The sequence below is a fragment of the Aliterella sp. E5.1 genome (assembly GCF_057473825.1).
The window spans coordinates 54869-112539 of record NZ_JBYCCV010000005.1; the positions used below are offsets into that span (position 1 = coordinate 54869).

56 protein-coding genes, 1 tRNA gene and 1 other annotated feature (2 of these 58 running past the window's edge) are annotated in these 57671 nt (G+C 42.3%); of the genes, 30 read left to right on the forward strand and 27 right to left on the reverse strand.

The features are described 5' to 3' along the window. From AC2VE5_RS03455 to AC2VE5_RS03470, 4 genes are all read left to right on the forward strand, one after another. Nucleotides 1-2019, forward strand: the 3' portion of a protein-coding gene (locus AC2VE5_RS03455; RefSeq protein ID WP_486886382.1) for a type I restriction endonuclease subunit R. 978 nt of this gene lie to the left of the window's left edge; the window shows 2019 of its 2997 coding nt (coding positions 979-2997); its start codon lies beyond the left edge, outside the window; it ends in the stop codon at nt 2017-2019. A gap of 164 nt (nt 2020-2183) precedes the next feature. After that, nucleotides 2184-5048: an isoleucine--tRNA ligase gene (gene ileS / locus AC2VE5_RS03460; protein ID WP_486886383.1), complete on the forward strand. Its 2865-nt coding sequence runs from the start codon at nt 2184-2186 to the stop codon at nt 5046-5048. Nucleotides 5049-5242: 194 nt separating this feature from the next. Then, on the forward strand, nt 5243-6472 hold the full coding sequence (locus AC2VE5_RS03465) for a M28 family peptidase (protein WP_486886384.1): 1230 nt from the start codon (nt 5243-5245) through the stop codon (nt 6470-6472). 55 nt (nt 6473-6527) lie between these two features. Then, a complete protein-coding gene (locus AC2VE5_RS03470) occupies nt 6528-6947 on the forward strand; it encodes a hypothetical protein (RefSeq protein ID WP_486886385.1) in 420 nt (139 codons plus the stop codon). Nucleotides 6948-7024: 77 nt separating this feature from the next. Here the strand turns inward: AC2VE5_RS03470 and AC2VE5_RS03475 are convergent, their stop codons facing one another. Beyond that, nucleotides 7025-7930 carry a ParA family protein gene (locus AC2VE5_RS03475; protein ID WP_486886386.1) on the reverse strand — a complete coding sequence of 302 codons (906 nt, stop codon included), beginning with the start codon at nt 7928-7930 and terminating at the stop codon, nt 7025-7027. Nucleotides 7931-8075: 145 nt separating this feature from the next. Here AC2VE5_RS03475 and AC2VE5_RS03480 point away from each other — a divergent pair, with 145 nt between their 5' ends. Beyond that, nucleotides 8076-8699, forward strand: a complete 624-nt coding sequence (locus AC2VE5_RS03480) for an FMN-dependent NADH-azoreductase (RefSeq protein ID WP_486886387.1) — start codon at nt 8076-8078, stop codon at nt 8697-8699. Nucleotides 8700-8790: 91 nt separating this feature from the next. On the opposite strand, the gene AC2VE5_RS03485 is transcribed toward AC2VE5_RS03480, so the two are convergent. From AC2VE5_RS03485 to AC2VE5_RS03495, 3 genes are read right to left on the reverse strand one after another with little or no spacing between them, the layout of a single operon-like run. Continuing rightward, on the reverse strand, nt 8791-11397 hold the full coding sequence (locus AC2VE5_RS03485; RefSeq protein WP_486886388.1) for a DNA translocase FtsK: 2607 nt from the start codon (nt 11395-11397) through the stop codon (nt 8791-8793). A gap of 33 nt (nt 11398-11430) precedes the next feature. Then, nucleotides 11431-13494, reverse strand: coding sequence for an AAA family ATPase (locus AC2VE5_RS03490; RefSeq protein ID WP_486886389.1), 2064 nt, complete (start codon nt 13492-13494; stop codon nt 11431-11433). A 7-nt stretch (nt 13495-13501) separates the two neighbouring features. Next, nucleotides 13502-14416 (reverse strand): hypothetical protein, encoded by a 915-nt coding sequence (locus tag AC2VE5_RS03495; protein WP_486886390.1) that lies wholly within the window; start codon nt 14414-14416, stop codon nt 13502-13504. Nucleotides 14417-14527: 111 nt separating this feature from the next. Between AC2VE5_RS03495 and AC2VE5_RS03500 the strand changes: the two genes are divergently transcribed. After that, complete coding sequence (locus AC2VE5_RS03500; protein ID WP_486886391.1) at nt 14528-16840, forward strand: hypothetical protein; 2313 nt, start codon at nt 14528-14530, stop codon at nt 16838-16840. Between the two features lie 19 nt (nt 16841-16859). On the opposite strand, the gene AC2VE5_RS03505 is transcribed toward AC2VE5_RS03500, so the two are convergent. Beyond that, entirely contained in the window at nt 16860-17051 is a 192-nt protein-coding gene (locus AC2VE5_RS03505; RefSeq protein ID WP_486886392.1) for a hypothetical protein, read from the reverse strand. Between the two features lie 231 nt (nt 17052-17282). On the opposite strand from AC2VE5_RS03505, the gene thrC reads away from it, so the two are divergent. From thrC to coaE, 3 genes are read left to right on the forward strand one after another with little or no spacing between them, the layout of a single operon-like run. Then, complete coding sequence (gene thrC, locus AC2VE5_RS03510) at nt 17283-18374, forward strand: threonine synthase (RefSeq protein ID WP_486886393.1); 1092 nt, start codon at nt 17283-17285, stop codon at nt 18372-18374. A gap of 18 nt (nt 18375-18392) precedes the next feature. Continuing rightward, complete coding sequence (gene cobA, locus AC2VE5_RS03515; RefSeq protein ID WP_486886394.1) at nt 18393-19895, forward strand: uroporphyrinogen-III C-methyltransferase; 1503 nt, start codon at nt 18393-18395, stop codon at nt 19893-19895. Next, nucleotides 19885-20520: a dephospho-CoA kinase gene (gene coaE, locus AC2VE5_RS03520; RefSeq protein WP_486886395.1), complete on the forward strand. Its 636-nt coding sequence runs from the start codon at nt 19885-19887 to the stop codon at nt 20518-20520. Before cobA ends, coaE begins: the two co-directional genes overlap by 11 nt. Here coaE and AC2VE5_RS03525 read toward each other — a convergent pair. Beyond that, the gene (locus AC2VE5_RS03525) at nt 20474-21868 is read right to left on the reverse strand and encodes a TldD/PmbA family protein (protein WP_486886440.1); all 1395 of its coding nucleotides are present in this window, start codon (nt 21866-21868) and stop codon (nt 20474-20476) included. The genes coaE and AC2VE5_RS03525 overlap by 47 nt on opposite strands. Before the next feature lie 154 nt (nt 21869-22022). Between AC2VE5_RS03525 and AC2VE5_RS03530 the strand changes: the two genes are divergently transcribed. Continuing rightward, on the forward strand, nt 22023-23639 hold the full coding sequence (locus AC2VE5_RS03530) for a DUF2079 domain-containing protein (RefSeq protein WP_486886396.1): 1617 nt from the start codon (nt 22023-22025) through the stop codon (nt 23637-23639). Nucleotides 23640-23752: 113 nt separating this feature from the next. Further along, a complete protein-coding gene (locus AC2VE5_RS03535) occupies nt 23753-24940 on the forward strand; it encodes a glycosyltransferase family 4 protein (RefSeq protein ID WP_486886397.1) in 1188 nt (395 codons plus the stop codon). 9 nt (nt 24941-24949) lie between these two features. On the opposite strand, the gene AC2VE5_RS03540 is transcribed toward AC2VE5_RS03535, so the two are convergent. After that, the gene (locus tag AC2VE5_RS03540; protein WP_486886398.1) at nt 24950-26116 is read right to left on the reverse strand and encodes a cysteine desulfurase family protein; all 1167 of its coding nucleotides are present in this window, start codon (nt 26114-26116) and stop codon (nt 24950-24952) included. A 184-nt stretch (nt 26117-26300) separates the two neighbouring features. Between AC2VE5_RS03540 and AC2VE5_RS03545 the strand changes: the two genes are divergently transcribed. After that, entirely contained in the window at nt 26301-26705 is a 405-nt protein-coding gene (locus AC2VE5_RS03545) for a response regulator (protein ID WP_486886399.1), read from the forward strand. 66 nt (nt 26706-26771) lie between these two features. Here the strand turns inward: AC2VE5_RS03545 and AC2VE5_RS03550 are convergent, their stop codons facing one another. Both AC2VE5_RS03550 and AC2VE5_RS03555 read right to left on the reverse strand, forming a co-directional pair. Next, the gene (locus AC2VE5_RS03550) at nt 26772-26951 is read right to left on the reverse strand and encodes a hypothetical protein (protein WP_486886400.1); all 180 of its coding nucleotides are present in this window, start codon (nt 26949-26951) and stop codon (nt 26772-26774) included. A gap of 61 nt (nt 26952-27012) precedes the next feature. After that, on the reverse strand, nt 27013-27624 hold the full coding sequence (locus AC2VE5_RS03555) for a hypothetical protein (RefSeq protein WP_486886401.1): 612 nt from the start codon (nt 27622-27624) through the stop codon (nt 27013-27015). Between the two features lie 98 nt (nt 27625-27722). Between AC2VE5_RS03555 and psbP the strand changes: the two genes are divergently transcribed. Then, a complete protein-coding gene (gene psbP, locus AC2VE5_RS03560; RefSeq protein WP_486886402.1) occupies nt 27723-28268 on the forward strand; it encodes a photosystem II reaction center PsbP in 546 nt (181 codons plus the stop codon). 1 nt (nt 28269) lies between these two features. Continuing rightward, nucleotides 28270-28869 (forward strand): nucleoside triphosphate pyrophosphatase, encoded by a 600-nt coding sequence (locus tag AC2VE5_RS03565; protein ID WP_486886403.1) that lies wholly within the window; start codon nt 28270-28272, stop codon nt 28867-28869. On the opposite strand, the gene AC2VE5_RS03570 is transcribed toward AC2VE5_RS03565, so the two are convergent. Then, nucleotides 28866-29129, reverse strand: a complete 264-nt coding sequence (locus tag AC2VE5_RS03570) for a hypothetical protein (RefSeq protein WP_486886404.1) — start codon at nt 29127-29129, stop codon at nt 28866-28868. The two genes, AC2VE5_RS03565 and AC2VE5_RS03570, sit on opposite strands and share 4 nt — an antisense overlap. 102 nt (nt 29130-29231) lie before the next feature. Here AC2VE5_RS03570 and AC2VE5_RS03575 point away from each other — a divergent pair, with 102 nt between their 5' ends. The 8 genes from AC2VE5_RS03575 (at nt 29232) to AC2VE5_RS03610 (ending at nt 36702) form a co-directional block, all read left to right on the forward strand. Then, entirely contained in the window at nt 29232-29966 is a 735-nt protein-coding gene (locus AC2VE5_RS03575; RefSeq protein WP_486886405.1) for a phycocyanobilin:ferredoxin oxidoreductase, read from the forward strand. 73 nt (nt 29967-30039) lie between these two features. Further along, complete coding sequence (locus tag AC2VE5_RS03580; protein WP_486886406.1) at nt 30040-31335, forward strand: AAA family ATPase; 1296 nt, start codon at nt 30040-30042, stop codon at nt 31333-31335. Nucleotides 31336-31342: 7 nt separating this feature from the next. Next, nucleotides 31343-31777: a hypothetical protein gene (locus tag AC2VE5_RS03585; RefSeq protein WP_486886407.1), complete on the forward strand. Its 435-nt coding sequence runs from the start codon at nt 31343-31345 to the stop codon at nt 31775-31777. Nucleotides 31778-32050: 273 nt separating this feature from the next. After that, nucleotides 32051-32665 carry a DUF1294 domain-containing protein gene (locus AC2VE5_RS03590; protein WP_486886408.1) on the forward strand — a complete coding sequence of 205 codons (615 nt, stop codon included), beginning with the start codon at nt 32051-32053 and terminating at the stop codon, nt 32663-32665. Between the two features lie 165 nt (nt 32666-32830). Further along, a complete protein-coding gene (locus AC2VE5_RS03595) occupies nt 32831-34147 on the forward strand; it encodes an ABC exporter membrane fusion protein (RefSeq protein ID WP_486886409.1) in 1317 nt (438 codons plus the stop codon). Nucleotides 34148-34160: 13 nt separating this feature from the next. Further along, nucleotides 34161-35318, forward strand: coding sequence for an ABC transporter permease DevC (devC, locus tag AC2VE5_RS03600; RefSeq protein WP_486886410.1), 1158 nt, complete (start codon nt 34161-34163; stop codon nt 35316-35318). Nucleotides 35319-35337: 19 nt separating this feature from the next. Beyond that, the gene (locus AC2VE5_RS03605) at nt 35338-36042 is read left to right on the forward strand and encodes a DevA family ABC transporter ATP-binding protein (RefSeq protein WP_486886411.1); all 705 of its coding nucleotides are present in this window, start codon (nt 35338-35340) and stop codon (nt 36040-36042) included. 75 nt (nt 36043-36117) lie between these two features. Further along, nucleotides 36118-36702: a hypothetical protein gene (locus AC2VE5_RS03610; protein ID WP_486886412.1), complete on the forward strand. Its 585-nt coding sequence runs from the start codon at nt 36118-36120 to the stop codon at nt 36700-36702. Nucleotides 36703-36733: 31 nt separating this feature from the next. Here the strand turns inward: AC2VE5_RS03610 and AC2VE5_RS03615 are convergent, their stop codons facing one another. Further along, nucleotides 36734-37399, reverse strand: coding sequence for a DUF1361 domain-containing protein (locus tag AC2VE5_RS03615; protein ID WP_486886413.1), 666 nt, complete (start codon nt 37397-37399; stop codon nt 36734-36736). 213 nt (nt 37400-37612) lie between these two features. After that, nucleotides 37613-37768, reverse strand: coding sequence for an arginine synthesis PII-interacting regulator PirA (gene pirA / locus AC2VE5_RS03620; protein WP_486886414.1), 156 nt, complete (start codon nt 37766-37768; stop codon nt 37613-37615). A gap of 128 nt (nt 37769-37896) precedes the next feature. On the opposite strand from pirA, the gene AC2VE5_RS03625 reads away from it, so the two are divergent. Then, the gene (locus tag AC2VE5_RS03625; protein ID WP_486886415.1) at nt 37897-38682 is read left to right on the forward strand and encodes an SAM hydrolase/SAM-dependent halogenase family protein; all 786 of its coding nucleotides are present in this window, start codon (nt 37897-37899) and stop codon (nt 38680-38682) included. A gap of 5 nt (nt 38683-38687) precedes the next feature. Here the strand turns inward: AC2VE5_RS03625 and AC2VE5_RS03630 are convergent, their stop codons facing one another. Both AC2VE5_RS03630 and AC2VE5_RS03635 read right to left on the reverse strand, forming a co-directional pair. Then, a complete protein-coding gene (locus AC2VE5_RS03630) occupies nt 38688-39098 on the reverse strand; it encodes a hypothetical protein (RefSeq protein ID WP_486886416.1) in 411 nt (136 codons plus the stop codon). Between the two features lie 17 nt (nt 39099-39115). Beyond that, the gene (locus AC2VE5_RS03635; protein WP_486886417.1) at nt 39116-39958 is read right to left on the reverse strand and encodes an FAD-binding domain-containing protein; all 843 of its coding nucleotides are present in this window, start codon (nt 39956-39958) and stop codon (nt 39116-39118) included. Nucleotides 39959-40173: 215 nt separating this feature from the next. Between AC2VE5_RS03635 and AC2VE5_RS03640 the strand changes: the two genes are divergently transcribed. Next, nucleotides 40174-41835, forward strand: a complete 1662-nt coding sequence (locus AC2VE5_RS03640) for a protein kinase domain-containing protein (RefSeq protein WP_486886418.1) — start codon at nt 40174-40176, stop codon at nt 41833-41835. A gap of 62 nt (nt 41836-41897) precedes the next feature. Here AC2VE5_RS03640 and rplL read toward each other — a convergent pair whose 3' ends face one another. The 8 genes from rplL to rplS all read right to left on the reverse strand — a co-directional run bounded on the left by rplL (nt 41898) and on the right by rplS (nt 45941). Beyond that, nucleotides 41898-42287: a 50S ribosomal protein L7/L12 gene (rplL, locus tag AC2VE5_RS03645; protein WP_486886419.1), complete on the reverse strand. Its 390-nt coding sequence runs from the start codon at nt 42285-42287 to the stop codon at nt 41898-41900. 45 nt (nt 42288-42332) lie between these two features. Continuing rightward, nucleotides 42333-42896, reverse strand: coding sequence for a 50S ribosomal protein L10 (rplJ, locus tag AC2VE5_RS03650; RefSeq protein ID WP_486886420.1), 564 nt, complete (start codon nt 42894-42896; stop codon nt 42333-42335). Nucleotides 42897-42933: 37 nt separating this feature from the next. Further along, nucleotides 42934-43088: a sequence feature (ribosomal protein L10 leader region), on the reverse strand. A 22-nt stretch (nt 43089-43110) separates the two neighbouring features. Then, on the reverse strand, nt 43111-43824 hold the full coding sequence (gene rplA, locus AC2VE5_RS03655; RefSeq protein ID WP_486886421.1) for a 50S ribosomal protein L1: 714 nt from the start codon (nt 43822-43824) through the stop codon (nt 43111-43113). Nucleotides 43825-43892: 68 nt separating this feature from the next. Continuing rightward, complete coding sequence (gene rplK / locus AC2VE5_RS03660) at nt 43893-44318, reverse strand: 50S ribosomal protein L11 (RefSeq protein ID WP_486886422.1); 426 nt, start codon at nt 44316-44318, stop codon at nt 43893-43895. Between the two features lie 9 nt (nt 44319-44327). Next, entirely contained in the window at nt 44328-45002 is a 675-nt protein-coding gene (gene nusG, locus AC2VE5_RS03665) for a transcription termination/antitermination protein NusG (protein ID WP_486886423.1), read from the reverse strand. Then, on the reverse strand, nt 45002-45220 hold the full coding sequence (gene secE / locus AC2VE5_RS03670; protein ID WP_486886424.1) for a preprotein translocase subunit SecE: 219 nt from the start codon (nt 45218-45220) through the stop codon (nt 45002-45004). Before secE ends, nusG begins: the two co-directional genes overlap by 1 nt. Before the next feature lie 172 nt (nt 45221-45392). Further along, a tRNA-Trp gene (locus AC2VE5_RS03675) sits at nt 45393-45465 on the reverse strand. A 113-nt stretch (nt 45466-45578) separates the two neighbouring features. Continuing rightward, nucleotides 45579-45941, reverse strand: coding sequence for a 50S ribosomal protein L19 (rplS, locus tag AC2VE5_RS03680; RefSeq protein ID WP_486886425.1), 363 nt, complete (start codon nt 45939-45941; stop codon nt 45579-45581). Between the two features lie 237 nt (nt 45942-46178). On the opposite strand from rplS, the gene AC2VE5_RS03685 reads away from it, so the two are divergent. Then, nucleotides 46179-46718 (forward strand): phycobiliprotein lyase, encoded by a 540-nt coding sequence (locus AC2VE5_RS03685; RefSeq protein WP_486886426.1) that lies wholly within the window; start codon nt 46179-46181, stop codon nt 46716-46718. Between the two features lie 53 nt (nt 46719-46771). On the opposite strand, the gene AC2VE5_RS03690 is transcribed toward AC2VE5_RS03685, so the two are convergent. The 3 genes from AC2VE5_RS03690 to AC2VE5_RS03700 form a co-directional block, all read right to left on the reverse strand. After that, on the reverse strand, nt 46772-48484 hold the full coding sequence (locus AC2VE5_RS03690) for a diflavin flavoprotein (RefSeq protein WP_486886427.1): 1713 nt from the start codon (nt 48482-48484) through the stop codon (nt 46772-46774). 43 nt (nt 48485-48527) lie between these two features. Then, the gene (locus AC2VE5_RS03695; RefSeq protein ID WP_486886428.1) at nt 48528-49043 is read right to left on the reverse strand and encodes a phosphate-starvation-inducible PsiE family protein; all 516 of its coding nucleotides are present in this window, start codon (nt 49041-49043) and stop codon (nt 48528-48530) included. Between the two features lie 188 nt (nt 49044-49231). Next, complete coding sequence (locus AC2VE5_RS03700) at nt 49232-50953, reverse strand: diflavin flavoprotein (protein WP_486886429.1); 1722 nt, start codon at nt 50951-50953, stop codon at nt 49232-49234. 419 nt (nt 50954-51372) lie between these two features. Between AC2VE5_RS03700 and sir the strand changes: the two genes are divergently transcribed. From sir to AC2VE5_RS03715, 3 genes are all read left to right on the forward strand, one after another. Then, on the forward strand, nt 51373-53397 hold the full coding sequence (gene sir, locus AC2VE5_RS03705; RefSeq protein ID WP_486886430.1) for a sulfite reductase, ferredoxin dependent: 2025 nt from the start codon (nt 51373-51375) through the stop codon (nt 53395-53397). Next, nucleotides 53397-54107 carry a 16S rRNA (uracil(1498)-N(3))-methyltransferase gene (locus tag AC2VE5_RS03710; RefSeq protein WP_486886431.1) on the forward strand — a complete coding sequence of 237 codons (711 nt, stop codon included), beginning with the start codon at nt 53397-53399 and terminating at the stop codon, nt 54105-54107. Before sir ends, AC2VE5_RS03710 begins: the two co-directional genes overlap by 1 nt. Before the next feature lie 74 nt (nt 54108-54181). Next, nucleotides 54182-55264: a tetratricopeptide repeat protein gene (locus AC2VE5_RS03715; protein WP_486886432.1), complete on the forward strand. Its 1083-nt coding sequence runs from the start codon at nt 54182-54184 to the stop codon at nt 55262-55264. Between the two features lie 30 nt (nt 55265-55294). On the opposite strand, the gene AC2VE5_RS03720 is transcribed toward AC2VE5_RS03715, so the two are convergent. Further along, entirely contained in the window at nt 55295-55936 is a 642-nt protein-coding gene (locus tag AC2VE5_RS03720; RefSeq protein WP_486886433.1) for a hypothetical protein, read from the reverse strand. Between the two features lie 433 nt (nt 55937-56369). Here AC2VE5_RS03720 and AC2VE5_RS03725 point away from each other — a divergent pair, with 433 nt between their 5' ends. Then, nucleotides 56370-56966 carry an esterase/lipase family protein gene (locus AC2VE5_RS03725; RefSeq protein ID WP_486886434.1) on the forward strand — a complete coding sequence of 199 codons (597 nt, stop codon included), beginning with the start codon at nt 56370-56372 and terminating at the stop codon, nt 56964-56966. Here AC2VE5_RS03725 and AC2VE5_RS03730 read toward each other — a convergent pair. Further along, nucleotides 56963-57391, reverse strand: a complete 429-nt coding sequence (locus AC2VE5_RS03730; RefSeq protein WP_486886435.1) for a VOC family protein — start codon at nt 57389-57391, stop codon at nt 56963-56965. The genes AC2VE5_RS03725 and AC2VE5_RS03730 overlap by 4 nt on opposite strands. A 27-nt stretch (nt 57392-57418) precedes the next feature. Here AC2VE5_RS03730 and AC2VE5_RS03735 point away from each other — a divergent pair, with 27 nt between their 5' ends. Beyond that, a protein-coding gene (locus AC2VE5_RS03735; RefSeq protein WP_486886436.1) for a TIGR00297 family protein crosses the window boundary here: on the forward strand, nt 57419-57671 show its start. Its footprint extends 506 nt past the window's final position; 253 of the gene's 759 nt are visible here — the first part of the coding sequence; it begins with the start codon at nt 57419-57421; its stop codon lies off the right edge, out of view.

A 57671-nucleotide genomic window follows, 5' to 3' on the forward strand; every position in this document is an offset into this window, starting at 1 on the left:
TACAACGATAAAGATGCCAGAGTCTTTGACTCTGTTATTGTCATCACCGATCGCAAAGTCCTTGACCAACAACTCCAAGACACTATTTATCAATTTGATCATGTAGCCGGAGTCGTGCAAAAAGTCGATCGCAACGCCTCCCAACTAGCAGAAGCTCTAGCTGCGGGGACTAATATTATCATTACTACCCTGCAAAAATTTCCCTTCGTCTTAGATAAAATCGGCGAACTTCCCAAACGCAACTACGCTCTGATTGTGGACGAGGCACACAGTTCCCAAGGGGGAGAAGCCGCAAAGAAAATGAAAGAAGTCCTGACTGTAATTGACTTGAGCCGCTCCGCTAAAGAGGAAGGTGGTAGCTATGGCAATAATGATGAGGATGAAGAAGACTGGGTGCGTAAGTCTATGCTGTGTCGTGGCAAACAGCCCAACTTGAGTTTCTTTGCCTTCACCGCTACCCCCAAAGCCAAAACCTTAGAAGTGTTTGGACACCTCAATAGCCAAGGACAACCCGAACCCTTCCATCTTTATTCCATGCGGCAAGCCATCGAAGAAGGCTTCATTATGGACGTGTTGCAAAATTACACTACCTATAAAACCTACTTTCGACTGACCAAAGCGATCGCGGAAGATCCCCAAATTCATCAGAAAAAAGCCAGCAAAGCGATCGCCCGTTTCCTATCTCTGCACCCCCACAACTTGGCTCAAAAAACCGAAGTTATTATCGAACACTTCCGGCAATGTGTCATGCCCAAACTTGGCGGTAAGGCAAAAGCAATGGTAGTTACCGCCTCTCGCCCCCATGTCATTCGCTACAAAGCTGAATTTGATAATTATCTAAAAAAGCAAGCATACACCGACATTAAATCACTTGTTGCCTTTACTGCGTTTACAGATAGAGAAACTGGAATTTCTTACACTGAATCCGATCTTAATGGTTTTGGAGAAGGGGAATTACCTGAAAAATTCGCGACTGTGGAGTACCAACTGCTGATTGTTGCTGACAAGTACCAAACAGGCTTCGATCAACCGCTACTGCACACAATGTATGTTGACAAAAAACTTTCTGGAGTTAAAGCCGTACAAACCCTATCCCGCTTAAACCGAACCTATCCTGGCAAAGAAGATACTTTTGTTTTAGATTTTGCCAATGAAGAACAAGAAATTATTGATGCTTTCCAGCCTTATTATCAACAGACTATCCTAACTACAACTACTAACCCCAATCGCTTGTATGACTTGCAAAATCGGATAGATAGCTTTCAAATCATTTGGTCTAGTGAGGTAGATGCCTTCGCCCAAGTGTTCTTTAAGCCTACCGAGACAACCAGCAAACAGGAGCATAGTCGGCTGAATGCGTTAGTTGACCCGGCTTGCGATCGCTTTAACGGACTTGAAGAAGACCAACAAGACGAGTTCAAAAATACGCTTATTGCTTTCATCCGGCTCTACGCATTTTTATCACAAATTATGCCCTTTGCTGATGAACAGCTAGAAAAACTCTATGCTTTTACTCGCTTACTTCAAACTAAGTTACCCAAACGACTCCAGAGCGAAGTTTTTAAATTAACTGATGAAATTAGTTTGGAATATTACCGCTTGCAAAAGATCCGAGAAGGCCAAATTGTTTTGCAAAAAGATACCCAATCAGCTTTGCAACCAAATACTGAAGCCGGAATGTCCAAAGATAAGGAGACTCAGGCAAAGCTTTCAGAGATTATTACTATGCTCAACAACCGATTTAATACTGATTTCACGGACGCTGACCAATATTTTTTCAGTCAAGTTGAAGAAAAATTAATTCAAAATGAATCACTTTCCCAGCAAGCGAAAAGCAACTCAATCCAAAACTTCAAATACGGCTTTGATGACCTATTCCTGACTGCGTTGATTGAGCGAATGGAAGACAATCAAGACATTTTTACAAAGATCCTTGATAATCCAGATTTTGGTAATGCAGTTAGAGATTGGATGCTCAAGAGAGTTTACAATCGGCTAACAGAGGAAATCTCCGCTTGATAATTTGCAGGGAAATTTGAGTTATGGGTTAATTAGATCGCTCTCAAGTTAGAATGCGCGATCGCCCGCTTCAACGTCTCTAGCTCTAGCCAAGAGCGATCGCACTTGAAGCTATAGGGGTTTGTCATTGATAATAGTTTAAATACTATTTCGGGATTGCAATCGTGACAGAACAAGGTCGTTACAAGGATACTGTTAATCTGCCTCAAACAAAATTTGATATGCGCGCAAACGCTACTAAGCGCGAACCAGAAATTCAAAAGTTTTGGGCAGAAAATCAAATTTACGATCGCCTGTCGCAAAACAATCCTGGCGAAATATTTGTCCTCCACGATGGACCACCCTACGCTAATGGGGCGCTACATATCGGTCACGCCTTAAATAAAATCCTCAAAGATATCATCAACCGCTACCAGTTACTCAAGGGCAAAAAAGCTCGTTATGTCCCTGGTTGGGATTGTCACGGGTTGCCGATTGAACTTAAAGTTTTGCAGAATATGAAGCAAAGCGATCGCCTAAACTTGACTCCCCTAGAACTCCGTCACAAAGCTAGAGATTTTGCTTTAAAAGCTGTGGACGAACAAAGCAAAAGTTTCCAACGTTACGGCGTTTGGGGAGATTGGGAGCATCCATATTTAACTATGACTCCAGACTACGAAGCAGCGCAGATTGGGGTGTTTGGGCAGATGGTTTTAAAAGGTTATATCTATCGGGGTTTTAAACCCGTCCATTGGAGTCCTAGCTCTAAAACTGCCTTGGCGGAAGCTGAACTTGAGTATCCTGAAGGTCATACTTCCTCAAGTATCTATGCAGCTTTTCCCATGACGAGCCTTTCGGAGGCGGCGAAGTCTGCGTTAGCACCCTATTTACCCCAGCTATCTGTTGCTATCTGGACAACTACCCCTTGGACTATCCCAGCTAACTTAGCTGTTAGCGTCAATCCTCGGCTTGATTATGTGGTAGTTGAAATTGGCTCGTCATCCAAATATCTAATCGTAGCTGCTGATTTAGTGGCTACTTTGTCCGCCAAGTTAGAAACTCCGCTCACAGTAAAAGCAACGGTTAAAGGTAAAGATTTAGAACATTCTACTTATCGACATCCTTTGTTTGACCGCGAAAGTCCAATTTTAATCGGCGGCGAATACGTGACGACAGAATCCGGTACGGGCTTAGTTCATACCGCACCTGGTCACGGTCAAGAAGATTATATCGTCGGTCAGCGTTACGGCTTGCCTATCCTTGCGCCAGTAGATGAAAACGGCAACTTTACCGAAGAAGCCGGAAAATTTGTTGGTTTGAATGTATTGGGTGAAGGAAATACCGCCGTTATTGAAGCTTTAACAGAGGCTGGTGCTTTGCTGAAAATGGAACCTTACGCCCACAAGTATCCTTATGACTGGCGGACAAAAAAACCGACTATTTTTAGAGCTACCGAACAGTGGTTTGCATCAGTGGCTGGGTTTAGAGAAGAAGCCTTAAAAGTACTCGCATCTGTGCAATGGATTCCACCCCAAGGAGAAAATCGCATCACGCCAATGGTAAGCGATCGCGCAGATTGGTGTATTTCTCGTCAGCGCAGTTGGGGCGTACCAATTCCGGTATTCTACGACGAGGAAACAGGCGAACCGTTAATGAACGAGGAAACGATCGCCTATGTGCAGAAAATATTTGCTGATTTAGGTTCTGATGCTTGGTGGGAAATGCCGTTAGAGGAATTACTGCCCGAAAAATACCGCAACACTGGTAAAACTTACCGTAAAGGTACAGATACGATGGATGTTTGGTTTGATTCTGGATCTTCTTGGGCGGCGGTAGCCAAGCAAAGACCAGAACTACATTATCCTGTAGATATCTATTTAGAAGGCTCCGATCAGCATCGCGGTTGGTTTCAATCTAGTTTGTTAACTAGCGTTGCTAATAACGGAATTGCACCTTTTAAAACTGTACTAACTCACGGCTTTACCTTAGACGAACAAGGGCGCAAGCAGAGTAAATCTTTGGGTAATGTCATCGATCCCAATATTGTGATTGAGGGGGGCAAAAATCAAAAAGAGGAACCACCCTACGGCGCGGATGTATTGCGTTTGTGGGTGTCGTCGGTAGATTATTCAACGGACGTATCTATCAGTAAAAATATCCTCAAGCAAATGGGAGATGTGAGGAGTAAAATTCGCAATACAGCGCGGTTTTTACTTGGCAACTTGCATGATTTTGACCCTAGCAAGGATGCTGTACCTTACGAACAATTGCCCGAACTCGATCGCTATATGTTGCACCGGATTACGGAAGTATTTACCGATGTCACTCAAGCTTTCGATCGCTTTCAATTTTTCCGCTTCTTCCAAGCTGTACAAAATTTCTGTACGATTGATTTGTCCAACTTTTACTTAGATATTGGCAAAGATCGGCTGTATATCAGTGCTGAAAATACTTTGCGTCGTCGTAGTTGTCAAACGGTGTTGCACGTCGCTTTAGAAAATTTGACCCGTGCGATCGCACCTGTACTTTGTCACACCGCCGAAGATATTTGGCAATTTCTCCCCTATCCTACGCCCTACAAATCAGTATTTGAAGCGGGTTGGGTGCAATTAGAGGAAAAGTGGCACAAAAGCGAGTTATTAGAGTTTTGGCAGCAATTAAGGACAATTCGCACCGAAGTTAACAAGGTTTTGGAACAAGCGCGGGTTCAAAAAGCGATCGGTTCGGCGTTGGAAGCAAAAGTATTATTATATGTTGCTGATTCTCAATTGCGCCAACAAATGCACGCTCTTGATTCTACTTCCCTCACAAATAGGGTGGATGAACTGCGTTATCTGTTTATCGTTTCTGGAGTGGAACTACTAGAAAATCCTGAAGCCTTGCAAAACGCCAAGTACAGCTACAAGTCTGATAGTTTGGGCATTGGCGTAGTTGCCGCCGATGGGCATAAATGCGATCGCTGTTGGAATTATTCAACCTATGTTGGTAAGTCCCAAGAACATCCCTTATTGTGCGATCGCTGTGTTGCTGCTTTAGTAGGGGAGTTTTAAGCGTTCCAAATTTTATTTAGGAAAAACCAACAATTGGAGCCATTACCCCAAACCCGACAGAGTGGGGCGCAATGCCTTGCGCCCCTACTCTTGCACCCCTAATAGAGGTCAAAAGTTACATACAAACGACATACCTATGTCATATTTACCAAGCACAATAGAAATTACAGAATAATTAAAAGGAGTAAACTACAGTGCAATGGCAGCGATCGCCTAAGAAGAAGAAGTTGCTGGTTGCAGGTGTAAGTATTTTAAGTCTTGCCGTTGCTGGGTGTAGTCAAAAAATAGATGCCCAACCCCTCAAGCAAGCTCAAAGTGCCGTTGAAACCAAGCCTGGTAATGCGGATGTGCAAGCTTTAGTAAATTTTGGTCCTAGAGTCGCCGGAACCCCAGCAACAGAAAAAGCTAGTAACTATTTGCTCCAAGAATATCGCAAGGCTGGATATGTAGCAGAAATTCAAACGTTTAGTTATCCCAAATTTGTAGATTTAGGCTCAAATATAACTATTGATGGCAAGGTAATTGCCGGGAAAGCTTTAAACGGTTCTCAAGCTGGAAAACTTAATGCACCGCTCGTTGTAGTCCCTAATTTTGGGCGCGAAGGAGACTATGCAAATGTTAATGTCAAGGGTAAAGTTGCTATTGTCAAGCGCGGTGAAATTCGCTTTCTAGAAAAAGCTCAAAATGCTGCTAATGCTGGAGCGGTTGGCTTAGTTGTCATCAATACCAAGCCTGGTAATTTGTTCGGTACGCTGGGGGGAGATGTCAAAATTCCTGTACTGGCGTTGACGGATGAGGCGGGTAAATCTTTGCTGGAGACGACGACTCCGCGTCAAATAAACCTGGCTGTAAACACTCGCCAAGGCAATGTTACGGGGCGCAATGTAATTGCTCGTTTGCCTGGTGTAACTCAACCCAAAGTAATTTTAGGCGGTCATTATGACTCGGTGGTAGATTCCCCCGGCGCAAATGATAATGCTTCCGGTACAGCCGTTGTACTGGCGATCGCTCGTAAGGCTGCGAAAACCCCTCTAGCTCGTCAAGCTTGGTTTATTGCTTTTGACGGCGAAGAAGATGGTTTGCATGGCTCTAAAGCTTTTGTAAGCAGCGCTAAACCAGAATTTTTGCAAGGTCTTAAAGGGATGCTCAACTTTGACATGGTAGGCGTAAACGATCGCTTGCTTGTCGGTGGAACACAATCTTTAACCAAACTAGCCAAGTCTACAAACCCCGAAATTACTACTTTTGGTGGTCGAGGCGGTAGCGATCATGCTTCTTTTGCCAGCGCTAATGTACCCGTACTCTTTTTCTATCGAGGCGAAGATCCCAATTATCACAGTCCCGGCGATAAAAATGTAGATGCAAAGCTACTTAACGAAACGGCTCAACTTGGCTTCGATTTAGCCAACAAAATTCAAAAATAATTGTTTGACTTTTCAAAGCAAGCAAATCTAAACCCTAACCAAACTAAAAACAACCATGCTAAAACTTTTACCTTTAGGTGCGGTATTAGCTACTATTATCAGCACCCACTTGCCCGTCACTTCAAATCAACGCTTACAATTAACTCAATCACAACTATTAGCCCAGTCTTACAATTCCACTTCACCAGAAAATAATGATAACGGCGGAAGGATACTAACTACAGCGCTAGTAGTTGGTGGTATCGCAACAGGAGGTTATTTAGCAACCAAAAAAACAAATACTGCTAAATCTAACACCAATAGTGAAATAGACAAAGCTAGTCCCAAGTTGCAGAAAAAACTGTTAATTCTCTTGCACAACGATCGCACTACCGCCAACCGTTTAGTAGCTTATACTAAACAAACCAATCCCCAAAAATCGGTTAATTGGGCAATGGAAAAAGTAATCTATGACTTAGAACGCGATCGCGCCTAAAAATCTCTAGTCGGTTTCAGCCAACTTTAGCTATCAGCAAGCGGGTTTTAACCCTAGGCGGGTTTAGCTGCAATAGGTTATGATTGCATTTCAGCTACTACCCTTACTTTTTCTAAAAACTCTTGAGTTAACTGAGTAAAGGCTTTTGCTCCTGCCGTACTAGGATTATTCAAAACTACAGGCATAAAACTATCCACAGCTTTTGCCACATTGACATCAATGGGTATATTAGTACCAAAAAGCTTACTTGCACCAAAGTCTTGATTAACCCGCGCAATCACTTGACGATAATATCTCCCTGTTAGCAAGTTACCTGACATAGTAAAAACTATCCCCAACATAGAAACGTTGAGAATCTGCTCTTTTTGATGGCTCTCCTTCAAGCTTAAAATCCGCCGTTCTAATAGCTGAATCCCAATTACTGACAACGGTTCTGGTTTTGCAGGCAATATATAAAAGTCACTCGCAACCAAAGCACTGCGAGTCAAAAGAGTATAGCCAGGAGCGCAATCTAAAATAATAAAGTCATATTCTGCAACTAGCGGTTGTAGTATTTTTTTGATTAAAAACCTTTCAAAGCGATTCCATACAAATTCAAACTCGCACTTACCTAAATCGATCGCTTCTTGATAAAGCATTTGCGATACTAAAAATTCATCGTAAAGATCGATATCTCCTGGTAATAAATCCAATCCTGGCAATTTGCAAACATCGTGTTGTACTACGTCATGGCTAGAAAACTTCGGGTTATCGACAGGATTGATAATTTGCTCGACCAAATATCGCAAAGTCTGCTTGCGCTTTCTAAACTTAGCAAACTCCGAAGGTGGCATCAAACTTAGAGTAGCGCTGATTTGAGTATCTAAATCAACTACCAAAACTCGCTTACTATGCTCTTTTACCAAAGCCGTAGCCAGATTGACCGATAAAGTTGTTTTCCCAACTCCTCCCTTCATATTTGCCGTCGCAATAATATACGCCATTCATCCATCCCACTACGCCAAACAACCAATTAGACTTTACCCGTCAACGCCTATTTAAGCAATTTACTGTCTTTAGATATAGATACTTAATTTACTAAGTTATGTTAATTTAATGTTGAATTATCATTATAAGGACAAATGACAGATGGCTCATATCTTACATATAGACTCTAGCCCGCGCGCAGAGCGATCGCATTCGCGCAGTCTGACCCACCGTTTTGTCACCGACTGGAAAAATGCCCATCCCCAAGATACCGTCACTTATAGAGATTTGGGACATCACCCCGTACCCCATGTAGATGAGCCTTGGATAGCAGCAGCTTACTCTAGTCCCGAAACCCATTCACCCGAATTACAAAAGGCTATTAGCACTTCCGATACCTTGATAGATGAGCTATTAGCTGCTGATCGCTACGTGTTTGGCGTACCAATGTACAACTTTAGCGTCCCATCTACCTTTAAAGCTTATATAGACCAAATTGTCCGCGTTAACCGTACCTTTGCAGTCAATGAGCAAGGTTATCAAGGCTTAGTACAGGGTAAAAAACTGCTAATTATTACTTCTAGCGGTGGTAGTTATCAGCCTGGTACTCCTACGGCTGACTATGACTTTCAAGTACCTTTCTTAAAAGCAATTTTTGGCTTAATCGGGGTTACAGATATTACCTTTATTCACGCCGATAACATGGATATGGGCGGTGATGAAGGACGCAAGGAGTCTCTAACTGAAGCTAGTAATGCTATTAATCAAGCTGTAACTAGCTGGTAAGAAATTTAAAATTATAAAGCAACTCCTCTAGTCGGCTTAAGCCGACTTCAGCTATTAGCCTGGGGTTTTAACCCTAGGCGGAATACCCCATTTACCCCAAATTAATCTTTGTCGCCAGCAAACTCTGCAACCGTTGCAAAGAAGCGCCAAAAAGCAAGTCTCCTTTACCCAACAAATAAGCGGCGGTGGTTTGCTTTCCTCCCAAAATAATTGCTGAATCCGCCTCACTTGCAGTTTTTAAAGCTACTCTCCCCGGCAAATTTGAGCGGATAATCGGCGTAACAACTTTAGCCTCTGGGCGCTGGGTGGCAATAATTAAATGAATCCCCGCCGCCCTTGCCATTGCCCCCAAGCGCTTGATATTTTGTTCTAAGGCATTGCGGCTGTCTTTTTCGGTCATAAAGTCGGCGTATTCGTCAAATATGCAGACAATGCGCGGTAATACTTGGGATGATTTTTGATTGTAAGAAGTCAAGTCTGCACAACCCGCCGTTTCAAAACGTTGATAACGTTTATTCATTTCTGCGACTAATTGCTCCATCAGGGCGATCGCGTGATCGCAATCTTTGACAATGGGAGAGTATAACCACGGCATTTTCTCAAATTCGGGAAATGTTACTCTTTTAGGATCGACAAGGGCAATTTTTAAGTTGTCGGGAGTATGGCGCATAAGTAAGCTAAGTAGAAGGCTGCGCAAAAACTCGCTTTTTCCGCTACCTGTTGTACCTCCGACTAGAAAATGACAGGTATTTGGATCGGCTAAATCGGCTTCTACTAATTTCCCTTCTAAATCTACGCCAATAGCGATTTTTATCGGTGCGGTGGGGGGTAAGGATGCAGGAGTAATATACTTGTCAAAACTAGCAATTTGGCGACTTGTACGCGGCAAATCGATGCTAATATAGCCTGCTTGCGTGGCAATTAGAGGAGTATCAGCGATGCCTAAATGTACCTTCAAGTCTTGAGATGTGTTGACAATAGAGGTAAACTTTACGCCCAGATGGGGTTTAAGCTTGACGCGAATAAATGCCGAACCTACTACTGAACCTAAGTAATCTACACCCAACTTAAACGATCGCAGAGTTTCTACCAATTGTTGCGCGATCGCATCCGCTTCAGTTTCTTGTTTTGGGCTGGTAGGTTGCGGGGTTTCTATGCTTGGAGAAATAACTACTGGTTTTGGGCTGGTAGGTTGCGGGATTTCTATACTTGGAGCAGCAGTTTTTGCATTGCTATCCGGCTCAAAAAAGCTTTGACACTTGTCTTTTTGCGGACAAATATTACACAACAAATCAGGCTGTGTGGTTGGTGGTGGTGGATTGGGTTGCGGTGAATCCCAAGCCAGCCATTGACGCATTTGTTGCAACTTTTGGGGAATTAGTTGGTGTACGGTTTTCTCCAATTCATCCCAAGTAAAAGTTAATTCTTCCCAATTGGGCAAAACACTATAAACGGCTGAATCTATAGTTACGCCTAGCTTTTCTTTCAACATATAGCTGTAAAGAGCAACTTGCGCTAATTGGGCTGATTTGTCTACGACAGGGTAAGTTTTGTATTCCACCACACAAAGGCGATGATGTTCAAAATCATAAACTACACTATCAAAACGCCCTTGAACTAATTGCTGCGTACCATCTGCTAGTTGAAAAAAATGTTTTACGGTCGGCTTAATTGCAATTAGAGTTTTGCTAATTACTTCCGAGTAGCTGCAATAACGCCGATTTTGGACTAATAATTTTGCCCAGTGGTGAATAAGTCCTTTTAAAGCTTCCCAAAGTTGATAAAGAGCAGTTGCTTTGCCTGGATTTGTCTGCACCGTTGCTTTAAGATGAGGGAAAAATGATAGTTCGTAAAATAACTGTTGCATTTGCTGCGCGATCGCATTTACATCTAATTGCTCTACTTCTGGTGCTAATAATAAGCTAAACCTAGCTTCTTGTTTGGCAATAAAAGCAAAGTTATCGGCTAATTGATGAAATTGCATCCCAATTTTTGATGAATTTCCCCCCGGCAAAAACATCATATTTCCGCCCCAACGATGTCCTAAATAAAATAGGCGCGGACACTCAAAAGCTACTCTAACTTTAGTAACGCTAAAAGAGCGCGGATGAGAAGAATGAGCAAATTTTTTCACTGCTGCTAATTTAATTGGGTTACTTATTTCGAGCAAACGGCGATGTATTTGAGCCAAGTAAACACTATCAAGATTGGCGTATTCCAATTGCGATTTCGTAAGTGGGCGCTGTCTCCAATTGCTTGATTGTTCGCTTTTATCTACATTAGCAAAGTGGCAAAGTTCTTCAGCTAATGTTTTGAGTTTTAAGTTAGGTAATTGAGCAATTTCCTGATATTTATATCTCAAGTTTCTTGCTACTTGAAGCGTACAAGTAACATTTTTTGCTTTATTTTTACCCAAAAACCTTAAATCGTAGCTGGCATTATGAAAAACTTTTTCAATTTTGGGGTTAGCCATAATTTGGTCAATAAAATATGTTACTAAGTCTGGCTTATTCAATACATCTAAAACATAAGCTTTATCTCCAGTTGTATCTGTAATATCATTTAAGGCTTGAATTAACGATATTTTTGGGGAAGAACTTCTCCAGTCTGCCGTTTCGGTATCTAGCCAAAGTATTTTACTAGCAGCAAATTTGTTAATTGTTGAAATAATATCGTCAAAATTTGTTAAATAAAACATTTGCTAATTGTAAACATTATAAATCTTTTAATTTTAATTGGCTTTTACTACTAAACAAACTAATTGCTCTTGAGGTTTGTTAGGCGCACCAAGAATATCAATCTTTTTTTCTTGACGCAGTTGCTCAATCAAGTGACTAACTTGGGCTTTATCTAAATGAGGAAAATAGCTAATCGTGTTAGCAATTAGTGTCTCTTTACCTAGTAATTGCTGGCTGACAACCAAATTTGACAGGAATTCTTTAACGACTTTAAAATTAGTTTCAATAACTTCGGGATTAGCAGCAGAAACGACCTTAATCCTTTGCAATAAATAACAATCATGCAAAATTTCAGATTCGTAGGTAAGCTGCCTTAATTTTTTTAAATTAATATGATTGCTATTAATATCCAAATCTCCTTCTCGTGCAGCCTTAACTAATTCGTAGTAAGCAGCTAGATATTGAATTGATGTAACTTTTGGATTTATTTGGCAGCGTGAAGAATTGCTAAACAACTGGGCATAAACTTTATACCCCTTATTATTTGGGCTGCCTATTTTCGACTCGCGGATTAAATATAAGTTTTGACACAAATTTCTTTCAACTGCTTTTCTACAAGATTCCATGATATGGAAAAAAGTAGTCATGTTTTGGTCTTCTGTCCATACAATACCTACACATTCCGGCTGTTCAGACGATGTGTAACTAAGAGAATAATTAGCAAACTTTGTGCCTTTTAAAAATGGAATTTTTATATTCTCGACTGTCAAAGCACTTAAGGCTTCTTGCAACATTTGGATTAATTCTATAGATGATAGCTGGTTAGTTTTTGTAATGCGCTGCTGCACCTTTTTTAATTCTTCTAACCATTTCAGCTTAAAACTGGCAACTAATTCTAATCGATCGCCTTCATTGGTTCTCTTTGTTTTGGAAGGATGAAATGTACCTTTGCTACCGTCGAGCAGCCATTTCTTATATTCTTGAAAAACAGACCTTGCAGTATCTCGGATATCTCCAGGTCTAGTTTTCCCGCTAGGAAATTGCTCTAGTAAATTTTGTTGATTTAGTGGAAAAATATTAGACTTTGGTTGAGGATTTGCTTGACGATGTAAAGCAGAAAGCTGACTTGCTAAAACTGCTTCCGCTTCTTTTAGCGTAATTCTTTTTAACGGAATTTCGATATTAATTCGAGCTTTATGAGATTGATCTATACGACCTCGATAATGCAGCCAAGTCTGTGTAATAATACTAATAATTAATAAAAAGTTTTTATTATAGTCGTAGATTTTAGTAGCAGCACTAAATAAAGTTTGTAGGTCAAGAGAACCATCAGATAGATGAGCAATACTTTCTAATTGATCGAAACACAAAACAATTGGCTGCGTTTCTTTAGCAATTCTGCCAAAGTTAGCTAAAGTTTCACAAGCTGCTTCTTCTGTATCGATAGAACTTCTAACACCCAATTCTTTCAAAGAATCTTCGCTCAGATCGTTGCCACGCAACCACTCGCAAGCTAGATCGTACTTTTTCGGGTCTATTAGATCGTGCAGCACCCCAAAGAAATTATCTGGATTATAAATCGCTGCATCTTTATAAGTCTTTTTGAGATGTTTGATAAATTTTTGGCGATCGCTAGTTAACCCTTCCCAAAAGTTATCCTGCAAAATTCTCTGTTTTACACTGCGTTGTGTAAACACAGACAAACTTTTTAGCCATAACATCAATTGAGAATCTTTTTGTCCCTCTGGAATTTGCAGCAAACTATCTACGGTGTAGCGTAAGATATGCCACCAAATGCGATCACTCTGCGGAAACGGCTCAATATAGGCAAAAAAAGCTTTGTCATTGAGACTTTTCTTCAGTCGCCCTAGCAAGTAAGTTTTGCCTGAACCACTATCGCCTCTCAACATCAACGTGCGCGTCTTACCATCTTGAGCAACTTGGGCGAGAGTTTCTGCTACTGTAGAAATCACTTCTTGATGAATAGACTCAACTACAGGTTCAGTATCTCGCTCATTGTTCCAAAAGTTACCTGAACGAAGGTTATCAAACGGATTGGCACTTTGTAAAATTAGGCGATCGATAGATGTCATGCTAGGGATATCTTGATTAGACATTATATAGTTAGGCAGTAACTTGGATAAAAAATAGCGGAATACCCGAACGCTGTTTAATTCCGGCGTTGACTTGTGCTGGCGAGTAGCGACTTGCTTCTACTAAGGAACTTAGTTCTATTTTGTCGTCTTTTTCTAGTCGATAGAGCGCTTGTTCTAAGTCTTCCCTAGAGAAAGGCGGTTGTAACTTTTCGCGCAGATGAAAAATTGGTAAGTAATTGTCTGTACCTAGTTCTTTGTCTAAGTCTCGAATAGTCTGCAAAATATCCTCATCGCTGGGTTGCTGGGAAGAATCAACTGCTAGGGATGGAGATTGACGCAAAAACTTCAAGTAGGTAGCCAGCATATTTTTGGTTAAAGTGATATTCCCGCCACCACTAGGATCGTATTCGTTTTGTAAATATTCTTTACCTCGTTCGGTTAGCCAAACTTCCTTGATTTTTTTATCTGTTTTGTTTACTTGCAGAAGTCCCTTTTCTAACAATGCTTGAACTAGCTTTTGAGCTTCTAGCGCAGGCAAACCAGTTTTACTAGGCGAAATCGCCTCTTTCTGGCAAGATTTAAGAATTTTTAACTCCTGAGACGTTATAGGCAATTGGGCTGAATCTATTTTAAGTAAAGCCATACCTGCGGGAGCAATTTTAAATTTGCTGATTTCGTTAGAAACCCCAACTAATTCGCGCTCTACAAGTTGACGACAAATTTTATCTCGCTCAGAGGCTTTGGTTGCAGAATTAAGCTTAATTTTTGCCAAAGATTCTCGGTAATTGGGAGCGCCAAGCAGTTTTAAGACAAATTTAAGTTCGAGAATGTCCATAATTATGTCCCTCAATGATATTTGGACGATCGCTTTATCTGTTTTAACAAAGCGATCGCTTTTTGTTCTAAGAAATTTCCCAGGAATATTGCGCTTGATTGATACCAAACAATCAAAATTCCCCATACACTTAGAACGGCATAGAGTAATGAAGGCAGTATTTTTTACTAAAGGGCTTAAAATCTGTATCGCTAATGTTACAAAATAGACTTAACTTTGATGGCAAAAAGAACGCGCAAGCAAACGCTCACCCAATTAGATAGCCTCCCTCCAGCAATTATTCATCGCCCGGTAGTTAACAAAAAAAGGTCAAAAACTAATATTTGGGGAAATTCGTTACTAGCTTTTGCCCTAATCTTAACTGGTGCTAGTGCGATTGCTGGTGGAGCGTGGTGGAGCTTGCAGCTATTTGTCAATCCTGACGCGGTTAATGATGTAAATAAAATTTTGCCCCCTGGGGCAAAACTAGCCGCCTCTAACCCCGAACAAGAACCGCAAACCCTCAAACAAATTGACGAGTATCTCCGCAAACAAGGAAAACTACCTGGGGAACCTTTGGCGCTAGAAACCGATGCAAAAACTCTAGTTGCCAAGTCTTTGGTTCTACCAATATATAAGTCACAATCAAACTGCCAAACTGATTGTCAAGAAATTGTCGAATTACGAGTTTATCAGCTAGTAACAAATAATTTAAAATTACCCTTCCAAGCGGACAAAACTACTTATCAACTAATTAGTCAGCTACCTGTATCGGGACCTGATGAATCTTTTGCGATTTCTCCTATTGTAGATTCGGAAACCGCTAACTATGGTTCGACGCGGCTATTACCCCTAACTCAACTCCAACGCTTTTCAGCAACTGCACCCCAATCTGGTACTTGGCTATATTTAATGGGTCAACGCCAGCAGTCGGATAATGGCATTGCTTACGGTCAAATTCTCCACTACAACAGAAGTCGCTCGGCGCTGAACTTAGTATTAACCTGGACTAGCCCCACTGGACAACCCCCCAAATGGCAGCAAGTGACGGGGGGCGGTTTTCCCGAACTAATCGTCGATCGCACTAGCGATTTAGAACCACAGTTTCAAGTCTATCAAGTTAAACCAGCCCAAGCCTCTTTCAATCAATTTCAGCTAGTTCCCCTAGCCATTGAAGAACCAGTCATCAAAACTAAGTCTTATAGCGATGCTTTATTTCTAGCTCGTAACGGTCTTTGGACTCCGGCGTGGCAATGGTTAAAGTCACTCCATCAGGGCAAAAACCGCCCCTCCGCCGCAGCGCAGGCACAAATCGATCTAATTGGGTTGTATGCCAAATATACAAGCAAGCAAGCCGATATTGCTTGGGCAAGCCCCAGTCAACAAGCGATCGCTGCTTTGAGCGATGGGCGCTGGGAAAAGGGCTTACAAATATATCTTGCAACGCCTGAAAATACTCAAGAAATTGCTACTTTTTTAGTTAACGATTCAGGAAAGTTGTGGAATCGGGTAGAAGCGGCGCTAAAAATTAATCCCAATCGCGCAGAAGTCCAAGCATGGGGGGCGTTAATTTTGGGCGCTCAAGAAGGGCAATCAAGCGCTATTACTTGGCTCAAAGCCCAACCCCATAGCCCAAAAACTTTAAGCTTCAACGAAAAATTACTCAAACGCCTAGATGGAGATTATGGAATTTCTTTACCTGTAGCTAAAGATCGCCCCAGTCGCATCATTGGTTATCTAGAACCGACGAGTAACATTAACTTAGCCGACTGGTTGCCAATCGAACCAAAATCTATATCCAAACAAAAATGGCAGCAAATTAGAGTAGTAACTTACAACAACGGTCAAACCTGGTTGCGATCGCCTTTTGACCAGTTAAAGCTTCCTAATACAGAGCCAGCAAAGTTTCTGTGGCAGCAACTAGGTCTAAATATAGACCCTCATCTCGATATTGTACTGCGCCTACCAGACGGACAATCGCAAACTACTACAGTTACCGTTCAAGCCGTGCAACTGCAAGATGGTGTCTTGCGCTTGCTAACACAAGCACCGCTTGAACAACCTGCCAGCACAGCTTTGGCGGTAAGTGCGGAGGCTTTACAGTGGGTAGAGCCAACGCCAATGACTATGGCTGAATTTATCAAGCAAGAATCTGTAGATGCAACGGAGTTTTTGCCAGCTATTTGGCGCGAGTTGCAACCAAGTTCCAATCGAGACAAGGCTTTACCCAAGTTTGAGCAATTGCAGCAAGAATTTAAAAATCTCCCAATTGGGCTAGTCGATCTTACTGGAGACAATAATCAAGATATTGTGCTGACTATTTCCCAGCAGGAAATTGCGACTTTGACAAAAAACAAGTCTTACAAGGGCGGCGATCGCACGATCTTCTTTTCTGATACCGGAGTGCTACTTTACAGCGAATTTAGCAGCAAGGTCGGAAAACTCAAAGCGATCGCCGACCTCAAAGATAATACACCGCCAGCCTTATTAATTGAAAACGCTAAAAAGTATAATATTCAGCGCTGGTCAGTTGCCAACCAGCGTTTTGAGTAATCTACTGGCACAATCAATTTTAAATCTCTGCACTGGTAGTAGCTAGACGTTGTTTGTTGAGATTTTGCAATTGATACAACAGCGATTCAATTTCTGCCTCTAAGTGCAGGTATTTTACCTGGACGGCAACTTGATAAGGAATCGGTTGAGGATTTTTTAAATCGGAATTTATAGATTGAGAACGGGAAACTGGAGACGAACAAATAGTCATTATTAATCAGGTAGTAATTTATGCTTACTCACACCAAACAGCTATTGTAACCATAACTTAAAAAAGGATCGTTACTCCTTGTGGCGATTTGTAAACTGGCTAGTCAGTAGGGAGAGCTTTTATGAGACTTTTGCCTAAAGATTTTTTATAAAAAAGGCGATCGCGGTAGACTAAATACAGTAAAAGTGAAATGTCTTTTGCCCCATTGCCATCAATTCCCCGATTGAAATAGTGACGACTTTGAGCCTGCCCGTAACATCTACTCCACAATCTTGGTCTGGACTAATAGAAACCTACCGTCCTTACCTACCCGTAACTGAAAAAACCCCCGTTGTAACTCTACTTGAAGGGAACACGCCCTTAATTCCCCTTCCTGCTATTCAAGACCGGATTGGCAGACAAGTACAAGTATGGGCAAAGTATGACGGTCTTAACCCCACAGGTAGCTTCAAAGATCGGGGGATGACAATGGCAATTTCTAAAGCCAAAGAAGCTGGAGCCAAAGCCGTAATTTGTGCCAGTACCGGAAACACATCCGCCGCCGCCGCCGCCTATGCCAAACGCGGGGGAATGCGGGCTTTTGTCTTAATTCCTGAAGGTTATGTAGCTTTGGGTAAGTTGGCGCAAGCGCTGCTATACGGAGCAGAAGTATTGGCAATTAAGGGCAACTTTGACCAAGCGCTAGAAATAGTCCGAGACATGGCGACCAATTACCCAGTAACGCTAGTAAATTCGGTCAATCCATACCGTTTGGAAGGGCAAAAAACCGCCGCCTTTGAAGTGGTAGAAGTTTTAGGCGATGCTCCCGATTGGCTGTGCATTCCGGTGGGAAATGCCGGAAATATTACCGCTTACTGGATGGGATTTTGCGAGTATCATGCTGTGGGAAAATGCGATCGCCTGCCTCGAATGATGGGCTTTCAAGCCTCTGGCGCGTCGCCGTTAATTACTGGCAAACCTGTAGCAAACCCCGACACTTTGGCAACAGCAATTCGGATTGGCAACCCGGCAAATTGGCAAAAAGCGATCGCGGTAAAAGAAGCAAGCCAAGGGGAGTTTAACGCTGTTACTGATGAAGAAATTTTAGATGCTTATCGACTGTTGGCATCGGAGGAAGGTATATTTTGCGAACCAGCCAGCGCCGCCTCGGTGGCGGGAATGTTGAAGGTACAAGATCAAATTCCGACAGGAGCAAAAGTTGTCTGTGTTTTGACGGGACATGGTTTAAAAGATCCTGACACGGCAATTAAACACAGTCAAAACTCTTTTCAGCAAGGTATAGAGCCAGAAATTCACGCTGTTGCCAAAGCAATGGGGTTTTAACAATAAAGGTTGTCTCTTATGGCTGAAGGGAGGGGCAAAGTTTACCTAGTAGGCGCGGGACCTGGAAATTCGGATTATCTGACTATTCGAGCGCAGCACCTACTAGAGCAAGCCCAAGTGCTAGTTTACGATGCCTTGGTAGATAGTCAGTTGTTGCAGCAAGTTGCGCCTGAATGCCACAAAATTGATGTTGGCAAACGCGGCGGCAAAATTAGTACGCCGCAAATAGAAATTAATCAGTTATTAGTAGAGCATTGTCAACTTGGCAAACAAGTAGTAAGGCTCAAAAGCGGCGATCCGTTTGTTTTTGGGCGTTGCACTGCCGAAATAACGGCGTTGAAAGCCGCTAATTGCAATTTTGAAGTAGTACCGGGCATATCTTCCGCTTTGGCGGCTCCTTTACTACTAGGCATTCCCCTCACCGATCCCGCAATTAGTCGCTGTTTTGCCGTGTTTACGGCTCACGAACCAGACGAATTAGACTGGGAAGCTTTGGCACGCATTGATACCCTGGTAGTTTTAATGGGAGGGCAACATTTAGCAGAAATTGTTGCTCAATTAGCAAGACATGGAAGATCGTTAAATACACCAATTGCGATCGCACGGTGGGTAAGTTCTCCTCAGCAAAGAGTATGGACAAGCGATTTAGCCCATATTGTCGCCCAAACGCAAGAAATTTCCCTAACTCCGGTAGTCATGATCATTGGCGAAGTAGTCAAGTTACGCACCTATCTCCAACCGCCACCGCTACCTCTAGCGGGAAAAACAATTTTAATAACGCGCTCAGTTGGACAATCAAGCCAATTTAGCAACTTACTACAGCAACAAGGCGCAACAGTCATCGAAATGCCAGCAATTGCAATTGTTCCGCCAACAAATTGGGAAGCCTTAGACGAGGCGATCGCGCATTTATTAGAATACGATTGGTTGATTCTTACTTCGGCTAACGCTGTAGAGTATTTCTTCAAGCGCTTGGCAAATCAAAACAGAGATGCGCGGGCTTTGGCTGGGGTAAAAATTGCTGTAGTCGGTGAAAAAACTGCCCAAATTTTGCAGCAATATGGTTTACAGCCCGATTTTATACCGCCGGAATTTGTCGCCGATGCGATCGCAAGTCATTTCCCCGAACCATTAAAGGCTAAAAAAGTGCTGTTTCCTAGAGTAGAAAGCGGGGGACGGGAAGTTTTGGTTCAACAGTTGAGCGCCCAAGGTGCGGAAGTAGTAGAAGTAGCAGCTTATCAGTCTAAGTGTCCAGAATCTTTCGAGCCCATTGCTCTAGAAGCCATCCAACAAGGCGCTATAGATGTAATAACCTTTGCTAGTTCAAAAACTGTCAAATGCTTCCATCAACTGCTCACAGCTTGCGGAGGGGCGAGTTTAGACAGAATTTGTATTGCGTCTATTGGTCCGCAGACTTCAAAAACTTGTCAGCAATTGCTAGAAAGAGTAGATGTAGAAGCAACAGAATATACTCTAGAAGGATTAACTCAAGCAATTGTCCAATGGGCAGATGAAAAATAAAATTAATCGCCGCCTCATTGGCTTAACTGGAGGCATTAGTACAGGCAAAAGCACCGTTGCTAAGTATCTAGAGACAACTTACAAGTTACCAATTTTGGACGCGGATATTTATGCTAGAGACGCGGTAAAAGTTGGTGCTAAGGCAATAAATGCGATCGCTTCTCGTTACGGTGCAAATATATTATTGGCTGATGGCAGTTTAAATCGGCAGCAGTTAGGAAAGATTATTTTCAAGGATGCCGATGAGCGTCAATGGTTAGAAAAACAGATTCATCCTCTTGTGCGCGATGCTTTTGTGCGGGAAATAAATAACTCCATTGCTGCCTCGATAGTAATAGTTGTACCTTTACTTTTTGAAGCGCAGATGACCGATTTAGTTACCGAAATCTGGGTAGTATATTGCAATGAAACTCAGCAACTAGCAAGGTTGATGCAGCGCGGAGGCTTAACAGTAGAAGCCGCCCAAGCTCGAATTAGCAGCCAAATGCCGCTAAAGGAAAAATGCGATCGCGCTGACCTAGTTTTAGACAACTCCCATAGCCTAGAATCCCTATGGGAGCAAGTAGACGCAGCAATGCTTAATCCATCTCCCCACCAATCACCACGTCCCGAATCCGCAAACTAGGACCACCACAACCGACAGGTAGCCCATTTTGTCCGCCTTTGCCACAGCCGCCAGATTCATCCCAATAAAAATCATCGCCTATCCCTTCAATATCTGCCAAAGTTTGAAACACATTCCCTGACAAAGTAACATCTCTTACTGGCTCAGCTATTTTGCCATTACGAATCATCCACGCTTCCCCAGCGCTGAAGGTAAACATTTCGCCATTAGTCATTCCGCCCAACCAATTGCTGGCATAAACGCCCTCAGTGATACCGCTAAACAAATCAGCTACAGGGGTTTTACCCCGTTCAATCCAAGTATTAGTCATGCGGACAATTGGCGCGTAATGGTAGTTCAAACACCGCGCATTACCTGTGGGTGCTTCGCCCAACTTCCCCGCCGTCTCCCGCGAATGCAACCTACCAACCAATACACCATCTTTAATTAATTGCGTTGTAGTGGCGGGAGTGCCTTCATCGTCATAAAAATAGCTGCCGCGATGCCCTGGAGGAGCCGCACCATCAAATATTTGTAGTTCTTTGGAGCCAAAACGCCGCCCAAAGCTCATAACTTCGAGCAAATCGGGGTTTTCGTAAGCCATATCAGCCTCCGAAAGATGACCAAAAGCTTCATGGACAAACAACCCTGTCAAAATTGGATCGATAACTACCGTGTAAGTATTACCTTTAACTGCGGGCAAAGATAGCGCTGCCACGGCTCTAGTCGCCGCGCTAAAAACTTGCGATTCTAAATTAGTCAAGTCTTCGTAGGCTTTGCGGGAACCGATAGTTTCGCGCCCGGTTTGTACGGTATCGCCATTACGAGCCGTAGCCGCAAAGCGCATTTCCATATCTACCCATGATTGCTCGATTAATGTGCCTTCCGATGTTGCTAAAACTACTCTTTGCACGGTGTCGCCGTAGCGGACAGAAGTAGTCGTAATTTGGTTTACACTTTTGAGGATTTCGCCATAGCGATCACATAATTCTTTTTTTGCCGCTAAGGAAACATGGCGCGGATCGGTTCCAGTTAGTGGCACAAAACAAATATCTTGGTAGGGTTCGATCTGGGCTAATAGGGTTTCTGAGTCGCCAACAATTCGGGCGGCGGTTACGGCTTCTTCGATCCGGGCTTCAATAGTAGAAAGCTCGTTAAAGCTACTCAATCCCCAGCCGCCCTTATAACAAGCGCGAATTTGCCCGCCAATTGATAAGCCTTCACTGAGGGTTTCTATTTTGTCACCACGCCGTAGAATATCTGTACCCTCGGCTTCTTCTAAGCGAATAGCCAAATAATCTACTTTAGAGCGATAGCGGGCGATTAAGTCGGCAAGCAAGTTTTGGGCATCAACAACCGCGATCGGCATATAAAAAGTAGCCAAAAATAGTAAACTGACTCTATTTTGCAATGAATCCGGCAGCAGTTGCCACTAAAAACGCAAAATCTTGATTTTCTGCTCGTTCTCCAAGGCTGATAAAATTAAACTCGCTTTCCAAAGTTATCAAGGTTGGGAGTAAGTAATGTTATTCAAATTACGGCAACAGCCGAGTTTATGGTTGGTTGCTAAAGTAGCAAGTATTTTTTTTGTTTGTTGTCTGATATTTATCCTCCATCGCTACTACACCTTTTACGCCTCTTTCGATCAAGGTATTTTTAATCAGGTATTTTGGAACGGCACTCACGGGCGAATGTTTCAAAGTTCGCTTTCTTCTAGCCTTTCTACCAATGTCGTCCACAATGGCAAAGTTCCAGAGGTGTTTTATCACCGTTTGGGGCAACACTTTACCCCCGCTTTACTACTTTGGCTACCGCTTTACTATTTATTTCCTTCTCCAGCTAGTTTATCGATTTTACAAGTAATTTTAGTTACGGCGGCGGGGTTAGTTCTCTATGCTTTGGCAAGGCACTATTTAGAAGCGCCCTTAGCTGCAATGATTTCTATCAGCTTTTATGCGGCTAATGCTGTAATTGGTCCTACTCTGACCAATTTTCACGATCTAAGTCAGATTCCCTTATTTGTATTTGGGTTGCTGCTGGCAATGGAAAAGCGCAAATGGCGGTTATTTTGGCTACTTGCAGTGTTAATTTTAGCTGTGCGCGAAGATAGCGGAGTAGTGCTATTTAGTATTGGCTTTTATTTAATTGCAAGTAAACGCTACCCCCGGCTTGGTTTAGCTGTTTGTACTGTTAGCTTGGGGTATATGCTGGTGCTGACTAATGCGATCATGCCGTTATTTTCTGATGATATTTCGCGGCGTTTTATGATCGAACGCTTTGGACACTTTACCGACAAAGAAGAAGCGACTACTTTAGATATTATTTGGGCAATTGTCAGTAAACCTGGACAATTGATAATCCAGTTATTTTCACCCTTTGCAACCAAAGTTAAATATTTACTTGGTCATTGGCTGCCTTTAGCTTTTGTACCTGCTATTTCGGGCGCAGCTTGGCTAGTGGCGGGGTTTCCTTTGCTGCAAATATTCTTACAGCAAGGAGAATCAAGGTTAGCAATTACAATTCGCTATGCTTTGACGGTCGTTCCGGGAATATTTTACGGCACAATCCTTTGGTACGCTCGTCACCCCAAACAATTTAAGCCGTCATTTCAGCGTTTTTGGACTGCTTGTATTTGTTTATCCTTAATATTTACGCTGACATCAAACCCTAGTCGAACTTTTTACTTTCTGATTCCCGATTCAATTCAACCTTTGGTATACGTGTCTTTGCCTCAGCAGTGGCATCATGTCTCCCAAGTGCGTCGTCTACTGGCGCAAATTCCTACTGACGCTAGTGTATCGGCAACGACTTATCTTGTGCCTCACCTTTCTAGCCGCCGCGAAATTCTTAGGTTTCCGGCGCTGCAATTGCGTAACGATGCGCGGGAAGTTATTAGCGTAGATTATGCGATCGCCGATCTTTGGCAATTGCAACAGTATCAAGCGGCTTTTAAAGGCGATCGCCAGTTACTCTTAGATAGTGTTAAGCTAATCGACCAACTTGGCAACAATCGCCAATACGGAATTATTGATTTTGCTGAGGGTGTAGTATTGCTAAAAAAAGGCGTTTTAGCTTCCGAAAGGGCTACGGCTGCATGGGTTGCCTACCAAAACCAACTCAAGGCGATCGTTGGGTCCTAAGCTTTAGTATTAATTAAAGCCTAAAAAAAATTCAGTAATTATACATACTTAAGTTCTTGTTCTTATCGCTTTAAATCAATATATATTTAGAAGTATTTACAGGTTTTTGGTCGATGAAGATTTTGGTACTGACTTGGGAGTTTCCACCGCGAATTGTGGGCGGAATTGCCCGCCACGTAGCTGAGTTGTATCCAGAAATTGTCAAGTTAGGACATGATGTTCACTTAATTACCGTAGAATTTGGCGCAGCGCCAATGTACGAAGTAGTTGACGGAGTGAAGGTACATCGCGTCAGCGTTGCGGCAAGTAACGACTTTTTCCACTGGATAGTCAATTTAAACGAGAGCATGGGCAGTCATGGCGCTAAATTGATGCTAGAAGAAGGTGCTTTCGATCTAATTCACGCTCACGATTGGCTAGTTGGCGATGCGGCGATTTCGCTCAAACACAATTTTAAAGTGCCACTAATTGCTACTATTCACGCGACAGAATTTGGGCGCTACAATGGGCTTTACAATGCCGACCATTATTACATTTGCGGCAAAGAAAGGTTGCTCGCTTACAATGCTTGGCGGGTAATTGTTTGTACTGAATATATGCGCCATGAGGTAGAAAGAGCCTTGCAGAGTTTTGGGGACAAAGTAGATGTGATTTATAACGGGATTAGAGCCGAAAAAAAGCAGCATCAAACAGATTTCGACTTTTGGAATTTTCGCCGTTACTTTGCCAGCGATCGCGAAAAAATAGTCTACTATGTCGGGCGCATGACTCATGAAAAAGGCATTTCGGTGTTGATAAACGCCGCTCCCAAAATCGCTGCTGAAATGGGTGGTTATGTCAAATTTGTAATTATTGGTGGCGGAAACACTGATAACTTAAAACGCCAAGCTTGGGATTTAGGCGTTTGGGACAAGTTTTATTTCACAGGTTTCATGTCTGATGAAGCCCTAGACAAATTCCAAACTGTAGCTGATTGCGCGGTTTTTCCGAGTTTGTACGAACCCTTTGGGATTGTAGCACTGGAAAGTTTTGCTGCCCGCGTCCCGGTGGTGGTTTCTGATACGGGAGGTTTACCGGAAGTCGTACAGCATACAAAGACAGGTGTAGTTACTTATACAGGCAATGCGGATTCTTTAGCTTGGGGAATATTGCAAGTATTAAAAAATCCTGGTTATGGGCAGTGGTTGATAGATAATGCTTATCAAGACTTGGAGAAACGTTTTAGCTGGAACAAACTCGCGCAGCAGACAGTTAACGTCTACGATCGCGTGTTGCAAGAAAAATCGCAAGTTGCTTGGTAAAATTTTCAGCTAAACAGGGGAAGTTTGCCGCCGCAGACTAGAAATAGTCGCAGTTACGTGTTGAGCTACTTGCTCAATTTCTGAAGTGGTAGTAAAACGGCCCATCCCAAACCTTACCGAGGCATAAGCTAATTTTTCTGAGTGTCCAAGCGCCGTCAAAACATGAGATGGAGCCATGGTTGTACTAGAGCAAGCAGCACCGGAGGAAACTGCCATTACTGGCTGCAACCCTAACAGCAAAGCTGCTCCATCTACACCTTCTACACTAATATTTAAGTTGCCTGGTAATCGTTGGGTGGGATGACCGTTGAGATGGATTCCTTCTAACTTACTTAGCTGTTGCCATAAGTTTTGTCTTAAATCCGTCAAACGTTTAGACTCTGTTTCCATTTCGGCTAGAGCAATTTCTACAGCTTTAGCAAATCCGACAATCTGCGGCGGATACAACGTCCCCGATCGCCTAGAACGCTCGTGTCCGCCTCCATGTAACTGCGCCGAGATCTGAACTCTAGGGTTGCGCCGCCGGACGTACAAAGCACCTATACCTTTCGCTCCGTAGACTTTATGAGCCGTCATTGATAGCAAGTCAATGTTCATTTCCTCTACATTTAGAGGTATTTTACCGATCGCCTGCGCCGCATCTGTATGCAGCAAAACCCCCGCCGCGCGACAAATTGCGCCAATTTCTGCCAATGGCTGCCAAACGCCAATTTCATTATTAGCTGCCATTACCGATACTAAAATCGTCTCTGGACGCAAAGCTTGCTGGAGAACGTTGAGATCGATTAGTCCGTCTGGCTGCACGGGCAAAATAGTAATTTCAAACCCAAGACTTCGTAAGTAATTGCAAGGATCTAGTACGGCGCTATGCTCGGTTCGTAAGGTAATGATATGCCGCCCCTTACTAAAATAAGCTTCGGCAATCCCCTTAATGGCTAAATTATTTGCTTCTGTTGCCCCACTTGTAAATACTATTTCTTCTGGCGACGCGCCAATAGCACCAGCTAAGGTATTTCTTGCTTGTTTAACCCCAGCTTCCGCTTCCCAGCCGTAAATGTGACCGCTACTTGATGGGTTACCAAAATACTCTGTAAAGTAGGGCAGCATGGCAGCTAATACCCGTTCGTCAACAGGTGTTGTGGCGTGACAATCTAAATAAATAGGACGAGTATTCAAAGTTTTTGCTTTATTTTAACAAAGTGCGATCGCCAGTATGCTTCTTTATTCAAGCCCTATGACTTGAAGTCCATTATCTCAACCAAGCGATATAGATCATTCAACCAGAGGATAGATACGGTTAAAACAACGATAATCTAAACTGTAAAAAAAATAAGTAATTAATCATTTTTAGTTTATCCGGATGTTAATGTTGTCTTGTCGCCCCTATACATTGCGCGTTCTTGTAGTTGACGATCACGAACTAACTCGTTTTAGTCTCAAATTAGCTCTTAGCGGGCAAGAAAATATCGAGCTAGTCGGTGTTGCCAGCAACGGACAAGAAGCGATAGAAATGGTAGAACGCTACCACCCCAACGTCATTGTTCTCGATTTGCAAATGCCTGTAATGGATGGCTGGAGTGCTTCTAGCCGGATCAAGAATATAGATTCATCTATTCAAATTATTGCTTATTCTTCTTTAGAAAATCCCAAATTTCTGGAAACAAGCAATATTAGTTCTCTCGATGCTTTTTGCAAAAAAGACACCCCTACTTTAGAGCTAGTCAAATTAGTTAGAGAAGTAGGCAAAAAAACAGAAAATAATTAGATGAAGTGCATAATCAAAAAAAATCACGCTGAGTAGTTAGATTAAGTAACTGTCAGCGTGAAATTTTTAGTAAGCTTCTCCAGGAAAAGTCCGCTTAAACTCATCAAGCAAGTCGTCCATTTCCTCTAAAGCTTGATTGACATCAATTCTCAGGCTGCCCAAATTTGGCTGTTCTAGTAAAGTTAGCAATTCTTCGCGCTTGGTTCTAACTAAAGCAACTCTCTCAATCAGGGTTTGGGTATCCATTGCGTTTATTTCCAGTAATTAATATCCTCATTTTATAAGCTGTTTGCGGTTTGCTGCCTACTTAAATAGCAGTAGTTAGCCACCTTGGATAAGCAAAAGAATCTTTAGCCTGTAAAGAAGACGCATTGTAGTGTTGAAAAACTTTATTAGCGACAACATGCAAATTATCTGTAGATGCACCAAAAGCTTCTAAAGCAATACTCCACCAATCATTGCTACCAATACTAAGGTGAGTTAGTTCTACATTACATCCTTGGTCAAGGGTGGCATTAAGCGGCACATCTTGCACCATTTGCTCTAAAACTTGATACTTGTGCTGTTGTCGTACCTTAGAAACTTTCACCCAATGGGATTTATCGATGACACTTTGGAGTTGAAAGTTCTTAGCTGTCGAGTCTTCACAAATCCATTTATCCCACGCTTCCAACTTACCCTCTACTTTTGGCGCAATACTTACTATACCGAGTTCAGCTTTGCGCCATTTAATTTCTAATCGCCCTTGACGCAGTTTTATACCCATATAGTCGCAATCTGAGGCTATATAAAGGTAAATATCTTCACGCTTTTCTGGTGGTTCTAAAACCTTACCTAAATATTCTGCCCTAAACCAGGCAGAAACTGCTTCCGGCAACTTGCCAGGATAAAACCAGCGTAATTCGGTACTTGATAGCATAGGTATTTTTGATTGACAAATGCGATCGCACAGTTCTTTATACTAATGAGGCAATTAAAATACGCCTGTTGGCGTGTAAGCCCAAAATCCTATTCCAAATGTTGAAAAAAATTGCCGCTTTTTTGCTAGTTATAGCAGTTACTTTTAATTTAACAAGTTGTGCCACCGCCGGGGCAGGACTCAAAAGCTATGTAGATGCTGTCCGTGGCTACGAGTTTTTGTATCCCAACGGCTGGTTGCCAGTAAAAGTTTCTAATGGTGCAGATGTTGTTTTCCACGATTTGATTGAAATTAGCGAAAATGTATCTGTAGTAGTAAGCCCAGTTGCAGATGGTAAAACCCTAGCAGAACTTGGAACTCCAAGCGAAGTTGGCTACAAATTGAGTAAAAGCGCGATCGCACCTCCTGATTCTGGGCGTGAGGCGGAACTTGTCAACGCAGCTTCGCGGGAGGTAAAAGGCAAAAAATACTACCTTTTGGAGTACGCTGTCAAACTCCCCAATCAACAAGAACGCCATAATTTAGCTAGTGTCGCTGTTAGTCGCGGCAAACTTTATACTTTCAACGCTTCTGCGCCCGAAAGACGTTGGCAAAAAGTTAAAAACCAGTTTGAATCGATTGTTGATTCTTTCTTAGTTTATTAGTATGCGTTTACCCCAGTTTGTACTTGCTTCCGCTTCTCCCGCCCGTCGCCGCTTGCTGCAAATTGCTGGAATTGACCCCGTAGTAAGTGTAAGCAATTTTGATGAGTCGCAAATTCAAAGAAGCGATCCGCGTCAATTGGTAGAAATTCTTGCCAAGTGCAAAGCCGAAAGAGTTGCGGGACAATTTGAGTCGGCTTTGATTTTGGGTTGCGATTCAGTATTGCTAGTAGACGACGAGATTCACGGGAAACCCGCAAACCCGTCTGAAGCGATCGCCCGGTGGCAAAAAATGCGTGGTAAAGTCGGCGAACTCTATACGGGTCATGCTTTGATTGACTTAGCACAAAATCGGACGATTAGCCGCCCGCAAATGACGCAAGTGCATTTTGCTCAAATAAGCGATCACGTAATTGCCAAATATGTAGCTACGGGCGAACCGCTCAAATGTGCCGGGGCTTTTGCTTTGGAAGGTTATGGCAGCTTGTTTATAGACAAAATTGTTGGCTGCCATACTAATGTTATTGGCTTGAGTATGCCCTTACTGCGGCAAATGCTAGAACAGTTAGATTATGATGTGACGGATTTTTGGCAAGCTACTTAGGTAGGATAAAAATCACGGGCATCTAATACCGTTTCTCCATGATTTGGAACCCATGCCACCCACTTGTCTTCGCCCAAATCGCACAGTAGCAATGCTTCGTCATAACTATATTCGCTGGGCAACTTTAGTAAGTGTACCCAGGTATCAGGCGAGTGCGTTAAGTTGCAGCTAGTTTTATTTGACCAGTCAATTTGCCCTACAGGTAAAATACAAAAGTTTGGCTGGTAGTAATTTACTTGCATCGTTTCTTCCTTTTGCACAACTAACTTATTCTTTCTGTATTCTATGTTACAGATATTTAAAGCTGTACCGCCACAAGTGTTGAATAACTTTACTTAGTGCCGTAATTTTAAAAAACAGATATGTCATCAAAATCTTCACTGCGATCGCAACAACACCCTTTAATTTGCCAGTTAGCCGATGTAATTGAAGCTAGTTGGCACAAATACTTAGATTTGTCACCTTATCCCATACCTGCGGAGTTAGGCTATGTAGAAGGGAAGCTAGAAGGGGAAAAGCTAGTAATTGAAAACTTATGCTACCAAACTCCCCAGTTTCGCAAGCTGCACTTGGAACTCGCTAAAGTCGGGACAATGCTTGATATATTGCATTGCGTGATGTTTCCGCGCCCCGAATACGCCTTACCAATGTTTGGTTGCGACTTAGTAGGAGGCAGGGGACAAATTAGCGCCGCGATCGCTGATTTATCGCCTCTGAATGCCGAACGCGTAACTACACCTGACTACAGCACCTCAATTAAAGCCTTACCTAGCCTCGATTTTAGTAATAGCCGCGAGTTGCCTGAGTGGGGAAATATTTTTTCGGAGTTTTGTATTTTTGTCCGCCCAGGTTCGCCCGAAGAAGAAGCAATGTTTTTGCAGCGAGTAGAGGCATTTTTAGCTATTCATTGCCAAAATGCGATCGCTTCAGTACCTCAAAGTGGCGAAAAAAGAGCCGAAATTGTTGCCGCGCAGCATTATTACTGTACTAAACAGCAGCAAAATGATAAAACCCGCAGAGTCCTAGAAAAAGCTTTTGGTAGCGATTGGGCAGAACATTATATGACTACAGTTTTGTTTGACTTGCCTGATAGTTAGTAAGTGCGACCTAAAACGTCAAAATTAAATGTTAAAATATAATGTAAACCCTTGCTGTGCTTAAGTTTCAATTATGTTTGAAAAATTAACAGTTAAAAACTTTGCTGGTATCAAAGAGTTAGAGATTGAGATCAAGCGAGTAAATATATTAATTGGACCTCAAGCGAGTGGTAAAAGTGTTTGCGCTAAACTTCTTTTTTATTTTAAGAGCTTTGTATGGGAAATTTTATCGATTGTAGAGAACGAGCAAACAAAACGCAATCTAGATTTAAACTATTCCAAAACCTTTGAGGAATACTTTCCTCCAGATTCTTGGGGAAAACAAGATTTTTTCATTAAGTATGAGATTTCCAATGTTTTTATAGAAGTTAGTAAAAACCAGGATACTAAAGGTAAAATTTCTCTTAGCTACTCAGATTTATTCAAAAAACAACTTACAGAGCTACGCAATTTACTTAAAAAAACAACCGATAAAAAATCTGAAAAAAACCCTACAGATTATGACTCTGATAGATTGTACTTAATAAAAGAACACCAAGTTTTAAGAGAACACCTGGTAAATTTTTTAGAAAAATCTATAGGTCGAGAGGCTACCTTCAGTCAGCTTTTTATTCCTGCTGGGCGCTCGTTTTTTGCTAATCTTCAAAATAACATTTTTTCCTTTCTTTCAAGCAATAATGCCCTAGATCCATTTTTAAGAGAGTTTGGTTCAACATATGAAAGTATAAAACGTCTGCGTTTAAGCTCTAGAGTTAGACCGGAGAACAAAGACAAGAAAGGTATACAAGAGGAAATAAACAGACTAATAGAGAAGTCTTTATGTGGTAAGCACATACACGAAAAAGGAAAAGATTTTCTAGAGGTTGCAGATGGAAGACGTATTAGTGTTGCAAACTCATCTTCCGGTCAACAGGAAACATTGCCTCTTACAATTATGCTGGCTGCACTACCTTTTCTAGCTTCTCCTCGTGCTGGACGGACAGTTTATATAGAGGAGCCAGAAGCGCATTTATTTCCAAGCGCACAGCGTAATGTAGTTGAATTGATCGCCACTGTATTTAACTATCGCAAGGAGCAACTTCAATTTTTCATAACTACCCATAGTCCATATGTTCTAACAGCAGTTAATAACTTACTCCAAGCTGGTCTTCTTTATGCAGAGTCCGGTGAAGATATACACCAGCAATTAGAAAATATTGTATCTAAATACAAATCCCTAGATATTTCCGATCTCTCAGCCTATGTTTTGATGGATGGAAAATGCAGTAGTATTGTTTGTCCTGATACGGGGTTGATCGATGCAAAAGTGATCGATTCTGTTTCTGATGACTTAGCTATTGAATTTGATAGGCTCTTGAACTTAGTTTAAATCGTATATGAAAAGTCTTCCGACGTGTGAGGAACATTTAACTCACACAAAGATTGTATTGCAAGAGAACAAGAGTAAAATAATTTTTTTAAACCCGAATCAAGCCAACATATTAAAGATCAGGGTTGATGGCTGCGTTATTAGTGATAATGACACTTTGCGTTGCGATTACGCACTTATTCCTTCTAATGGAGTAGAAATATATGTAGAGTTAAAGGGAAGCGATATTGCTCATGCCGTTAAACAAATAGAATCAACTATTGAATTACTTTCGGCAGCACCTCAGCAGATAAAGAAGTTATGTTTTATTGTGTCTACCCGTGTGCCTAAACAAACAACAAATGTACAACAGTTACAAAGTAAGTTTAAGAAAAAATTTAATGCTAGTTTCCGAATTAAAAATATTCAAGATGAATATGACTTAAGTAATTGTATAAGCTAAATCTTCTATTGAGAAGCACGCTGTTTAGGGAGCTAACGTAATCTTAAACAATCAAAATGCAATCGAATTTAAAAATGAGTTGCTTGTATTCTGTTCTTCAATCGCAGCTTTGAAAATATTATTAGATGAACAACAATAAATATGCAATATTTAATTTATCAGTAATAGGCTACTTTGCCTGTGGATAATCAGCACAGGTTGCATTCTAAATTGTGAGATGTAAAGTTTTTAATCTATAGCGATCGCCCTCATTTATTCATCCAGACTTACTTTATGGAAAATAGTCTACGCCAAGGACAACTCATAAAATGGAAGGACGATCGCGGCTTTGGCTTTATTCAACCTGCTGATGGCAGTCAAGAAGTTTTTTTACACGTCTCGCAAATTAAAGATGCCACTCGCCGTCCACAACTAAACGACACAATTTACTACCATACCGTAGTTGAAAAAGATGGCAAAATTCGTGCTGACAATGCCTTTATTCTAGGAGCAAGAAATAAGCCAGCTTCTAAATTTTCTTTAGGCGGTACTACATCTTCCTTTCCAGTAGTGGAAGTATTGCTGCTGTCAATTCTGCCTTTAGCTGGTTCAATTGATTTTGCTGGGAAAACTTCAAATCTACTTCCGCTTATTCTCTATCCTGTAATGAGTCTAATAACTTTTGCTTTATACGCTGACGATAAGTCTCGTGCAAAGCGAGGGAGCAGGAGGATTCCAGAACAAACGCTACACCTGTGCGAATTGGCGGGCGGATGGCTGGGTGAATTTATCGCTCAAAGAAGATTTCGTCACAAAACCATCAAGAAGTCATATCAGGTTGCATTCTGGGCGATCGTTTCAACTCACATGGTGTTTTGGCTAAATTGGTTTTTCCTAGCTAGGCGTTGAGCAAAGGGTTTCTTGGGTAGTAGTTTTAGTTAGTAGGCGATCGCGACAAACTAAAAAATATGCACTATTTATCGGTAATAAATTCCTTTGGTTGCAGATACTTAGCATAAGTTGTATTTTTAAACTTGGGGTGTAACGTTTTTAAATCATAGAGAAGCGATCGCCATGTCTAGAACGATCGAACAACCAACACGAAAAGCAGAATCAGATTTAAGACCCAAAAATCGTTGGCGGATAGGTTTAGCTATAGCTGCCGCGATCGCTCTTGGGGCTGTAGCTTTTAATCGATTGCAGCCAAAGCAAGCCACAACACAGTCTGTAGCAATCCCTGCACCTGTAATTGAATCGGCGATCGCCCTAGGACGATTGGAGCCTCAAGGAGAAGTGATTAAGGTGTCTGCCCCAAGCTCGGCTCAAGGGATGGGAGCGCGAGTTGATAAATTATTGGTCAAAGAAGGGCAATTAGTTAACGTCGGACAAGTAATAGCTATTTTAGACAATCGCAATCGCACGGGGGCGGCTTTAGACGGAGCTAAACAACAAGTAGAAGTTGCCCGTGCTAATTTAGCTAAAGTAAAAGCTGGAGCGCAAATAGGCGAAATCCAAGCTGGACAAGCAACAATTGCGCGTTTGCAAGCTCAATTAAGTGGTGAAATTAAAGCTAACGATGCCACTATTGCCCGTTTGGAAGCCGAACTCCAAGGACAAAATGAAACGCTCACATCAACCGTAGCGCGTACCGAAGCGGAGCAACGCAACGCTCAAAGCGATCTGCAACGCTATCAAGATTTATATAAAAATGGGGCTATTTCTGCCCAAGAATTAGAACGAAGACGATTGAGCGCGGTAACAACTACCGAACAAGTCAACGAAAGCCAAGCCACCCGCCGAGAAAAAACAGGAACAATCCAACAGCAGCTTATTGAAGCAAGAGCAAACAGAGAACGAGTAATTGCTACTTTAGCTCAACAAATTAATGAAGCAAGAGCAAATTTGAACAAAATTGCTGAAATTCGCCCAGTAGATGTGCAGATTGCTCAAGCTGAAGTCAATAGCGCGATGTCTGGGGTAAAGCAAGCACAAGCAGAATTAGCTTTGACTTATGTTACTGCGCCCCAAACTGGTGAAGTGATGAAAATTCATACGAGATCCGGAGAAACTATTAGTAATAATGGCATTCTTGAATTGGGTAAAACTGATTCAATGGTAGTAGTTGCGGAAGTGCTAGAAGAAGATATTAATAAAATTCGTCCTGGACAAAAAGCTGCTATTACTAGCGATAATCGCGCTTTTAGTGGCGAACTAAAGGGTACTGTTTCAGAAGTTGGTAGACTAATTGGTAAACAAAATGTAATTGATAACGATCCATCAGCGGATGTAGATGCGAGAGTTATTGAAGTTAAAATTAAGCTCGATTCTCAATCTAGTCGCAAAGTTTCTGGTTTAACTAATGCCAAAGTTATTGCGGCAATCAAAATTTAATTTTATATAAATAATGTTTAAAAAAATTCCTCTAGCATGGCTGCAATTAACTAGAGAAAAACCTCGGCTTTTGATTGCTCTATCGGGAATTGCTTTTGCCGATATTCTCATGTTTATGCAACTTGGGTTTAGAGAAGCATTATTTAATTCTAATGTGCGGCTGCACGATAGTTTGGATGCAGATATTGTATTGATTAATCCTCAATCTGATGCTTTACTGTCAATGGAATCCTTTTCCCAAAGGCGTTTGTATCAAGCATTAGGAGTGCAATCTGTAAAATCTGTGCATCCGATATATTTAGACTTTACTGCCTGGAAAAATCCGCAAACTCGCAAGCTGCGCACTATTCAAGTAATTGGTATAAACCCCAAAGATAGATTACTTGCTTTACCTGGAGTTGAAGAAAAATTAGACCTAGTTAAAGTACCTGATGTAGTATTATTCGATCGCGGATCTAGACCAGAATTCGGCGAAATTGTTACAGATTTTAATCAAGGAAAAGTAGTTACAACCGAAGTAGCAGGTAGACGAATTAAAGTCGGCGGGATGTTTGAATTAGGTGCATCTTTTGCAGCAGATGGAAACCTAATTACTAGCGATCGCAATTTTTTACGCTTGTTTGCAGATAAAAGGCAGCGCGGATTAATTGACATCGGGTTAATAAAACTAAAACCTGGAGCCGATGCAGCCATAGTTAAAGAGCAATTAGTCAGCTATTTAGCCAAAGATATCAAAATTTTAACTAAACAAGAATACATTGACTTTGAAAAAGCTTACTGGTCGAGTAGTACCCCGATTGGGTTTATTTTTACATTAGGGACAATTATCGGCTTTATTGTGGGAACGGTAATTGTTTACCAAATTCTTTATAGTGAAGTCTCCGACCACTTGCCAGAATACGCAACTTTAAAAGCAATGGGCTATACGCAAAAATACTTGCTATTTGTAGTATTTCAAGAAGCTTTAATCTTAGCAATTTTGGGCTATATACCAGGATTTGGGTTGGCAGTGTTCCAGTACGCTATGGCAAAAAATGCGACATTGCTACCCATAGTGATGACAGCAAGACGAGCAATAACTGTGATAATTTTAACTATAATTATGTGTTGTGTTTCAGGAGCGATCGCCGTCCGCAAACTCCAAGCTGCCGATCCGGCGGATATATTTTAGTTAACAGGAGCTAAGAAGTATGGTAGAACCTGTAATTGCCATTGAAAATCTCAATCATTATTACGGGAAAGGAAACCTCAAAAAGCAAGTTTTGTTTGATATCAATCTCAGCATAAATGCTGGGGAAATTGTGATCATGACAGGTCCCTCTGGCTCTGGTAAAACTACGCTACTTAGCCTAATTGGTTGCTTGCGCTCTGTCCAGGAAGGCAATTTAAAACTTTTAGATCGGCAACTGCATGGCTCTAAAGAAGGTGAATTAGTGCAAATGCGGCGACAAATTGGCTATATTTTTCAAGCTCATAATTTACTGGGATTTTTGAGTGCTAAGCAAAATGTGCAGATGTCAATTGAACTCAACGATCGCATTTCCAAGCAACAAGCCGAATCCAAATCTGAAGAAATGTTGCAAGCAGTCGGTTTGAGTGATCGCATCAACTATTACCCAGACAACCTTTCGGGCGGACAAAAACAACGCATTGCGATCGCTCGTGCTTTGGTAAATCATCCCAAACTTGTCTTAGCAGACGAGCCTACCGCCGCTTTGGACAAAAAATCTGGGCGCGATGTGGTGGAAATTATGCAGCGCCTCGCCAAAGAGCAAGGCTCGACTATTTTGATGGTGACTCACGACAACCGCATTTTGGATATAGCCGATCGCATTGTCGATATGGAAGATGGTTATTTGAAGCGCAATGCCGATCTTAGTGCTTCTTCTAGCTAACTACACTTGCTTTAGTAGTTCATTTGTACTATTGTGGTGCAAGAATGTATTTGCAAGTATAGGAGCCGTTTGATTGTGAACGAATTTATTGCCACAGGTACAGAAATAACATCGCACCTTAGCCCTATAGAACCATTGCAACCCCAGTTGAATCGAGAGAAGCCCCAAAAAGTGGGTAGCGGCTGGCAAAAACTATTAGTCAATGCAGAAAAAGTTAACCAATTATCCGCCCAATTAGAAGAAGCGTTATTTGCCTTAAAAGTTACCGCCAGCGAAATCAAAGGCGACCAAAACACCCGTCCAATATCAAATAGAATATTTCAGCATAAATTAATAGTTATTCCCTGCATCCATTACAAAAGACCTGGGGTAATCGTTGTAACCACAAGAAAAGTAGACCTGTTTCAGCAAGAGCGAGAAGCATTGCAACTAGCGCAGATGCTCCGCAGACGCACAGGCAGAAGATTAAAACGACCGATTCCAACTACACTATCAAAGTCGTCAAATCTCAATCAAAGTCAGAACTTTGTGCGTCAATTATTTGTAACATGGCAAAAACTAAATCTAGCTATTGGTCGAAAACCAGCTATTCGCGATTACCCAAGGGGTAGCGCCAAAGGCGATCGCACAACCAGAGTCAATAAAGCTATTAGTTGCTAGCTGGGAAAATTATTAGTCATTCAATAATTACTTATGGTTGGTGAGTAATTGATTTGTTAGTAGGTTGGTAAAAAGATATTGCTCCTCGTTGCCATAAAACTGCAATAGTTACCTGCTTGAAAAGCCAGTACAAAATAGCGATGACGATAAAAGTAATAAAAACGATTGCTAAGGGAATTTTACCAATTAAGTCTTCTATTACCGTATTGACTAAGGCATCTGGCTTAGTAATCAAATCCCAACTATTGTAACGGGGAAATCTGCCCAAATAAATACCAACAGAACATAAAGCGTGAATAAATAACTCCATAGCCAAAATCCATTTACTCAAGCCAATGCGTTGCAAATAATAACCTACATTGATTAACGAGACAACGTAAGACTCAAACCCAGAGAGAATAAATAATAAATGTAAAGGAAAAACTATTAAAGTAACTACCCATACAGAATTGACATCGCGGACATCATTAATAAGATGAATAATATCAGTCAAAATGTAAGGTGCGTTGGGTAAAAAAGCAATGAAAACCACAAACCCCAACCACCAAACAAAAGAACGCGATCGCCCGCGACGAAATAACCAAAAACTTAAACCAAGAGGAATAAAAGCTAGAAATAGATTCCAGATAATTCGCTCTATATTCCGGCTTAAAATCCACTTGAGCGTTCTTAATAAAGTAATTACTATTTCTCTCATCAAAAATTTTCCCAAAGACCAAGCGAGTGTAGTATCAAGTACAGACTTTCAACTAACCAGTATAACTACGACTTAGTAAGAGTTCGGAATGTTCAAGTTTGATGTTTAAGTTTTTTGAAGACAAGCTCTATTTGTCACTAATAACGAAAATATCCTCCCCAACTTACCCAAGGTAAGAATGGAGAGGATAAAAATTCTAGTTATTTGGTTGATTTAGTTGAAATAGCTCATTTCTGCTTCTAACTGCCGAACTAGCTTGTCATCTCCGTTGGCTCTAGCAACTTGTAGGCGATGCTCTAAACTTCTTTGAATATTTACGCGGTGGGCATCGGAAGCTTGCTTGGCAGCTTGTGGTTTATTTCTATTCATGACTTTTACTTATCTGTTTTATTAGTTTTTTATTTGTTAATCCTAACCTAACACCTTTTTCGTAACAATGGCTACAGAAACTCCTAAAATATTCCTTAAGAAGCCAATATCTACCGCAGGACAGAGCAATGTCTCAACATCAAATTTTGACTTTACTTAGCGATTTTGGTTTGAGCGACGTGTATGTAGGGGTAATGAAAGGAGAAATTGCCAAGATTAACTCGCACTTAACCGTCATAGATTTGACCCATGAAATTCCCGCCCAAAATATTGCAGCAGCTAGGTTTTGTTTGATGAATGCTTATGCTTATTTTCCCCAGGGTAGCGTTCATGTAGCGGTGGTCGATCCAGGTGTAGGTAGTAACAGGCGATCGCTGGCTATTGAATTTGCTCAAGGCTTTTTAGTTGGTCCAGACAATGGCATATTTAGTGGCGTACTAGCTCATAGCCCGGCAATTGCTGCCGTTGAACTGACTAGCCCCCAGTATTGGCGCTCCTCTCAACCTAGCAATACATTCCACGGTAGAGATATTTTTGCGCCCGTAGGAGCGCATTTAGCTAGTGGTGTTCCGATCGCTCAGTTGGGCAAAAAGGTAGATATAGATACTTTGGTGCAGCTAAATATACAAAATGTAACGGTGACAAGTACAGGGATTACAGGCTGCATTCAATACATCGATCGGTTTGGCAATTTAATTACAAATATTCCCGGTACAACCGTAGAAAACAAAACTTGGATTGTATTAGTTAAGGAGCTAACTATTCCAGGATGTAAGACTTATAGAGATGTTGTCCCGGGAAAAATACTCGCGTTGACTGGTAGCCATGGCTATATAGAAATTGCCGTAGCCAATGGCAACGCTCAAAAGCAATTACAGTTAGCATGGGGTGCAACGGTGCAAGTAGAGGTTTGAAGCGTCTATAAATGACGTTGGGCAACTTTCCAGTAACGGGAAAAGCTTTTGAGGTCAATGTAGCCCTCATACTCAAAAAACGGCTCTACAGGTAGCGCGCTTATTGGTAGATGAGATGCAATTTTTTGGCAAATATCCTCAAATCGAGGGCTAGGGCTAATTGCCGTGACAACAGCATTGCGATCGCCTTGTTGGGCAAAACTAACTACTTCGGTTGCCACATCGCCGCGTCGAATTACAACAGGTAGCTCTAATAAGCATTCGTAAATAAATTTTATCCGTTTGAGACTTAGCTGCCACTCATCGATTAAAGCATCATCCCATACCCAAATTGCCGGAGCATCGGGGTACATTTTCAAGCCGGGATTAGCGGGACTCAAACAGTCTCCATGCACCCAAATTATTGGTTGAATCATAATTATCAAGACCTCGATCATTGGCGGTCTTTACGGTGTTTTTGGGGAGTAGCTTGATAAAACTCTGCTTGGGGAAACAATTGATTTTGTAGTTGTTCGTAGCTTCCTTCAAAGTCGCAGTTACCGTACAAGGGACATTGACGGCAATAAACTCCTTCAGTATGGCGCTCTAAATTTTCGCGGTTAAAAAAGTACGGCTTTTGGCTAAACGTGCTAGCAACCCATTGCCACGAAAGATTATTACTAGCCGGGTCGCCATCTAATAAGTGTTGCAAAAACCAGACTGCGCCTGCTTGCCAACGAATAGAGCGCCAATGCACTATGTAAGCTGCTAGCCACAATCGGGCGTGATTGTGTAAATATCCAGTTTCACGCAACTGGCGGCTAAAACTATCAATGCAAATGAGATTCGTTGTTCCCCTAGCAATGTCATCAGGTAATACTTCTGCATAGTTTTTGGCAGTAGAACCAGTTTTATAAGGCTGCAAGTCGAGCCAAATATCATTACCAAGCTGGGTGTAAAGCCGTTGCCAATAGTCGCGCCACCCTAATTCATTTATCAGCTTACTTGCTTCTTCTTTTTGCTGTACTTGCTGCAAAACATAGTCCCGTATTTCTGCTAAACCTAGCACCCCGTAGCGGATGTAAGGTGATAATCGGGTTACTGCACCAGTTAGGAAGTTGCGCGAACTAGCATATTGGGATGGATTTACTTGCGCTAAAAGTTCTTGGGCGGCTTTGCATCCACCTACAGTTTTACTAATATGGTTATCTCGTGCTGTCGCTGTGGGAAATTGTGCTTGGAGATAAGCTACTAATTCCTCTGGATTAGCAAATTCCCGGCGCATATCTTTATTCATCAATAGTAAAGTGTTTCCTGTTAGTACCTATAACTATTGTGAACTACTACAATTGTTGAGCCAAGTTGAGTAAAAACATTGCCGAATTTTTATTGCTTCTAACTTTGTAATTCAATCGTTGGGTAGTTGGTTAGACTACAAAGCAGATGATATAGATTTTGTAGAGGTGCGTAAACCCAATCTGAATTTGCAGCAGTGCTATTGTAAAACTTTTAATGATGACAACGCTAAACGGGCGGTATCAAGTTATTCAGGTTCTAGGACATGGTGGGTTTGGCGAAACCTTCCTAGCTGAGGATACTTATTTGCCCTCCCGCCGTCGCTGTGTAATTAAGCAGCTAAAGTTAGTAAGCAACCTGCAAGTAAATCAAGCGGGACAACAAAAGTTTCAACAAGAGCGATTTGGGCGGGAAGCAGCGACTTTAGAGAAACTAGGAGAAGGTAACGACCAAATTCCTAAGCTTTTCGCCTATTTTGCCGAAAATGAGCAGTTTTATTTGATTCAAGAGTGGATTCAAGGACCGACTTTGACTGATGTGGTCACGGCTCAAGAAAGCATGAGCGAATCTGATGTTAAAAATATTTTAGTAAGTCTGTTATCTGTACTCGCCTACGTTCATAGTGGCGGTATTATTCATCGCGACATCAAACCAGATAATATTATTTTACGTAACTCAAATAATCAACCAGTTTTGATTGATTTTGGTGCAGTTAAAGAAACTGTAGCAACAGTAATTAATGCCCAAGGAAAAAGCGATCGCTCGATTGTAGTTGGTACGCCCGGTTTTATGGCTCCAGAGCAAGCTGCGGGTAGACCAATTTATGCCAGCGATCTTTATAGCTTGGGCTTGACAGCGATTTATATGCTTACAGGCAAGCATCCCCAACAGTTGGAATTAGACTCGGAAACGGGCGAGATTTTGTGGCACAAGTACCGCCCAAATATGAGTCCTGAGCTAACTGCCGTACTCGATCGCGCGATTAAATATCATCCACGCGATCGCTACACTACTGCCCAAAAAATGCTAGAAGCATTGCAAGTAATTAGCGTGCCTAGGCAACAAACCTTGGCAACTGTTGCCGTAGCACCCGCCGCTAGTCAGTCTCCTACGGTGTTTTCACCTGCTAAAAATGTAGTAGAAAGTGAAAGATTTGGTAGGCAAAGAAATTTATTAGTTGGTGGTTTGCTGGCAACGGGGTTAGTTGGAATTGGGGCTATGTTTAGTTTTGGGCAAAACCAAGTACCCAATTCTTCTGATTCGGCAGCACCAATTACATCACCAGCGCCTAATTCTAGCGTGACAGGAGGCGATCGCGTTTCTGTTCAGGAGATTTCGCCGAGTTCTTCCCCGTCCCCAACACCCGTTGCGACTCCCCAACAAAAGGTTTCACCTAGTTCCTCTCCGTCTCCCACCGCAGAAAATGAAGTTGCGCCTCCTAGTCCTTCCACTACACCAATTAATCAAACCCGATCTAAAGTAATTGGTTTCCCGCCGGGGACTTCAGAAAGTAAGGTAAAAGCAGCTTTAGGCAACCCAAAAAGAAATACTAGAGGTATTTGGGGCAATACTCGCGCCGTTATTTACGAATTAGATCCAGAGCGGATTACTTTAGGCTACTTGTACGATCGCAATTCTGGGCAAATTCGCCAAACAGAAGTAGCTTTTGCTCAATCGGTGGAATATGAAGTTATGCAAGCAACCTTACAAGGAATGCTAGGCGAGAACTATTTGGACACTATTAATAGTGGTTTGCAACAAGTGCGGTCGCGCCAAACTAATAGCTATTCGTTTAATACAGGCAACTTAAAAGGCACGATCGAAAGAAACGAACGCGATCGCATTTATATTGGTGTTTGGGAAGCCGATTTGCATTAATAGTAAAGGAGCCTAAACTAGCAGTAGTTTAGGCTCCTAAAGGAAAAAATAGCGTTGTAAGTCTACTTAATACTTACTTTTGCACCAGCCTCTTCAAGCTGCTTTTTAGCATCTTCAGCTACATCTTTAGTTACCGCTTCTTTAACGGGCTTTGGTGTAGATTCTACTAAGTCCTTCGCTTCTTTCAAGCCCAAACCTGTCAAAGACCGAACTACTTTTAGTACAGAAATCTTCTTATCGGCAGGAACTTCATCTAAAATTGCATCAAATTCAGTTTGTTCCTCAACGGCTTCAGCAGGAGCCGCAGCGCCGGGTGCTGCCATCATCATGCCGCCTACGGGTGCGGCAGCACTTACACCAAATGCTTCTTCAATTTGCTTGACTAGCTCTGAAGCTTCTAGCAAAGTTAGGGTTTTTAGTTGGTCGAGAATTTGATCGGTTGTAGCAGACATTGATTAACTCCAATAAAATTGTAATTGTTTCAAACTATTCGCGGTTTAGGCGGCAACGTCGGTTTCGGCGTTGTCACTACCACCACCACCATCTTTTTCAGACACAGCCTTGAGACTGCGACCAAGGGAAGCTGGAACTTCATTAATGCTGACTGCCAAGCCTCTGGCTACACCATTGATAGCGCCAGCAATTTGAGCAATAAGCTGTTCTTTCGATGGCAAATCACCGATGGCTTTTACGTCTGCTTCTTTGAGCAAACGACCTTCCATTACGCCGCCACGTAGTTCAGTTTTTTTGCTGACTTTTTGAAATTCCTGGTAAGCTTTGATGGCTCCAGAAACATCATCTTTTACTAGCAAAAAAGCTGAAGGACCTTTGAGTAATTCGGTCATTGGCTGCCAGTTTTCCTGACCGTCAATGGCGATTCCCATCAAGGTATTTTTAGATATCTTGCACACCGTACCTGTAGGACGCAAGCGCCGCCGCAAGTCGGTAATTTCACCAACTGTTAGCCCTTGATAATCAATGGCAAGAATTAGTTGCGCTTCGTCCAAAGTTGCTTTAATTTCTGCAACCATTGCTTGTTTATCTTTTAGCGTTCTGCCCATATTTATGTCACCTCCTTAAATAAAACATTGCTGCCCCTTAGAAAATCAAAAACCCGACAGAATCTGCCGGGTAACGAAGTTATATAGCTCGTGCCATGCTAAAAAATAGCGATCGCACCTTGCAAATATAAACCTCGGCAGGATATTAAGCGTATTCGCTCCTGCGGTCTTCGGCTTTTAGCTATGAAGTTTTTGTTTTCTTATCGACTTATGGTTAAACTCCGTCTGTTTTCATGTCGCGCAGGGCATTGATATCAACTTGAATTGATGGACCCATTGTTGATGATACATACATTGTCCGCCAGTAGCGCCCTTTGGCTCCGGATGGACGGTTGCGCTCAATGGTTTCTTGCAACGCTTTCAAGTTTACGAGCAAGTCTTCGGGGGGAAAAGCTGCCTTGCCAAACATAACATGAACTATACCTGTACGGTCGGCACGAAATTCTAGTTTTCCAGCTTTAAATTCAGCGATCGCGCCTGCTATATCGTTTGTTACCGTACCACCTTTTGGCGATGGCATCAAACCGCGCGGTCCGAGTACCCGTCCTAGTTTTGCCACTTGAGGCATCACGTCGGGAGTAGCAATCAACAGGTCAAAATCCATCATTCCTTTTTGGATTTCGTCGATTAATTCTTCCGAACCTACTAAGTCAGCCCCGGCGGTTTTTGCTTCAGCGACTTTTTCGCCTCTAGTAATTACCGCAACTCTAATAGTTTGCCCCGTACCTTTGGGCAAGGCTACGGTAGTTCGTAGTTGCTGGTCGGTGTATTTGGGGTCAATTCCCAACCGAATATGAGCTTCGGCAGCTTCAGAAAACTTGGCTGTAGCGGTTTCTTTCAATAGCTGCAGAGCTTCTAGAGGCTCGTAAGCTTTGTCTTCAACTTTTTTGTGCAGTTCTTGCAGTCGGCGTGATAGTTTTTTGGTCATTTTTCTCCTGGGGTCAATTGCGAAGCTTTGCCTCTCCCCCGATAAAATATTTTAGTGTCTAGTCTATTCTATTCAGCGATCGCAACTCCCATGTTTTTCGCTGTTCCCGCGACAATTTTCATTGCTGCGTCAATGTCGTTGGCATTGAGGTCGGGTAACTTTGTTTGGGCAATTTCTTGCAATTGGGCTTTCGTAATCGAGCCAACGCGCTTTTTATTTGGCTCGTTTGAGCCTTTTTCGACCCCCGCCGCTTTGCGAATCAACACCGATGCTGGGGGAGTTTTGAGGATAAAGGTAAAACTCCGGTCTTCAAATACCGATATTTCTACAGGTATTACTGTTCCCGCTTGGTCGGCTGTTTTGGCGTTATATTCTTTGCAGAACATCATAATATTTACGCCGTGTTGACCCAAAGCCGGACCTACTGGTGGTGCGGGGTTGGCTTTCCCAGCGTTTAACGCCAGCTTGATAATTGCTACTATTTTTTTAGCCATCGGTTTGTCTTAGCCTTGTTTTTCGACTTGATTAAATTCCAACTCTACGGGCGTATCGCGTCCAAAGATCGATAATAGCGCCTTTAGCTTGCTTCTTTCGGGACTTACTTCTATAACTTCGCCTTCAAAGTCTTTGAATGGTCCTGACAGCACAATAATTTTATCTCCCGCCCCAATGTCAATTTTGACTACTGGCTCTTGTTCGCTGGTTTGCTTGAAGATGCGTTCGACTTCGGCACTGCTTAAGGGCAAGGGTTTGACGTGACCGCGACCTCTACCTGTACCCCTTCTTTGCTCGGCTCCCACAAAGTTAATTACATGGGACGTATTTTTTATTACCTGCCATGCTTGGTCGTAGATTTTCCATTCCCCAGTTTCCGAATCATGCCAGCGTTGCAACTTGATTAGCACATAGCCAGGAAATACTTTTTCTTTGCTATCTAGCCTGCTGCCGTCTTTGCGGATTTTGATCGCTTGGGTTTGAGGAATCTCAATTTGAACAATTTTATCAGCGACATCTAATGTTTGGGCGCGTTGTTCCAAGTCAGCTTTTACCTTCTTTTCACAGCCAGAAGCAACTTGCACAGCGTACCAACGCGCCGATGACGACGTTGTTGAAACTGAATTTTCGTCGTTTCTGTCCTCTTGGCGCTCTAAATTAGGTTCATCTGTTGCGTAGTTCATTAAAATACCTGTGTTGCTGCCCAAGAAAATAAGCCGTCTACAAGATAAATTATCCCTGCCGATAAAATGACCATTAATAAAACTGCGACCGATTCGCTAACTAATTGTTGACGACTTGGCCACACTACTTTATCTAGTTCTTCTTTTGTGCCTTGAAAAAATTTTGTAGGGCTAAATCCTCTACTTGGTTGAATCTCAGCTTCGTTTTTTTTATTCACGGGTAGCTTTTTGCTCCTCGAAACTTTACATCTATAGCAGCTAATTATATTATTTACTGCCCTTGGTCTGCAAAAGCTCCGTTGGACGATTTCCCCCACACAAGAATTCTACCCGACTGCTATTGCTTTGCGACTTCTCGGTAACAATGCTTTCGGGCAGAATTTGCTTTAGCGCGCCCTGGAGGACTTGAACCCCCGACATCAGGTTTTGGAGACCTGCGTTCTACCAACTGAACTAAGAGCGCACAATGGGTTAAACGATCGCAGCAATGTGCCTGCAATCATCCAGATTTATCACTATATCACATTGTTGCCAAAAGTAGTAGACGTTGCCAGCAACGTCTTTAACTAGCCCTACTTACAAAGCGCGATCGAACCTTTGTTTGATTCGGGTTGCTTTACCAACGCGATCGCGTAAATAATAAAGCTTGGCACGGCGAACTTTACCCCGGCGCAAAACTTTGATGCTTTCAATGCGGGGTGAATGTAATAAAAATACTCTTTCTACACCTATACCCTGAAATATTTTCCGCACAGTAATGGTTTCATTGATGCCACCATTACGCATCGCAATTACTACGCCTTCATAAGGCTGAGTGCGTTCTTTGCCGCCTTCTTGAATTACTACACCTACCCGCACAGTGTCGCCTACATAAATATCGGGTAAGTTCGACTTTAACTGCTCCGCTTCAATTGAGCGGATGATCTCTTGAGCATTCATGGTCAATTTAAAAAACTCACAAACATCAATTGTAAATCTATAAATGCAATTGAGTATAGTAAATCGGCACAATTGTATTTTATATGGATAAGTAAAAAGCTTGCGATCGCGCTGACTTGTCTGTCTAAAAGCTTATTTCGCCAACTAGATGACTTTAATAAAATAATTGGTATATTAAGATTATCAACAAAGACTTGCCTAAAGTCGCAGTCTTTAGCTTAGGAAGGATCGATAATTGTGACAGCAGTACAACTTGCTCAAACCAAAGCAGACTCTTTACTAATTGCGGAATTTTTCCAAGCATCAGAAGGCAAGTGGCGCTCGGAGCGGCGTTACTATACTTTGCCTGAAGGAGAGACAAAAGAGATGGTAAGTCTCATTGAGATTAAATTTTTAACTCAAGGATGCGAAGAGTTGCAAAAGTTGGCACAATTGCATCAATTAAGCGATTCAGAAATTTTGACTTGTGGGGCGCAAGTTAGCTGGAATAATACAGACTCAGTATCGGGAAAGAAGCAGTCTAAAGGTTCTACACTTTTTGGCGTGCTAGGAAACACGTTGTATCGCGATCGCGGTTTTGCGACACCCAAGCCTGTAAAAGCTGACTACTACTTTGTCAACGACCAAACTATGTGTTTGCGAACCGAGTACAACGGTTCGGTCTTTGAGGAAGAATTAAAGCTTGTAGGTAGCAACTATCGAACTAGACAAACAATTATTTCTCGCGCTGGGGAGCAGCAACTGATCGGTCAGTATTTAGAAAAACGTATTCGGTAAAAATTTCTAGCAGCCAGAAAGAGCGCACGTTTGGGTACGTTCCTTGAAGATAGTTAATAATGGCTGCCAGATTTACGATGATGGACGGCAGTAAGGGTGTCTGATTGCAACAACTTACCATTAGTTGCGATCGCATAAACTATCCAGTGATCCCCAGCTTCCATGCGATCGCTGACTGAGCATTCAACATACGCCAAAGCATCGCTGAGTACCGGAGAACCGTTAGTTGCCGTCTCAGTCTCAATCCCCACAAATCTATCTTCCCCTGGCGTAAAAGGCTTGAGAAAATGCTTCATCAAACCTAAATGTTTACCCTCCGCTAAGATATTCAGGACAAAATTTTTCCCTGGATACATTAGCGATTCTACGGCTCGGTCTTTAGCTACGGCGACGGTTAAGCCTGGAGGATTGAAAGTTGCTTGTGACACCCAGGAAGCCAACATTGCACTAGCTACTTCGTCTTGCTGGGAAGTTACTATACATAAAGAACCTACTAAATGACCCACAGCTTGCTCGACATTAGTAGCTGGGAGTCTAGGGGAGCGGACTTTTTTCGCTTTTTTCAGTGCTTGAGCAAAGTCTGTACCCGCTTCTTCGCAAAGCTTGAGCGTAACATCGGTAGGTTTAAATTTGACGCGCAATGTCTCAAAGCCAAAGCGGTAGCCAGCATTGCGGAGTTTGCTTTCTAGTAAATCAATTGCTTCGCCACTCCAGCCAAAAGAACCAAATACTCCAGCTAACTTACTGTTAGTAGCAGTGGATAGCACAATACCCAAAGCAGTTTGAACTGGTGTAGGCACGTGACCGCCAAGAGTAGGGGAACCGATAATAAATCCGGCTGCTTTTTCTACCGCTGCTTGAATTTCAGCAGGTTCTGCCACTTCGCAGTTGATTGATTCTACACCAACGCCAGCTTTAGTAATACCACGGGCGATCGCTTGGGCTAAGGTGGCGGTGTTGCCATAAGCGGAGGCATATAGCAGAGCTACTTTGATACCTTGAGTATTCTGGTATCGGCTCCAAGTCCGATAAGCTTGGGTTAGTTCTAATAACGCATAGCGTACCAATGGACCGTGACCTGTGGCGTAAAGTCTTACAGGGAAGGATGCTAACTTATCTAAGACTGTCTCCACTTGACGGGCATTAGGAGCCATCAGACACTCGTAGTAATAACGCCTGTCTTCGTTAAATATTTCCCACCCTTCGTCAAAGACTTGATCGCTGCAGATATGAGCGCCAAATAACTTATCTGTGTAAAGTATTTCAGTTTGCGGGTCGTAGGTACAAAGCTCGTCGGGAAAACGGGGGGTTGGGGTGGGGATAAACTGGAGATTATGACCTTTGCCTAAGTCTAAAGTTTCTTCTCCCTTAATCACCAGAATGTTTAAATCCATACCTGGTAATGCAGTACGGAGATTGATTGCACCAGGGTTTGAAGTTACAAAAGTTATTTGCGGTGCTACTTTGAGTAGGGCTTTGAGGGTAACGGCGCGGTTGGGATTGACATGACCCAAAATGACATAATCTAGTAGTTCTACGTCAAAACGTTGGTGTAAAGCCGCTAAATATATTTCTGTAAATGTCTCGCCGGGGGGATCGAATAGCGCCAGCTTATCACCGCGAATTAAGTAAGAATTGGCGGTTGTACCCCTTGCTAAAGCATACTCAATTTCAAATCGCAACTGAGTCCAACTACGCGATCGCAATACCGTTGTATCTGCGGCAATTGGCAATACTTGGACATCTCGTTTTTTAATATTTGGCATAGATTTAGGTAGTTAGTAATTTATTAATGTCTCTAGCCATGAGCTAAGACTCTGGGTGTTTGGAATTAGCAAGCTCGAATGTTTGTGACTTAGTTTTATGCAGGCGACGTTCGGGATCGATGCCGTTGAAGGTAGGCGGTATCCAAACTCGGACTATCAGTAGTGCGCCCATAACTAGCAAAAAAGCACAGGTTGACAAAATCTGGCTCCAAGGTGTTTCTAATACACCCCTGACAATTACTTCTCGCAAGGCAGAAACAATCGAGACTTCTACAGCTACCCCAATTGATACTCTTTGTTCTTGCAAGTAGATAATTAATAGGCGGAATAACTCAACCAAAATTAAAAGAAACAATATGTCTGAGGTTACAGCTTTGAAGTTTAAAGGCGGCAACAACGAGATAAACATTGCTCGTAGCTGGATAACCATGACACTGAATAGACCGATGCAGAGGGAGACTACAATCAAGTCTTGGATGGTTTCAAGAGCGCGGACAATCCGACTTTTATTGAACCAGCTATACCAGTTGCTTGACGGGCTGTTGTATGAGTCTTGCATTTATTGAGCTACTCCACCTTAACTTGATGGCTTCCAGTCTACTTTAATTAACCTTATAGCTCAAGCTCCTAAGTATTTGAAATACTAATAGTTGCCTTTGTAAAACTGTCTGTAAATATTAGCCAAACATGGGGGTAAACACGCAGCTTTACCCCCACTGATATTAAAAAACAAGCAAACAATCGCAATTAGTAGTAGTTTGCGACTTTACGATGATGGACGGCAGTAAGAGCTTCGGGCTTTGATACTCTACCCGCATCAACAGTGCTATAAACTATCCAATGATCGCTCGTTTCCATGCGGGTAGTAACAGCGCATTCTAGGTAAGCCAGCGCATCGGTCAATATTGGCGAACCATTTTCTGCTGTCTGGGTTTTGATGCCAGCAAAGCGGTCAGCACCAGGGGAGAAACGCTTGAGAAAGTGTTTCATCAAATGCAAGTGGTTTCCTTCTTCTAATACATTGAGAACAAAGCGATCCCCTACTTGCATTAACGATTCAATCGCCCGGTCTTTGGCAACGGCAATTGTTAACCCTAGGGGTGTAAAACTTGCTTGAGATACCCACGAGGCAAGCATGGCGCTAGTGACATCGCCTTTTTGGGCTGTAATGATGTAAAGCCCGCTACTAATGCGTCCTAGGGCTTTTTCGAGGTTGCTGTCTATGGCTTTGAGTTCTTTGATACTGCGATCGCGTGTCAGCCATTGTCCTAAGTCTGTACCTGCTTCCTCACACAGTTTGTAAGTATTTTCTGTCGGCGAGTCTTTAATTTTAATTGCCGGGAATACGGCGTTTAAACCCAAGTCTCTAAACTTACTCAACAAGGGATCTATGGGTTCGTCATCCCCGCCTCCAGACTCGTACAAGCCAATAGCTTGCTTGCCGTTTGCGGCTGCTAAAACTGTACTCAGGGCAGTTTTGACGTTAGAATTTGCCGAAGTTGGCGGCATAGAAATTACAATTCCGGCGCTGCGACTGACGAGTTCTTGAATTTCCTGCATATCGCTTGCTCGCAGATCTACCATTTCGACGGCGACTCCGGTTTTGGTAATCCCGCTAGCGATTGATTGAGAAAGGCGATCGCTATATCCATAATCGGATACATAGAAAATAGAGACCGTTGTTTCTGCTTTAGCTTTAGTTTGGCTCCAATTGCGGTAACGGGCAGTTAATTCCTCAACGTTATGCTGTAATAATGGACCGTGACCTGTAGCGATAGTTGCTACCTTGCCGAGTTCGTCCATCCGCTTCATCGCTGATAGCACCGAACGAGCATTGGGAGCCATTAAACAATCATAGTAAAAGCGAAAATCTGCTTCTATCGCTCCTAAGTCTTCATCAAAGGTATATTCGTCGCAGTAGTGCAACCCAAAAGCATCGCAAGTGTAGAGAATTTGGGTTTGGCGATCGTAGGTGAACATGGTATCTGGCCAATGCAAGTTTGGCGCGCTGACAAATTCTAGTTCGTGTCCGTTACCCAAGTCTAAAACTTCACCATTTTTGACAATTTGCTTTTTAAATGGCTGGTGTACCATGTCTTCTAGAAACTGCAAGGCAACTTTTGAGCCTACTACCGTAGCTTCTGGGTTTAATTGCAAAATGTCTTTGACAAGTCCGCTATGATCTGGCTCGGTATGACTGATGACTATATAATCAATTTCTGTAGGATTGATTAGCCCAGTCAGCGTGTCTAAATACAACTTGCGGAATTTTTCGTGACTTGTATCGACTAAAGCCGTTTTTTGACCGCGAATGATAAAAGAATTGTATGTAGTGCCGTTTTGCAGTCCAAATTCGATGTCAAAGCGATCGCGATCCCAATCTAAGGAGCGAATCGCTGTTGTGTTAGATGCAATTTCGGCAGTTTGCGTAGTTAACCGTTTTTGGTCTTTATCGGTGAGCGCTACCATCGGTCATCTCCTTAGCAACTATATTCATTCTCTCACGAGTGCCAAGTAAAGTTTTATTAAAAAAACTATGGTTGAGTTTAAAAATATCAATCTTAAAGTGCTACCCCAAAAAGGAGCGTCAAAAACTCTGACTTTTTGCTGATAAAAAAGAGATGTAGACAAATAGAAGTTGCTTTGATTGCTTCTAACTCAATAATAGACAGTTTCAGCTAGTAATTAATTTGGTATATAGATGCCAGAATTTGGATTGTTTGGTCATCATAGAGTCAAGCCCCAACTTTTTATCGTGTTAAAATCAGGTTATTCCTCATAATACCGCCGGATTTACCGGAGATTGAACAGCCGATTGGGGTGTTTTAAATTCTATTGGTGCGACGATCAACGGTGTAGTCTTAAAATCCCCCTTAATATCAAGTGCAATGGTAAAGTCCTCTATTTCTACTCCTACTGCGTCGCGTAAGCCTTCTAAAGTTGAAGGTTTGAAAGAACGCAGCAATTTCTTGCGCGAACCAGTTGCTACCGAACTCCAGCAAGATACAACGCATTTTTCTGAAGACGCAGTACAGATTCTCAAGTTTCACGGCTCTTATCAGCAAGATAACCGCGATAATCGCGTTAAAAAACAAGAGAAAGATTACCAGTTCATGCTGAGAACTAGAAACCCCGCAGGTTTTGTTCCTCCCGAACTGTATTTGACTCTAGATAGGTTAGCTGAGGAATACGGCAATCAAACCCTTAGAGTTACAACTAGACAAGGCTTTCAGATGCACGGGATTTTGAAGAAAAATCTCAAAAGTGCGATCGCAGCTATTATAAAAAGCATGGGTTCGACGTTGGGTGCGTGTGGCGATGTCAACCGCAACGTTATGGCTCCTCCTGCTCCCTTTAAAAATCAACCAGCCTATCAGTACGCTTGGGAATACGCGGATAATATCGCTCAGTTACTCACGCCGCAAACTGGAGCATATTACGAAATTTGGCTCGATGGCGAAAAGGCAGTCAGCGCCGAAGAAAACCCCGATGTCGTCGCCGCCCGTCAGCGCAATGGTACAGGGACAATTATTCACGATAACCCCGAACCAATTTACGGTACGCATTATATGCCCCGCAAGTTTAAGTGTTCGGTGACTGTACCAGGGGATAATTCCATCGATTTGTATTCTCAAGACTTGAGCTTGGTAGTGATGACTAACGACAAGCAAGAGTTATTAGGATTTAATGTCTTTGCTGGTGGTGGATTGGGAAGAACCCACAACAAAGAAGAAACCTTTGCCCGGATGGCGGATGAGATTTGTTATGTAGCTAAAGAAGACGTTTACGAGCTAATTAAGGCAATTGTTGCTACTCAAAGAGATTATAGCGATCGCACTGACCGCCGTCACGCCCGTTTGAAGTACCTAATTAACGATTGGGGTGTTGAAAAATTCCGTACTCAAGTAGAAGAATATTTTGGTAAAAAACTCGCTCCCTTCCAAGCTTTGCCAGAATTTAAGTATGAAGACTACCTAGGCTGGCAAGAACAGGGAGACGGGAAGCTATTTGTGGGGATATCGGTAGAAAATGGACGAGTAAAAGATGAAGGCTCTTTCCAATTGCGGACGGCATTACGCGAAATTGTCCAGCAATTTAACTTACCAATTCGCCTTACCGCTCACCATAATATAATTTTCTACGACATTGAGCCGAGTCAAAAGCAGGCGATTCAAGAAATTTTGACCCGCTATGGCGTACAAACCGATCCAGAAGCTATTAATGCTCTAGTACGCTACTCTATGGCTTGCCCAGCAATGCCTACGTGTGGGTTAGCAATTACTGAATCCGAGCGTGTTATGCCCAGCGTTCTCAAGCGAATTGAAACGCTACTTGAACAAGTAGGTTTAGAAAACGAGCATTTTACCGTCAGAATGACTGGTTGTCCTAATGGTTGCGCTCGTCCCTATTTGGCAGAATTGGGCTTTGTTGGCAGTGCAACCGAATCTTACCAAGTTTGGTTAGGTGGTTCGCCAAGTCAAACGCGGCTGGCAGTTCCCTATATGGAGCGGATGCACATCAACGATTTGGAAACCCAGTTGAAGCCAATTTTTGCTTACTTTAAGCAAGAAAAGCAAGCAGGGGAAAGCTTTGGTTGTTTTTGCGATCGCGTCGGCTTTGACTCAATTCGCGAATTTGCCGCAAATTACGAAGCCGAAAATGTTGCGGAAGCCTACTCCACTGACGATAGCGATGGTTTAATAGAAGCAATGGCAGATTCTGCTTTAGTAGAAGGTTCCAACGGGCAAGTTGTCGCAATTGGCAATACGACTATTGCCACCAATAAATTGCGCCGTCGAATTAGTCTCAGCGATGACATTTACCTCCAGCTAAAAGCTGCTGCTACAAGCGAAGGTAAATCGATGACTCAACTTGCCAACGCCGCGATTGAAGCTTATTTAAAAGCTGATTAATGGCACAACTGCAAAGACTCGCGATCGCAACTTCTCAATTGCAAGATCGGCAAATTTTGCTGACTAAAGAACAACTGCACTATCTATGCCGCGTTTTGCGGCTGGGAAAGGGCGAGTCTTTTATCGCTATGGATGGTAAGGGTAATTGGTGGCTGGCGGTGCTAGAAGCTGGGGAAGCGCAAATAATAGAGCGTCTAGAAGTCAAAAACGAGTTACCCGTAGCGATTACCTTAATTGCCGCTTTACCCAAAGGCAATGGCTTTGATGAAGTAGTCCGATGCTGTACGGAACTTGGAGTAACAACAATTATGCCTGTAATAAGCGATCGCACTATTCTTAATCCTAGTCCCCAAAAACTAGAGCGATGGCGGCGCATTGCCTCGGAAGCGGCAGAACAATCGGAACGGGCAATTATCCCTACTATTTTGGAGCCTGTGGCTTTTAGTTCGGCACTTACCACTATTAGCGCTAATTATCGTTATCTATGTGTAGCGCGGGGCGATAATCCGCATTTAAAGGATGCCCTTAAGTTTGGATCGGGAATAGAAATTGCGATCGCCATTGGCTCCGAAGGAGGATGGACAAGCGCAGAAATTGACAAGGCGATTGCTTCGGAGTTTCAAAGCGTTTCTTTGGGCAGGCGGATTTTGAGAGCGGTTACTGCGCCAATAGTTGCTTTATCTATTGTTGCGGCAGCTTTTGAAATTTAAAGGTTATTTAAACTGAAACTAATTTGCCATCTTGAGCAATTAAACTGAGGTTTTAATTTCATCTCTTTATTACTATGCTTGATGATGTTATTGCCGCTTTTGAACGCCAAGACTACCAAGCCGCCACCCAATTTTTGCAGCCCTTGTTGCAAACATCACCCGAAAACCCTTGGGTACAATTTTACGCGGGAAGACTGTACGAAGTGTTGGGCGAACTAGAATCTGCCCAAACCGTTTATCAGAGTCTCCTAAAAAGCGCTGTCAATACAAAGCTCCTAGCTCAAACACGTCAAGGGCTACAGCGCATAGAAATTTTAGTTCAAGAACTTAAGCAACGCGGAATTGCTCAAGCTAATACAGAGCCTCAATTAGGCGTATTAGTTTTAGAACCTATAGCTAGTGAAAGCAAAACTGTAGCTGCTCAAAACTTTGCTCAAATTATGGAAATAGAACCCTATGCTGCACGGCTACAATTGCCTAGTCGTGGCTGGCGGTTTTATAAGAGTGGGGCGATTGGGGAATTAAAATTTTTAGGTCAGCAATTGTGCGCTGCGGGTATTCCCTGCTTTTGGGCAACTCTAGCTGAAATCAACCAAATTCGCGTTTTTCAAGTTAGCTATATCCAGTATGCTGAACCTCAAGCTACCGTAATTTGCCAAAACGAACAAGGTCAAATGGGTGCTATGAATTTCGACTGGTCAGAAATAAGCGATCGCATTTTAGGACTATTGCCGATTTTTGAGCAAGTAGTAGATCGAAATGTACGGGGTAAACTTGAACGCAAAACCAAAACTCAAGACTACGCCCACTTTTGCGATTTACTTCTTCCGAGCAGGGGTTGCATTTTGCGTTTGCATGATAATAGCTACCAATACCAAAAAGGCGTTACTATCGATCCCAAAAGCGATCGCCCAACTATCAGAATTAGCTGGAATAGCCTGCTTGATTTCCTCGCCTTCCACCTACCATCTACACCAATTTGGTCTGATTTTTCTGCTTTTGCAGATACTATAATCGACCAAGACGAACTTTTAAAGCTTATTCCTGCTCATATTCATCTTTTGCGCCGCACTCCATCTACTTGGGATTCGGCTTTTGCGTTGTACAGTGCCTTGGTCTTGATTAAAGCTGCGAATAAAATGGAGGAAGGAAGATAGAAGATTTATCTTTCCTTCTCTATTTTCTAATTAACCTTTCGCTGGGCTTTTTACTTGATTTGCCATATCAAGGAAATTGCTCATATTTGCCCCAGGACGACGACGGCTACTTGAACTTGTCGCGGGGTTAAGATACTTAGGCGCAAAAGTCGTTTCAGTTTTGTTTTGTCCGTTGCTGCTTGCCGCTACAGGTTTGCTAGGTTTGCTAGGTTCTGCTTTTAACCCTTCCGCCGTTTGCACTAATTCGACTTTACTTTTTTTGGCAGCAACAGGTTCGGCAGTTTTTGCTGCTACTTTTGGCGCAGCTTCTAATGTTTTAGCTTTTTCTGCTGTTTGTTTTGCTGCGGCAATAGGTTCAGATGTTTTAACTTTTTCTGCTGTTTGTTTTGCTGCGGCAACAGGCTCGGATGTTTTTATCGTATCTGCTACTTGTTTTGCTGCTTCAACTGTAGCGTTTTTAGTTTTTTCCATAGCTTGTTTTACGGCGGCAACAGGTTCATTTAAAAACTTATTATCTTCTGATTCATCAAGCTCCATGAAATAGCCGCTACGTTTTTTGGGCTTGGCAGAAGCTGGCGATATTTGCTTATCAGCTTGAGCTTTTTTGCCAGCAAACAATCCAACAAAAAATGATAAAACTCCAGTCAATAATTTTTTCAAACTACCAATCATTATAATTTCTCCTAATTTTTAAGTAATGAATTAAAGTTACAAAGAAATATTCTTTTTGTACAGAATCTATCTGTCTTTCTGACCTCTTAATCTGTTACATCTACGAGGGTTAAAAACAATTTGCTTCTCGCTATTAGTAACTTTTATTCATTATCCAATGCTTTTCAGTCAACTACAATTTATACTCATTTAGCATTAATTATGATTTTTTGTGGTCACTTGTTGCAAGATTTTTAGACAATTCTTAATAAAACTTATATAAAGGTGCTTCTAAGCATTAATACTCAACGAGCTAAATTAACTAAATAGATGATTAGTTAATAAATAGTTACATATATTTAAAATAGTTTAAGAAAGAGAAGTTGCTCTAATTTAAAGCTGAAATATACCTTAGCCCAATACCTCAATCAAAGCCTCTAGCTCAAGTAGGAATATGATAAGTTCGAGAACTCGCAAATCCGTATTATTAGTGCATGGATTGAATGACACGAGGGCAATTTTTCAAACCATGGCTCCAAGTTTAATAAAGCTTGGGTGGTCGGTATACGATCTCAATTTACTGCCAAGTAACGGTGAATTGCCCCTTGACAAATTAGCACACCAGGTTGCTGATTATGTAAACGCAACCTTTGCCCCAGAACAGAAGCTAAGTGTAATTGGCTTTAGTATGGGCGGAATTGTCAGCCGCTATTACATTCAAAGGTTAGGTGGAATAAAGCGAGTAAACAGCTTTATTACCATCGCATCTCCCCATCAAGGAACTTGGGCAGCTCAGTTTTTCCAGAGTCCTGGTTGCGTGCAAATGCGACCTAATAGTGCGTTTTTGCAAGATTTAGAGCGAGATGTAGAGATGCTAGATCAATTGAATCTTACATCGATTTGGACACCTTACGATTTAATAATTGTGCCAGCAAATAGTTCCGAGCTACCTGTAGGCAAAAATATTCAGTTGCCAGTACTGCGTCATGATTGGATGGTGACAGACGCAAGATGCTTGAAGGTAGTCGCCGAAGCTTTAGAGGATAGTTAGCGATCGCCAATTTGAGCATAATCATGGCTACCAAAAATTGCCGCAGGGTAGCGGTAGTATTTAAACTCCAGCAAATTGTAAAAAGGATCTTCTAAAAAGAAGGTACGATGCTCTAGAGGTGAATCGCTAAAGCGATGCTTGGGTTCTTCGCGAAAAAGTAGTGCTGAATCGCGCGACTTTTCTAGTAAGTTTTCCCAGTCTTGTTCTGAGGTAAAAACTAAGCCGAAGTGTCTGGGATAAATAGCCTTTTGGGGTGTAAGGATATCTTTAGTTACATGAGCCACCAATTGATGACCGTGTAAATTAAGAATGAGAGCGTGATGATTTTCTCGCCCAGGAATGCAACCCAAACCACCTACATAAAAAGCTTTTGTTTGGGCAATATCGGTGACGGGAAAGGCAAGATGAAATAAAGTTTGACTCACGGCTAAAAATTTACAGGCTGGTAAATAATGCTATCTCCAATTTATGCGCTAAATCCTTGGATAATTGCTGTGGTATTGAACACAGTTTTACTCAGCATTGCTTTAATTGCTCCCAAAAAACTTTTGACAAACGCCGGGTTATTTCAGGCTTGGATTTTAGGCGTACTGATTTGGGGTAGTTTGGGTTGGCAAGGATATATAGTTGTTTTATTTTACTTTTTAGTAGGTTCGGGCGTTACTCGTATTGGTTTGGCCCAAAAAGAAGCTGAGGGAATTGCCG

Bases quoted from the DNA above. Each gene is read 5' to 3' on its own strand.
- psbP (WP_486886402.1), top strand. From the start codon at position 27,723: ATGTTGAAAAAAATTGCCGCTTTTTTGCTAGTTATAGCAGTTACTTTT.
- AC2VE5_RS03545 (WP_486886399.1), top strand. From the start codon at position 26,301: ATGTTAATGTTGTCTTGTCGCCCCTATACATTGCGCGTTCTTGTAGTT.
- AC2VE5_RS03635 (WP_486886417.1), bottom strand. From the start codon at position 39,958: ATGAATAAAGATATGCGCCGGGAATTTGCTAATCCAGAGGAATTAGTA.
- AC2VE5_RS03700 (WP_486886429.1), bottom strand. From the start codon at position 50,953: ATGGTAGCGCTCACCGATAAAGACCAAAAACGGTTAACTACGCAAACT.
- AC2VE5_RS03470 (WP_486886385.1), top strand. From the start codon at position 6,528: ATGCTAAAACTTTTACCTTTAGGTGCGGTATTAGCTACTATTATCAGC.
- AC2VE5_RS03525 (WP_486886440.1), bottom strand. From the start codon at position 21,868: ATGCCGATCGCGGTTGTTGATGCCCAAAACTTGCTTGCCGACTTAATC.
- AC2VE5_RS03535 (WP_486886397.1), top strand. From the start codon at position 23,753: ATGAAGATTTTGGTACTGACTTGGGAGTTTCCACCGCGAATTGTGGGC.
- AC2VE5_RS03615 (WP_486886413.1), bottom strand. From the start codon at position 37,399: ATGAGAGAAATAGTAATTACTTTATTAAGAACGCTCAAGTGGATTTTA.
- AC2VE5_RS03715 (WP_486886432.1), top strand. From the start codon at position 54,182: ATGCTTGATGATGTTATTGCCGCTTTTGAACGCCAAGACTACCAAGCC.
- AC2VE5_RS03710 (WP_486886431.1), top strand. From the start codon at position 53,397: ATGGCACAACTGCAAAGACTCGCGATCGCAACTTCTCAATTGCAAGAT.
- AC2VE5_RS03575 (WP_486886405.1), top strand. From the start codon at position 29,232: ATGTCATCAAAATCTTCACTGCGATCGCAACAACACCCTTTAATTTGC.
- AC2VE5_RS03625 (WP_486886415.1), top strand. From the start codon at position 37,897: ATGTCTCAACATCAAATTTTGACTTTACTTAGCGATTTTGGTTTGAGC.
- AC2VE5_RS03580 (WP_486886406.1), top strand. From the start codon at position 30,040: ATGTTTGAAAAATTAACAGTTAAAAACTTTGCTGGTATCAAAGAGTTA.
- AC2VE5_RS03630 (WP_486886416.1), bottom strand. From the start codon at position 39,098: ATGATTCAACCAATAATTTGGGTGCATGGAGACTGTTTGAGTCCCGCT.
- AC2VE5_RS03720 (WP_486886433.1), bottom strand. From the start codon at position 55,936: ATGATTGGTAGTTTGAAAAAATTATTGACTGGAGTTTTATCATTTTTT.
- AC2VE5_RS03690 (WP_486886427.1), bottom strand. From the start codon at position 48,484: ATGCCAAATATTAAAAAACGAGATGTCCAAGTATTGCCAATTGCCGCA.
- AC2VE5_RS03480 (WP_486886387.1), top strand. From the start codon at position 8,076: ATGGCTCATATCTTACATATAGACTCTAGCCCGCGCGCAGAGCGATCG.
- rplA (WP_486886421.1), bottom strand. From the start codon at position 43,824: ATGACCAAAAAACTATCACGCCGACTGCAAGAACTGCACAAAAAAGTT.
- AC2VE5_RS03485 (WP_486886388.1), bottom strand. From the start codon at position 11,397: ATGTTTTATTTAACAAATTTTGACGATATTATTTCAACAATTAACAAA.
- AC2VE5_RS03530 (WP_486886396.1), top strand. From the start codon at position 22,023: ATGTTATTCAAATTACGGCAACAGCCGAGTTTATGGTTGGTTGCTAAA.
- cobA (WP_486886394.1), top strand. From the start codon at position 18,393: ATGGCTGAAGGGAGGGGCAAAGTTTACCTAGTAGGCGCGGGACCTGGA.
- AC2VE5_RS03585 (WP_486886407.1), top strand. From the start codon at position 31,343: ATGAAAAGTCTTCCGACGTGTGAGGAACATTTAACTCACACAAAGATT.
- AC2VE5_RS03595 (WP_486886409.1), top strand. From the start codon at position 32,831: ATGTCTAGAACGATCGAACAACCAACACGAAAAGCAGAATCAGATTTA.
- AC2VE5_RS03590 (WP_486886408.1), top strand. From the start codon at position 32,051: ATGGAAAATAGTCTACGCCAAGGACAACTCATAAAATGGAAGGACGAT.
- AC2VE5_RS03505 (WP_486886392.1), bottom strand. From the start codon at position 17,051: ATGACTATTTGTTCGTCTCCAGTTTCCCGTTCTCAATCTATAAATTCC.
- rplS (WP_486886425.1), bottom strand. From the start codon at position 45,941: ATGAATGCTCAAGAGATCATCCGCTCAATTGAAGCGGAGCAGTTAAAG.
- rplJ (WP_486886420.1), bottom strand. From the start codon at position 42,896: ATGGGCAGAACGCTAAAAGATAAACAAGCAATGGTTGCAGAAATTAAA.
- AC2VE5_RS03555 (WP_486886401.1), bottom strand. From the start codon at position 27,624: ATGCTATCAAGTACCGAATTACGCTGGTTTTATCCTGGCAAGTTGCCG.
- AC2VE5_RS03725 (WP_486886434.1), top strand. From the start codon at position 56,370: ATGATAAGTTCGAGAACTCGCAAATCCGTATTATTAGTGCATGGATTG.
- AC2VE5_RS03500 (WP_486886391.1), top strand. From the start codon at position 14,528: ATGGCAAAAAGAACGCGCAAGCAAACGCTCACCCAATTAGATAGCCTC.
- AC2VE5_RS03475 (WP_486886386.1), bottom strand. From the start codon at position 7,930: ATGGCGTATATTATTGCGACGGCAAATATGAAGGGAGGAGTTGGGAAA.
- AC2VE5_RS03695 (WP_486886428.1), bottom strand. From the start codon at position 49,043: ATGCAAGACTCATACAACAGCCCGTCAAGCAACTGGTATAGCTGGTTC.
- nusG (WP_486886423.1), bottom strand. From the start codon at position 45,002: ATGAACTACGCAACAGATGAACCTAATTTAGAGCGCCAAGAGGACAGA.
- sir (WP_486886430.1), top strand. From the start codon at position 51,373: ATGGTAAAGTCCTCTATTTCTACTCCTACTGCGTCGCGTAAGCCTTCT.
- rplK (WP_486886422.1), bottom strand. From the start codon at position 44,318: ATGGCTAAAAAAATAGTAGCAATTATCAAGCTGGCGTTAAACGCTGGG.
- AC2VE5_RS03565 (WP_486886403.1), top strand. From the start codon at position 28,270: ATGCGTTTACCCCAGTTTGTACTTGCTTCCGCTTCTCCCGCCCGTCGC.
- coaE (WP_486886395.1), top strand. From the start codon at position 19,885: ATGAAAAATAAAATTAATCGCCGCCTCATTGGCTTAACTGGAGGCATT.
- AC2VE5_RS03605 (WP_486886411.1), top strand. From the start codon at position 35,338: ATGGTAGAACCTGTAATTGCCATTGAAAATCTCAATCATTATTACGGG.
- AC2VE5_RS03640 (WP_486886418.1), top strand. From the start codon at position 40,174: ATGATGACAACGCTAAACGGGCGGTATCAAGTTATTCAGGTTCTAGGA.
- AC2VE5_RS03550 (WP_486886400.1), bottom strand. From the start codon at position 26,951: ATGGATACCCAAACCCTGATTGAGAGAGTTGCTTTAGTTAGAACCAAG.
- rplL (WP_486886419.1), bottom strand. From the start codon at position 42,287: ATGTCTGCTACAACCGATCAAATTCTCGACCAACTAAAAACCCTAACT.
- pirA (WP_486886414.1), bottom strand. From the start codon at position 37,768: ATGAATAGAAATAAACCACAAGCTGCCAAGCAAGCTTCCGATGCCCAC.
- AC2VE5_RS03490 (WP_486886389.1), bottom strand. From the start codon at position 13,494: ATGTCTAATCAAGATATCCCTAGCATGACATCTATCGATCGCCTAATT.
- devC (WP_486886410.1), top strand. From the start codon at position 34,161: ATGTTTAAAAAAATTCCTCTAGCATGGCTGCAATTAACTAGAGAAAAA.